Annotated in this window: 62 protein-coding genes and 6 pseudogenes (1 of these 68 running past the window's edge); 43 read left to right on the top strand and 25 right to left on the bottom strand. The window is 38.9% G+C overall.

The genetic code is table 11. The annotated features are described in order from the left end of the window. Window positions 1-113 precede the first annotated feature (113 nt). Window positions 114-446: an RNA-guided endonuclease TnpB family protein gene (locus tag H6G69_RS23670; protein ID WP_313951905.1), complete on the top strand. Its 333-nt coding sequence runs from the start codon at window positions 114-116 to the stop codon at window positions 444-446. A 201-nt stretch (window positions 447-647) separates the two neighbouring features. Here the strand turns inward: H6G69_RS23670 and H6G69_RS23675 are convergent, their stop codons facing one another. Together H6G69_RS23675 and H6G69_RS34470 are read right to left on the bottom strand one after the other, a co-directional pair. Continuing rightward, window positions 648-1211, bottom strand: coding sequence for a hypothetical protein (locus tag H6G69_RS23675; protein ID WP_190691576.1), 564 nt, complete (start codon window positions 1209-1211; stop codon window positions 648-650). After that, window positions 1193-1318 (bottom strand): hypothetical protein, encoded by a 126-nt coding sequence (locus H6G69_RS34470; protein ID WP_277883443.1) that lies wholly within the window; start codon window positions 1316-1318, stop codon window positions 1193-1195. The genes H6G69_RS23675 and H6G69_RS34470 overlap by 19 nt, the downstream gene beginning before the upstream one ends. Before the next feature lie 34 nt (window positions 1319-1352). Here H6G69_RS34470 and H6G69_RS23680 point away from each other — a divergent pair, with 34 nt between their 5' ends. After that, window positions 1353-1583, top strand: a complete 231-nt coding sequence (locus H6G69_RS23680; protein WP_190691577.1) for a hypothetical protein — start codon at window positions 1353-1355, stop codon at window positions 1581-1583. Window positions 1584-1698: 115 nt separating this feature from the next. Here H6G69_RS23680 and H6G69_RS23685 read toward each other — a convergent pair whose 3' ends face one another. Further along, complete coding sequence (locus tag H6G69_RS23685) at window positions 1699-1989, bottom strand: helix-turn-helix domain-containing protein (protein WP_242072157.1); 291 nt, start codon at window positions 1987-1989, stop codon at window positions 1699-1701. A gap of 68 nt (window positions 1990-2057) precedes the next feature. On the opposite strand from H6G69_RS23685, the gene H6G69_RS23690 reads away from it, so the two are divergent. The 5 genes from H6G69_RS23690 to H6G69_RS23710 all read left to right on the top strand — a co-directional run bounded on the left by H6G69_RS23690 (window position 2058) and on the right by H6G69_RS23710 (window position 9851). Beyond that, on the top strand, window positions 2058-2318 hold the full coding sequence (locus H6G69_RS23690; RefSeq protein WP_190691579.1) for a hypothetical protein: 261 nt from the start codon (window positions 2058-2060) through the stop codon (window positions 2316-2318). 136 nt (window positions 2319-2454) lie between these two features. Then, window positions 2455-3246, top strand: coding sequence for a BRO family protein (locus tag H6G69_RS23695; RefSeq protein ID WP_190691580.1), 792 nt, complete (start codon window positions 2455-2457; stop codon window positions 3244-3246). Between the two features lie 20 nt (window positions 3247-3266). Further along, complete coding sequence (locus tag H6G69_RS34060) at window positions 3267-4319, top strand: hypothetical protein (protein WP_242072158.1); 1053 nt, start codon at window positions 3267-3269, stop codon at window positions 4317-4319. A gap of 1036 nt (window positions 4320-5355) precedes the next feature. Further along, window positions 5356-6090: a hypothetical protein gene (locus H6G69_RS23705; protein ID WP_190691581.1), complete on the top strand. Its 735-nt coding sequence runs from the start codon at window positions 5356-5358 to the stop codon at window positions 6088-6090. Between the two features lie 173 nt (window positions 6091-6263). Beyond that, window positions 6264-9851 carry a CARDB domain-containing protein gene (locus tag H6G69_RS23710; protein WP_190691582.1) on the top strand — a complete coding sequence of 1196 codons (3588 nt, stop codon included), beginning with the start codon at window positions 6264-6266 and terminating at the stop codon, window positions 9849-9851. 45 nt (window positions 9852-9896) lie between these two features. On the opposite strand, the gene H6G69_RS23715 is transcribed toward H6G69_RS23710, so the two are convergent. Continuing rightward, on the bottom strand, window positions 9897-10280 hold the full coding sequence (locus H6G69_RS23715; protein ID WP_190691650.1) for a hypothetical protein: 384 nt from the start codon (window positions 10278-10280) through the stop codon (window positions 9897-9899). An 88-nt stretch (window positions 10281-10368) separates the two neighbouring features. Between H6G69_RS23715 and H6G69_RS23720 the strand changes: the two genes are divergently transcribed. After that, a complete protein-coding gene (locus H6G69_RS23720) occupies window positions 10369-12024 on the top strand; it encodes an IS1182 family transposase (RefSeq protein ID WP_190691583.1) in 1656 nt (551 codons plus the stop codon). Window positions 12025-12679: 655 nt separating this feature from the next. Here the strand turns inward: H6G69_RS23720 and H6G69_RS23725 are convergent. After that, window positions 12680-12940, bottom strand: a complete 261-nt coding sequence (locus tag H6G69_RS23725) for a hypothetical protein (RefSeq protein ID WP_190691584.1) — start codon at window positions 12938-12940, stop codon at window positions 12680-12682. A 568-nt stretch (window positions 12941-13508) separates the two neighbouring features. Continuing rightward, on the bottom strand, window positions 13509-13646 hold the full coding sequence (locus H6G69_RS23730; RefSeq protein ID WP_190691659.1) for a hypothetical protein: 138 nt from the start codon (window positions 13644-13646) through the stop codon (window positions 13509-13511). 348 nt (window positions 13647-13994) lie between these two features. Here H6G69_RS23730 and H6G69_RS23735 point away from each other — a divergent pair, with 348 nt between their 5' ends. Then, window positions 13995-15098 (top strand): hypothetical protein, encoded by a 1104-nt coding sequence (locus tag H6G69_RS23735; protein WP_190691585.1) that lies wholly within the window; start codon window positions 13995-13997, stop codon window positions 15096-15098. Between the two features lie 260 nt (window positions 15099-15358). Further along, entirely contained in the window at window positions 15359-16732 is a 1374-nt protein-coding gene (locus H6G69_RS23740; protein WP_190691586.1) for a DUF2252 domain-containing protein, read from the top strand. Window positions 16733-17202: 470 nt separating this feature from the next. Here H6G69_RS23740 and H6G69_RS23745 read toward each other — a convergent pair whose 3' ends face one another. Further along, window positions 17203-17778: a PEP-CTERM sorting domain-containing protein gene (locus H6G69_RS23745; RefSeq protein ID WP_190691587.1), complete on the bottom strand. Its 576-nt coding sequence runs from the start codon at window positions 17776-17778 to the stop codon at window positions 17203-17205. 377 nt (window positions 17779-18155) lie between these two features. Between H6G69_RS23745 and H6G69_RS34845 the strand changes: the two are divergent. Continuing rightward, a pseudogene (locus tag H6G69_RS34845) lies at window positions 18156-18452 on the top strand (hypothetical protein); the annotation flags it as partial. Window positions 18453-18503: 51 nt separating this feature from the next. Here H6G69_RS34845 and H6G69_RS23750 read toward each other — a convergent pair. After that, window positions 18504-18647 carry a hypothetical protein gene (locus tag H6G69_RS23750; protein ID WP_190691588.1) on the bottom strand — a complete coding sequence of 48 codons (144 nt, stop codon included), beginning with the start codon at window positions 18645-18647 and terminating at the stop codon, window positions 18504-18506. A gap of 92 nt (window positions 18648-18739) precedes the next feature. Between H6G69_RS23750 and H6G69_RS34850 the strand changes: the two genes are divergently transcribed. From H6G69_RS34850 to H6G69_RS23785, 7 genes are all read left to right on the top strand, one after another. Further along, the gene (locus tag H6G69_RS34850) at window positions 18740-19177 is read left to right on the top strand and encodes a hypothetical protein (RefSeq protein ID WP_206757650.1); all 438 of its coding nucleotides are present in this window, start codon (window positions 18740-18742) and stop codon (window positions 19175-19177) included. Then, window positions 19155-19493, top strand: a complete 339-nt coding sequence (locus H6G69_RS34855) for a hypothetical protein (protein WP_190691590.1) — start codon at window positions 19155-19157, stop codon at window positions 19491-19493. Before H6G69_RS34850 ends, H6G69_RS34855 begins: the two co-directional genes overlap by 23 nt. Before the next feature lie 154 nt (window positions 19494-19647). After that, a complete protein-coding gene (locus tag H6G69_RS34475) occupies window positions 19648-21465 on the top strand; it encodes a calcium-binding protein (protein WP_190691591.1) in 1818 nt (605 codons plus the stop codon). A 28-nt stretch (window positions 21466-21493) separates the two neighbouring features. Further along, on the top strand, window positions 21494-21670 hold the full coding sequence (locus H6G69_RS23770) for a hypothetical protein (RefSeq protein ID WP_190691592.1): 177 nt from the start codon (window positions 21494-21496) through the stop codon (window positions 21668-21670). A 112-nt stretch (window positions 21671-21782) separates the two neighbouring features. After that, window positions 21783-22301, top strand: a complete 519-nt coding sequence (locus H6G69_RS23775; protein ID WP_242072159.1) for a hypothetical protein — start codon at window positions 21783-21785, stop codon at window positions 22299-22301. A gap of 299 nt (window positions 22302-22600) precedes the next feature. Continuing rightward, entirely contained in the window at window positions 22601-23665 is a 1065-nt protein-coding gene (locus tag H6G69_RS23780) for an AI-2E family transporter (protein WP_190691594.1), read from the top strand. Window positions 23666-23688: 23 nt separating this feature from the next. Then, window positions 23689-23850: a hypothetical protein gene (locus H6G69_RS23785; protein WP_190691660.1), complete on the top strand. Its 162-nt coding sequence runs from the start codon at window positions 23689-23691 to the stop codon at window positions 23848-23850. A gap of 39 nt (window positions 23851-23889) precedes the next feature. Here the strand turns inward: H6G69_RS23785 and H6G69_RS23790 are convergent, their stop codons facing one another. From H6G69_RS23790 to H6G69_RS23805, 4 genes are all read right to left on the bottom strand, one after another. After that, the gene (locus H6G69_RS23790; protein WP_190691595.1) at window positions 23890-24165 is read right to left on the bottom strand and encodes a UBP-type zinc finger domain-containing protein; all 276 of its coding nucleotides are present in this window, start codon (window positions 24163-24165) and stop codon (window positions 23890-23892) included. A gap of 240 nt (window positions 24166-24405) precedes the next feature. Further along, window positions 24406-25710 carry a serine/threonine-protein kinase gene (locus H6G69_RS23795; protein ID WP_313951907.1) on the bottom strand — a complete coding sequence of 435 codons (1305 nt, stop codon included), beginning with the start codon at window positions 25708-25710 and terminating at the stop codon, window positions 24406-24408. A 133-nt stretch (window positions 25711-25843) separates the two neighbouring features. Beyond that, window positions 25844-27112, bottom strand: a complete 1269-nt coding sequence (locus tag H6G69_RS23800) for a serine/threonine-protein kinase (RefSeq protein WP_190691596.1) — start codon at window positions 27110-27112, stop codon at window positions 25844-25846. Between the two features lie 1206 nt (window positions 27113-28318). Beyond that, complete coding sequence (locus H6G69_RS23805) at window positions 28319-29215, bottom strand: prohibitin family protein (RefSeq protein WP_190691597.1); 897 nt, start codon at window positions 29213-29215, stop codon at window positions 28319-28321. 480 nt (window positions 29216-29695) lie between these two features. On the opposite strand from H6G69_RS23805, the gene H6G69_RS23810 reads away from it, so the two are divergent. Next, entirely contained in the window at window positions 29696-30097 is a 402-nt protein-coding gene (locus tag H6G69_RS23810) for a nuclease A inhibitor family protein (RefSeq protein ID WP_190691598.1), read from the top strand. Between the two features lie 58 nt (window positions 30098-30155). Here the strand turns inward: H6G69_RS23810 and H6G69_RS23815 are convergent, their stop codons facing one another. Next, window positions 30156-31001, bottom strand: a complete 846-nt coding sequence (locus H6G69_RS23815) for a DNA/RNA non-specific endonuclease (RefSeq protein ID WP_190691599.1) — start codon at window positions 30999-31001, stop codon at window positions 30156-30158. A gap of 345 nt (window positions 31002-31346) precedes the next feature. Here H6G69_RS23815 and H6G69_RS23820 point away from each other — a divergent pair, with 345 nt between their 5' ends. Next, window positions 31347-32324 (top strand): CPBP family intramembrane glutamic endopeptidase, encoded by a 978-nt coding sequence (locus tag H6G69_RS23820; protein WP_190691600.1) that lies wholly within the window; start codon window positions 31347-31349, stop codon window positions 32322-32324. Window positions 32325-32484: 160 nt separating this feature from the next. On the opposite strand, the gene H6G69_RS34860 is transcribed toward H6G69_RS23820, so the two are convergent. The 3 genes and pseudogenes from H6G69_RS34860 to H6G69_RS23835 all read right to left on the bottom strand — a co-directional run. Further along, on the bottom strand, window positions 32485-32682 hold the full coding sequence (locus H6G69_RS34860) for a DUF1349 domain-containing protein (RefSeq protein ID WP_190691651.1): 198 nt from the start codon (window positions 32680-32682) through the stop codon (window positions 32485-32487). 419 nt (window positions 32683-33101) lie between these two features. After that, window positions 33102-33410 (bottom strand): DUF5132 domain-containing protein, encoded by a 309-nt coding sequence (locus H6G69_RS23830; RefSeq protein WP_190691601.1) that lies wholly within the window; start codon window positions 33408-33410, stop codon window positions 33102-33104. Between the two features lie 169 nt (window positions 33411-33579). Next, a pseudogene (locus H6G69_RS23835) lies at window positions 33580-33704 on the bottom strand (alkaline phosphatase D family protein); the annotation flags it as partial. A 207-nt stretch (window positions 33705-33911) separates the two neighbouring features. On the opposite strand from H6G69_RS23835, the gene H6G69_RS23840 reads away from it, so the two are divergent. The 3 genes from H6G69_RS23840 (at window position 33912) to H6G69_RS34080 (ending at window position 35989) form a co-directional block, all read left to right on the top strand. Next, window positions 33912-34526 (top strand): DNA-directed RNA polymerase subunit alpha C-terminal domain-containing protein, encoded by a 615-nt coding sequence (locus tag H6G69_RS23840; protein ID WP_190691602.1) that lies wholly within the window; start codon window positions 33912-33914, stop codon window positions 34524-34526. 526 nt (window positions 34527-35052) lie between these two features. Further along, window positions 35053-35175 (top strand): hypothetical protein, encoded by a 123-nt coding sequence (locus H6G69_RS34480; protein WP_277883445.1) that lies wholly within the window; start codon window positions 35053-35055, stop codon window positions 35173-35175. Further along, window positions 35162-35989, top strand: coding sequence for a hypothetical protein (locus H6G69_RS34080; protein ID WP_190691603.1), 828 nt, complete (start codon window positions 35162-35164; stop codon window positions 35987-35989). Before H6G69_RS34480 ends, H6G69_RS34080 begins: the two co-directional genes overlap by 14 nt. 162 nt (window positions 35990-36151) lie before the next feature. Here the strand turns inward: H6G69_RS34080 and H6G69_RS23850 are convergent. Then, a pseudogene (locus H6G69_RS23850) lies at window positions 36152-37036 on the bottom strand (DUF4351 domain-containing protein). An 82-nt stretch (window positions 37037-37118) separates the two neighbouring features. On the opposite strand from H6G69_RS23850, the gene H6G69_RS23855 reads away from it, so the two are divergent. The 3 genes from H6G69_RS23855 (at window position 37119) to H6G69_RS23865 (ending at window position 39557) form a co-directional block, all read left to right on the top strand. Beyond that, window positions 37119-37259 carry a hypothetical protein gene (locus tag H6G69_RS23855; RefSeq protein WP_199336256.1) on the top strand — a complete coding sequence of 47 codons (141 nt, stop codon included), beginning with the start codon at window positions 37119-37121 and terminating at the stop codon, window positions 37257-37259. 37 nt (window positions 37260-37296) lie between these two features. Then, entirely contained in the window at window positions 37297-37767 is a 471-nt protein-coding gene (locus H6G69_RS23860) for a GyrI-like domain-containing protein (RefSeq protein ID WP_190691604.1), read from the top strand. 1091 nt (window positions 37768-38858) lie between these two features. After that, the gene (locus H6G69_RS23865; protein ID WP_190691605.1) at window positions 38859-39557 is read left to right on the top strand and encodes a DUF3102 domain-containing protein; all 699 of its coding nucleotides are present in this window, start codon (window positions 38859-38861) and stop codon (window positions 39555-39557) included. 1369 nt (window positions 39558-40926) lie between these two features. Here H6G69_RS23865 and H6G69_RS23870 read toward each other — a convergent pair. After that, window positions 40927-41202 carry an HU family DNA-binding protein gene (locus tag H6G69_RS23870; RefSeq protein ID WP_190691606.1) on the bottom strand — a complete coding sequence of 92 codons (276 nt, stop codon included), beginning with the start codon at window positions 41200-41202 and terminating at the stop codon, window positions 40927-40929. Between the two features lie 456 nt (window positions 41203-41658). Here H6G69_RS23870 and H6G69_RS23875 point away from each other — a divergent pair. The 3 genes and pseudogenes from H6G69_RS23875 to H6G69_RS23890 all read left to right on the top strand — a co-directional run. After that, window positions 41659-41919, top strand: a pseudogene (locus tag H6G69_RS23875) (transposase); the annotation flags it as partial. 1 nt (window position 41920) lies between these two features. After that, window positions 41921-42670: pseudogene (locus H6G69_RS34085) on the top strand (DUF928 domain-containing protein). A 239-nt stretch (window positions 42671-42909) separates the two neighbouring features. After that, a complete protein-coding gene (locus H6G69_RS23890; RefSeq protein WP_190691608.1) occupies window positions 42910-44154 on the top strand; it encodes a YgcG family protein in 1245 nt (414 codons plus the stop codon). Between the two features lie 28 nt (window positions 44155-44182). On the opposite strand, the pseudogene H6G69_RS23895 reads toward H6G69_RS23890, so the two are convergent. Further along, window positions 44183-44281: pseudogene (locus tag H6G69_RS23895) on the bottom strand (hypothetical protein); the annotation flags it as partial. A gap of 133 nt (window positions 44282-44414) precedes the next feature. After that, the gene (locus H6G69_RS23900) at window positions 44415-44846 is read right to left on the bottom strand and encodes a type I restriction-modification enzyme R subunit C-terminal domain-containing protein (RefSeq protein ID WP_190691609.1); all 432 of its coding nucleotides are present in this window, start codon (window positions 44844-44846) and stop codon (window positions 44415-44417) included. Window positions 44847-45076: 230 nt separating this feature from the next. Here H6G69_RS23900 and H6G69_RS23905 point away from each other — a divergent pair, with 230 nt between their 5' ends. From H6G69_RS23905 to H6G69_RS23915, 3 genes are all read left to right on the top strand, one after another. Continuing rightward, a complete protein-coding gene (locus H6G69_RS23905; protein ID WP_190691610.1) occupies window positions 45077-46333 on the top strand; it encodes a nucleotide kinase domain-containing protein in 1257 nt (418 codons plus the stop codon). Between the two features lie 19 nt (window positions 46334-46352). Beyond that, window positions 46353-46817, top strand: a complete 465-nt coding sequence (locus tag H6G69_RS23910) for a DUF1643 domain-containing protein (protein ID WP_190691611.1) — start codon at window positions 46353-46355, stop codon at window positions 46815-46817. Between the two features lie 202 nt (window positions 46818-47019). Beyond that, window positions 47020-48000: a nucleoside triphosphate pyrophosphohydrolase family protein gene (locus H6G69_RS23915; protein WP_190691612.1), complete on the top strand. Its 981-nt coding sequence runs from the start codon at window positions 47020-47022 to the stop codon at window positions 47998-48000. Between the two features lie 74 nt (window positions 48001-48074). On the opposite strand, the gene H6G69_RS23920 is transcribed toward H6G69_RS23915, so the two are convergent. From H6G69_RS23920 to H6G69_RS23935, 5 genes are all read right to left on the bottom strand, one after another. Continuing rightward, the gene (locus tag H6G69_RS23920; protein ID WP_397326982.1) at window positions 48075-49178 is read right to left on the bottom strand and encodes a chromosome segregation protein ParM; all 1104 of its coding nucleotides are present in this window, start codon (window positions 49176-49178) and stop codon (window positions 48075-48077) included. 488 nt (window positions 49179-49666) lie between these two features. After that, window positions 49667-50650: a hypothetical protein gene (locus tag H6G69_RS23925; protein WP_190691614.1), complete on the bottom strand. Its 984-nt coding sequence runs from the start codon at window positions 50648-50650 to the stop codon at window positions 49667-49669. Between the two features lie 120 nt (window positions 50651-50770). Next, entirely contained in the window at window positions 50771-51169 is a 399-nt protein-coding gene (locus H6G69_RS34090; RefSeq protein WP_242072160.1) for a hypothetical protein, read from the bottom strand. Further along, a complete protein-coding gene (locus H6G69_RS34095; protein WP_242072161.1) occupies window positions 51147-51701 on the bottom strand; it encodes a hypothetical protein in 555 nt (184 codons plus the stop codon). The genes H6G69_RS34090 and H6G69_RS34095 overlap by 23 nt, the downstream gene beginning before the upstream one ends. A gap of 112 nt (window positions 51702-51813) precedes the next feature. Then, entirely contained in the window at window positions 51814-52080 is a 267-nt protein-coding gene (locus H6G69_RS23935) for a hypothetical protein (RefSeq protein ID WP_190873858.1), read from the bottom strand. 210 nt (window positions 52081-52290) lie between these two features. On the opposite strand from H6G69_RS23935, the gene H6G69_RS23940 reads away from it, so the two are divergent. The 11 genes from H6G69_RS23940 to H6G69_RS23990 all read left to right on the top strand — a co-directional run. Further along, the gene (locus H6G69_RS23940) at window positions 52291-53031 is read left to right on the top strand and encodes a hypothetical protein (RefSeq protein WP_190691616.1); all 741 of its coding nucleotides are present in this window, start codon (window positions 52291-52293) and stop codon (window positions 53029-53031) included. 297 nt (window positions 53032-53328) lie between these two features. Further along, window positions 53329-53526, top strand: a complete 198-nt coding sequence (locus H6G69_RS34100; protein WP_242072162.1) for a hypothetical protein — start codon at window positions 53329-53331, stop codon at window positions 53524-53526. Then, window positions 53519-53716, top strand: a complete 198-nt coding sequence (locus tag H6G69_RS23950) for a hypothetical protein (RefSeq protein WP_190691618.1) — start codon at window positions 53519-53521, stop codon at window positions 53714-53716. Before H6G69_RS34100 ends, H6G69_RS23950 begins: the two co-directional genes overlap by 8 nt. Window positions 53717-53741: 25 nt before the next feature. Next, on the top strand, window positions 53742-53939 hold the full coding sequence (locus H6G69_RS23955) for a hypothetical protein (protein ID WP_190691619.1): 198 nt from the start codon (window positions 53742-53744) through the stop codon (window positions 53937-53939). Window positions 53940-54194: 255 nt separating this feature from the next. Further along, window positions 54195-54557: a hypothetical protein gene (locus tag H6G69_RS23960; RefSeq protein ID WP_190691620.1), complete on the top strand. Its 363-nt coding sequence runs from the start codon at window positions 54195-54197 to the stop codon at window positions 54555-54557. Window positions 54558-54585: 28 nt separating this feature from the next. After that, a complete protein-coding gene (locus H6G69_RS23965; RefSeq protein ID WP_190691621.1) occupies window positions 54586-55398 on the top strand; it encodes a hypothetical protein in 813 nt (270 codons plus the stop codon). Between the two features lie 111 nt (window positions 55399-55509). Continuing rightward, window positions 55510-55713 carry a hypothetical protein gene (locus H6G69_RS23970; protein ID WP_190691622.1) on the top strand — a complete coding sequence of 68 codons (204 nt, stop codon included), beginning with the start codon at window positions 55510-55512 and terminating at the stop codon, window positions 55711-55713. Between the two features lie 40 nt (window positions 55714-55753). Further along, window positions 55754-55906, top strand: a complete 153-nt coding sequence (locus H6G69_RS23975) for a hypothetical protein (RefSeq protein ID WP_190691623.1) — start codon at window positions 55754-55756, stop codon at window positions 55904-55906. A gap of 54 nt (window positions 55907-55960) precedes the next feature. After that, complete coding sequence (locus H6G69_RS23980; RefSeq protein ID WP_190691624.1) at window positions 55961-56326, top strand: four helix bundle protein; 366 nt, start codon at window positions 55961-55963, stop codon at window positions 56324-56326. A 132-nt stretch (window positions 56327-56458) separates the two neighbouring features. Next, a complete protein-coding gene (locus tag H6G69_RS23985; protein WP_190691625.1) occupies window positions 56459-56917 on the top strand; it encodes a DUF1392 domain-containing protein in 459 nt (152 codons plus the stop codon). Between the two features lie 41 nt (window positions 56918-56958). Then, on the top strand, window positions 56959-57671 hold the 5' portion of the coding sequence (locus tag H6G69_RS23990; RefSeq protein ID WP_190691626.1) for a hypothetical protein. The gene runs 61 nt beyond the window's last position; 713 of the gene's 774 nt are visible here — the first part of the coding sequence; its start codon is at window positions 56959-56961; the stop codon falls past the right edge of the window.

Consider the following 57671-nt stretch of genomic DNA (forward strand, 5'->3'; position numbering starts at 1 on the left):
ATCCAAGAAATCTTTGACCAACTCACATTTGAGCAGGTAATTTCTGTGTCTTCTTATAACTTTATCCTGGAAGCTCTATTCTATGCAGCTTCATATTAAATTGGTATAAGTTAATTCGTGAGAATCAAACGATTATCTTAGAAGATTTGAATGTCTCAGGAATGCTCAAAAACCGTAAACTCTCTAGAGCTATTAGTGATTTAGGGTGGAGACAGTTTCGGACATTTCTAGAAGGCAAAGCCGAAAAATATGGACGTGAGTTCCGCGTTATCAGTAGATGGGAACCAACAAGCCAAACCTGCTCATGCTGTGGACTCAGCGGCGGTAAGCTCGACCTTTCTATCCGCGAATGGATTTGCTTAAATTGCGAATCCACGCATGATAGGGACGTGAACGCCGCAGTTAATATTAAAGTTGCCGGAGGACATTCGGAAACTCAAAACTGACGTGGAGGAAAGCGTCAGACTGCCGTAAAGGTAGCAGCATCCTGTGAAGCGTCAACCCGCCAAGAATTCATACAGTTCAGTCTGTTTGATTAGATTGGAATCCTCACGCCTTCAGGCTGAGGAGGATGTCAAATGATAAAAAGCTTGATAACGTTACAGAGGCGATAGCGTGTGGAGACTGCAATCGCCTTTTACCTCAAACTAAGCCGCAACTACTGGCCGCACTCCCAGATAAGCAATCGCACTATCCGCAGTATCAACCACCTGATTCCTGCCATACAGTCGTGGTCGAGAGTACCAACCTTCTGCATTGCACCCGACGAAGCCCACCAAACGCCCTTCCTGAAAGACTTTCGTGCTGAATGATAGCCAATCAACCTCATCATGCCACAGCCCATACTTACGGCAGGCTTCTTCGAGTTCGTCTGATAATCGTTCGTTTCGCTGGCGTGGGGTTTCTGGTTCAGCGATGGTTGCTTTAACTTCGGCTACTCGTGTTGCGAACCAATCTCGCTCGAAAGGTAATCTTCCATTGTTAGTCAGTTGTACCCAAACGGTGATTCCGCCTTCGATCCAGATGGTTTTTATTTGGTCAGGAGTGCTGTTGATGATGGTTGCAATGATTTGGCGATCTCGGTTGGTTAGCGGGTCTTGGGTTGGGGCTACCGTTTCGGACTGGGTTGCAAGAAGCTGATTTAGTTCTTCTTGTGCTTTCTGTTGTTCGTCAACGGACAGGGCTTGCTTGGTTAGTGTTCCGTAAGCCATAATGTAACTCCTTGGATAAAGGGAAAGGCGATCGCTCCGTCTGGACAACTCAGCGATCGCCTTTGTTTTTTACGAACAAACGTTGTGGGAATCCACAACGCATTCACCTAAATTTGGCGCAGCCTTAAATAAAAATGCCTCGTGTCAGTGACCGAGGTTTGCAACAACAGCATATCTATTGATCAGGCGCAGTCTCGCTTACTGGCGTTGAAAGCGGATGCAGTGCTGAATCGCAATCTTTTATTCATCGATTCATCATCGATGCAATCAATCTTCCCTCCTGTATCCATCACTTTCTCTGGTTTCGCCAGTGCTTCAGCTACCCTTCCAGGGGTTCAATTGATTGTTTATTTCATGGTTCTGAATGTTTAGCACCGCTTTATTTATCTAAGAGGCAGGTACTTGCTTCCTCTTTTATGACCTAATACTACTACGCTCACCAGTGGTTGTCAAGTACTAAAGAACTGGTGAGCGTAGTTGATTTTATCTATGCTTCGTAGTCTACATCCCAGATCAGAGCGGTAATTTCTCCATTCAATGCCGCACAAAGTTTTTCCAATATTTCTGTGCTAACAGTCATTTGGTCAGGTTTTTTCGGTTTTTTGAGAAATACGTGAGGAGTTTCTAGTTGCTGAATGTAAGCTACAGATACTCCTACTTCCTCAGATAACTTTTGTCGGCTATATCCTGCTTTCTCCCTCAGTTCTCTCAGCTTTTGGGCATTCTCTTCATTCCACCTAAACGCAGCGATCGGTGTTACATCTACAATAATATTCATTTTTACTTTAATCTTACTTTTACTGCGCTCACCAGTTGACATATTAATACTAAATAGATAATATACTGGTGTCAACCATCAGGCAACACCAAGCCACAACAAAAGCGATCGCCCGCAGAACGCACTGCGATCGCAACTCATTTGATTTGCAGCAAATGAGCTATTTATCATGCTTACACACAAATGGCGTGATTCAGAAATCGATCAAATGCTTTAAGGCAGTTGGGGGCTTAAGCCTGTTATTACTGCCGAACTTATTACTAATCAAAACGATTGACAAATCTTTGAATAACTCAACCATGCTAGAGCTTGAAAGCGATCGCCTCTGAACACTGCAATCGCTCAACAGTAATAGCATTAAGCAGTTATTACCACTGCAACAGTCTTGAATTATAAAACTTAAAGGTTTGAAGCGGCATAGTTGCAATGCCGCAATAACTTTATGCGTCAAAAATCGGAGAAAGTATGGACGCGATTATTAACAGTGAAAGTCACCCCAGCCCCTTTGACCAAATTAAACATACTGATAGCGATGGTTCTGAATATTGGCTGGCCCGTGAACTAATGCCCATTTTGGGATATCAGCAGTGGCGACGGCTAGAAGATGCTATAGATAGAGCTATTACTGCTTGTACAAATATTGGTCAAGAAAGCAAGAATCACTTTTTGCCATTGCCGGCAAAAAGTACCGGAGGCAGACCCAGAGACGATTTCAGGCTCAGTCGATATGGTTGCTATTTAACAGCAATGAATGGTGACTCCCGTAAGCCAGAAATCGCCGCAGCACAAAATTACTTTGCGATAAAAACCCGTGAGGCAGAGTTAGCCCCACAAAATTCAGAACTACTTGCCCAACTCTGGGAGAAACTCGAACAGCAAAATAAGGTAATCGAAGAACAAGGTAAGGCGATCGCTGACCTTCAAGCCCAAATCCAAAACCTGCTGCCCCCATCAGCCGACTTCATGCCTCCCGGTTGGGATGCCGAAGTTTGGCGATCGCTTCCTTCGCAGGACAAAAGCCACTTCAGGTTCTTGTACCGCCGTCGCAACTTCCGACCATCCCAAGAGAATCAACCATTAGCCCTACCTGCGGCCACGGTTGAGCAGATGAAAGAACGGCAACGGGCTGAGGTTACGCGATTGGTTGGTGAAGTGTCACCCGAAGAGAAACAGCAGTTTCAAGCTGCGAAACTCCAAAAGCTCAGAGAGTTTTGGTCGCAAGCCTCAGACGAAGAACAAAAAGAGATGCCGTTTTAGGAGATACAGGAGATAAGCAGATGAGTAGCGTTAATCCTGCTGAGAGATTTTCAGTCTTAGTTATTTTGCGTCGAGAATATCTGGATATTACCGGAAACTTCTGTGCTGCTAAGTTAATTGAGTATTTTCGGCATTGGACAAACTGGAAGGTCAAGAATCACCGCACATCTTGGGTTTATCAGCCACTCAAGAAAATCTATCGTGACCTGATGGGTGAGCATAGCCTTCATGTCATTAGAAAGGCGATCTCTTTGCTTGACGAGATGAGTATTATCTCCAAGCAGAAGAATCCAGGTAACGGGCAAGATCGGACGTGGCAGTATAAATTAAACCTTGAGGTACTGAATAAGCTGCTTGAACTTGGCAGGTGCAAAACTGAACATTCGACGTTCGCTGTAGAACAATACCACAGATCCCATCCAGAAGCTTCTAAGCCACAACAGCACGTTGCTGCTGAGGAAGAAAAAAGTGAAGTAGAAGAAACCGAGATATCGAACTACGACCAGGAAGGGGAGCAAATCGAGATTGTTAGCTACACCCCAGAACCAGAACAAACTGAGATTGTTGACTACGGCCAAGAACCAATTCGCCAAACCACACAACCAATGCAACCCCAGATTTCTCACTTCGTTGATGAACAAGAACTGGATGACTCAACTAACGACGAAGAGCATCATGAGGACGAGCTTTCCGGGGCGGCAGTTAAAGCTGACTTTAATGTGCCTAAGCAGGAAATTGCGGAGGTTTGTAACGAGTTGAGGCGGTTGCGGATCAATCCTCAGCCGTGTTTGGGGGTGATCAAGAAGCATTGGGATAACGTGCAAGGTGCGATCGCTTGCGTAAAAGATGCTGTTGCTGAGGGATGGTGTACGAATCCAACTGGTCTATTCATCAATAGCTGCAAGAGTGGGGCTAAGGGAAAGAACACTGTTACTGCCGATGTTAGTGCTTGGTTCGAGTGGGCGCGAAGGCAACGGATTGTGCTGGCGATGTCGGGTGGGGTCGTTTATACGGTCGATGGGGAGGCTGTCGAGTTGGCCGAGATGATGCGGCGGTTTCCGGTACTTTTGTGAACTTCAATGGTGGAGTATTGCTCGATGTGGTGAAGAAATATATCAAACAGCAAAATTCGACAGCAAAATTCGGCGGTTAGCTAACTAAATCCTGCCCTGATTTTCATACCCAAATTCCCAAATTCACCTGGGGATGAAAGCAAGGAAGGTTAATTTAAAAAGTAAGCTGGTGATCACACAATTCATTATTTTGTTTAGCGTTCAGAAGTGGGACAATATTTTTCTCTCTTCGTAGTAACAAAAGAGGTATCAGACAAGACTTTTAATTAACAAAAGACATACAGAAATATTTAGTTTTTTTGAGATTACTATGTTCTGTAGATACATATCATAAGAAATATCTACTGGTTAGTAACATTTTATTAAGCTTATATAAACATCATTGTTGCTTGAGCAAGCATAGGGTTGACTAGTATTAATAATAATTACTTATATATTTTTAAAATAGAGAGATATCATATTATGCTTCTCCACACAAGGAAAAAATCAGATTTTTGACAAAAATCTGATTTAAATTAATGAAATATCAAATTTTTGATTAATGATATAAATATATCTGTACGGAAATAAAATTTTAAATAATAATCAGTTTTGCAGATATTAAATTTGCCAAAAGCTCTAATTTAAATTTCTGGTAAAGATACTTTTCTAGCTATAAAAAAGTGATAAGGAGTTATTTAGAAGGTTGCACTTTACTTAAGCTTTATCTTTATAGGAATAATTTTAAAAAATGCTCTTTATTTAAAAAACAGTAGTTAGAAATACTGAATTATGCAGAAATAAGCATAATTTTCTTAAGTAGTTATGTTATAAAAATAGATGAGTATCATAAATAACAATCCTAGTTTTTACTGAAATTATTATCTGATGAATAATTATTACCAAATAGACAGCTTCATGAAATATTGAAGTCGATTAAAGCTGCCAAAAATGCGGCTTTTTATTCGACGCAGCCTTTGTAGCAAGATAGAATGGGCTAGTTTTTTGATTAGCTCTCTCCCAATTAGAAATTAAATTTACCCATAGAAAAAAGCAAATGAACCAAAGTCTAAATATTCAAGAAATTGCCATTGCGATCGCTGCAAAACAACACAACCCGACAATTTTAACTCCAGATTTTCTCAAGTATAGTGGTATCGTCCCTAATAATTGGGAACTGGGTAAGCCTCCGATTCTAACAGATTCTAATGCTCAGGTAGTCTTTGCCAATGGGATTAGTATAACTTCATACGTCAAACGGATTATTTTCACAGAGGCGATCGCCACTAAAGAATTCACTGAGGTAGAAATTTCGTCCCTAGCTCGCAAATATGTAGAGACATTGGCGAAAGTAGACTATCAGGGGGTATCGATTAACTTTCGAGGATATGTGTTTTTTGAGGAGCAAAACAATACAGCACGCAACTTTATCTTTGGCACACTGCTGAATCCTGGCCCTTGGCATGAGTTTGGTAAAGCACCTGTGCAAGCTGCAATGCGGTTTAGTTACACCCTAGAAAGGGCACAACTGAGCTTGGATATCAATGAAGCAGGGTTACAATTACCAGATCAAACAGTGCATCCCATCGTGCTATTCACCGCTACTTTTAATCACGCAATTGTTCAAGAAGAACCAAGTCGGCGGGTAGCTATTCTATCAGAAATAATTAGTAATTGGCAGACAGATATAGAGGCTTACAAAGAACTGGTGAACACCAAGTTTCTCAATTCACCATATCAGCTAAATTTAGTAGCAAATGAATCTGTTATCCCCACAGTAACGACTTTTTGAGTGCTGTGTGAGGACGAATAGATCAATAAAACCAAAAACCACACCCCCAGAAGTTGGAATTCATAAAGCAGGGAGGTTGTTCAAAAATCTACTAGATTTTAAGCTCAACCTACGGGGAGATTGGTGTTTATGTTGGAAAAAGCAGCATCTATTAAACAATTGGGAGATTATTGATGAACAATATTGACTTGATAGTGTCTTCTGTAACGGCTCCACTATCTATCACCTTGGGTGAGACGATTCCCATATCTTGGACAGTCAAAAACCAAAGTACAGATTATGTCTTGGCAAACTACTGGTATGACTATATTTACATTTCCAATGACCAGATATTAGACCAAAGCGATACTTTTCTCTTCTCTAAATATGCAGGACAAAATACGGCTCTAGCAGCCACAGGTAGTTATACTACCACCGAGAACATTTCTATTCCCAACTCCGTAGCACAACGAGGTAGTATCAGCCGCTACCTGTTATTTGTTACTGATGGAGGAAACAACCAGGATGAAACCAATGAAACTAACAATGTATTCGCCCAAGCTATCACTATAAATGCCCCAGATTTAGTCGTGACAGCAGCTAACGTCCCAATTACGGCTGAATTAGGCGAGACGATTTTTGTATCTTGGACAGTTAAAAACCAAGGTACAGTTTCTGCCACATCTTACTGGTATGACTTTATTTACATTTCCAAAGACGAGTTTTTAGACGACAGCGATAGTTTTGTCCTCTACACAAATTCTGGAAGACCTTTAGCCTCAGATAGTAGTTATACCGATACCTCAGACATTTTTATTCCCGACAATGTAGGATCTGGCATTCACTACCTATTATTTGTCGCTGATGGAGGAGAATATTACAGCAACCAGCTTGAAACTAATGAGGACAATAATGTATTCGCCCAAGCCATCACCATCAATAATCCCCCAGATGTAGATTTAGTTATTACTGCTGTTAATGCCCCAACCATAACTGGGTTAGGTGACACAATTTCTGTGTCTTGGACAGTTAAAAACCAAGGTACAGCTTCTACCTCATCTGACTGGTATGACTATATTTACATTTCTGATGACCAGCTACTTGACGAAAGTGATTTCCGCCTCACAGACGGCTACACAAGAGAGAATAAGCTTCTAGCATCTGGCAGTAGTTATACAATTACCGAGGATATTTCTATTGACAACTTTGTAGCACCAGGCGATCACTATCTGTTATTTGTTGCTGATAAAGACCATTACCAGGGTGAAACCAATGAAACTAACAATGTATTTGCCCAAGCCATTACCATAAATGATGCCCCAGATTTGGTGATTACTGCTGCCAATGCCCCAACTACTGCTACATTAGGTGAGACTGTTTTTGTGTCTTGGACAGTTAAAAACCAAAGTACAATTTCTGCCAAGGCATACAACTGGTACGACGCAGTTTACATTTCCGATGACCAGTTCTTCGACAATAGCGATACCCAACTCGCCTCCTATGAGAGAAGAGAGAATACGCCTCTAGCATTTGACAGTAGCTATACAGTTACCCAAGATATTTCTATTGACAACTTTGTAGCACCAGGCAATCGCTATCTGTTATTTGTCGCTGATAAAGACCACTACCAGGGTGAAACCAATGAAACCAACAATGTATTCGCCCAAGCCATCACCATTGCTGCCCCAGATTTGGTGATTACTGCTGCCAATGCCCCAACTACTGCTACATTAGGTGAGACGGTTTCTGTGTCTTGGACAGTTAAAAACCAAGGTACAACTTCTGGCTTTTTCACGACTGACTATATTTACATTTCTAATAACCAGTTCTTCGATCAAAGCGATACCCTCGTCGGCGAATATTCTGGATGGCCGCTAGCATCTGGCAGTAGCAATACGGCTACGCAGAACATTTCTATTCCCAACACCGTAGCACCAGGCGAGCGCTACTTGTTATTTGTCGCTGATGGACGAAATAACCAGGTTGAAACCAATGAAACCAACAATGTATTCGCCCAAGCCATTACCATAAATGATGCCCCAGATTTGTTGATTACTGCTGCTAACGCCCCAACCACTGCTGCATTAGGTGAAACGATTTCTGTATCTTGGACTGTTAAAAACCAAGGTCTAGTTTCTACCTCATCTAACTGGTATGACTATATTTACATTTCCGATGACCAGTTCTTTGACAACAACGATACCTATCTCAGCCGCCGCGATGCAGCAAAAGATACGCCTCTAGCATCTGGGGGGAGTTATACAGTGACCCAAGACATTTCTATTTTCAACTTTTTCAAAACAATAGCCACAGGCGATCACTACCTATTATTTGTCGCTGATGGAGGAGGATATTACGGCAACCAGGTTGAAACCAATGAAACTAACAATGTATTCGCCCAAGCAATTACCATTGCTGCCCCAGATTTAGTCATTACTGCCGCCAATGCCCCAACTACTGCTGCATTAGGTGAAACGATTTCTGTATCTTGGACTGTTAAAAACCAAGGTCTAGTTTCTGCTTTCGCTAACTGGTTTGACGCAGTTTACATTTCTGATGACCAATTCTTCGACTCTAGCGATACCTATCTCACCGAACGTTATACAGAAGAGAATACGCCTCTAGCAGCCGCAGGTAGTTATACAGCCACCCAAGATATTTCTATTCCTGACTCTCACTATGTAGCAACAACAGGCGATCGCTACCTATTATTTGTCGCCGATGGATCAAATAACCAGGTTGAAACCAACGAGGACAACAATGTATTCGCCCAAGCCATCACCATTGCTGCCCCAGATTTGGTGATTACTGCTGCCAATGCTCCAACCTCTGCTGCATTAGGTGAGACGGTTTCCGTATCTTGGACTGTTAAAAACCAAGGTCTAGTTTCTGCTTTCGCTGACTGGTATGACGCAGTTTACATTTCCGATAACCAGTTCTTCGACAACAGCGATACCCAACTAGCCTACCATTATACAGGAGAGAATACGCCCCTGGCAGCCGCAGGTAGTTATACAGCCACCCAAGATATTTCTATTCCTGACTATATAGCAGGCGATGTCTACGACGGGCTGCGCCAACGCTACCTATTATTTGTCGCTGATGAAGGAGGATATTACGGCAACCAGGTGGAAACCAAAGAGGACAACAATATATTTGCCCAAGCCATCACCATTGCTGCCCCAGATTTGGTGATTACTGCCGCCAATGTCCCAACTACTGCTGCACTAGGTGAGATGATTTCTGTATCTTGGACTGTTAAAAACCAAGGTCTAGTTTCTGCTTTCGCTGACTGGTTTGACGCAGTTTACATTTCTGATGACCAATTCTTCGACTCTAGCGATACCTATCTCACCAGCCGCAATGCAGAAGAGAATACGCCTCTAGCAGCCGCAGATAGTTATACAGCTACTCAGGATATTTCTATTCCCAACGTTGTAGCAGGAGGTGATGTCTACGACGGGCTGCGCCAACGATATCTGTTATTTGTTGCTAATCAAGGAACCAAACAGGGTGAAACCAACCAGGACAACAATGTATTCGCCCAAGCCATCACCATTGCTGCTCCAGATTTAGTCATTACTGCCGCCAATGCCCCAACTACTGCTCCCGGATTTCTCACCACACCTTTCAAAGCCTGTGCAGGGGAGCAGGGGAGCAGGGGGGCAGGGGAGAATGAAGGTGACACTGTTGGCGAATTCGGGAAATGCTTGTCCAGAGAGGATGAATTGAAGAGTAAAGCGATGAGGTTGTATCACCTCAAGCCATGTATTACAAAATAAAAAAATGCCCCTGACAATTGAATTGTTAGCAAATTCAGAAAACGCTTATGCGCTCTTTGTTAATTCAGCAATGAAAAGATTGAGAGCTTTAAGTGCCATCTTGTAGCCAGTAGCTTGCTTCCCTAACTTTAGTTGAGACAAAATGCGATCGCGTAAAGCTTCAAATGTTTGTGGTTGCAGAAGTGAAGTCTGTTGGCTTACTGGCTCCTCTTGCAGTGTATTACATGGTAAAGTGGGTAATTTATCCCGTGTACTACTTGGTAGAGCATTTTCTCTGACAATTTGTTCTAAGTAATCAGCTCTAGTTAAGCCGTGACATTCGGCAGCAATACCCAAAGCTTTCCAAGTTTCATCGGTTAGTCTCAAGGAACGCACTAAACGGTAATCATCATTTTTGAGTGCAAACTTTCCCTGAATATCCCGTTTCATTTTGTTTAACACCATGTATTACATCGCTAGTGTAGAACATAAAATGGAGTTAAAGTTACTGTAGTCGCGCAATTGAGGTAAAGATTTTATGTCAATGCAGCCTCAAAATATTCCTCTAGTCCCCCCAGATACTCAAGCTGTAGCGCGTGCAGCTTTTCCAAAAGGGAACATCTACGTTTCACTACGTGACAATCTTGGCAGTATTTACGAGGATGAATTTTTTGCCACATTATTTCCGAAACGAGGACAGCCAGCAGAATCACCGTGGCGGTTAGGTTTAATTTGCGTAATGCAGTTTGTCGAAAATTTAACAGATCGCCAAACCGCAGAAGCGGTGCGTTCTCGAATTGATTGGAAATACGCTTTAAGCTTGCCTTTGACAGATCCGGGATTTGATTTTTCAGTTTTGAGCGAATTTCGCCGACGGTTAATCGAAGGTAATGCAGAACAACTGCTACTCGATAGGCTTTTGAAACGATTACGGGATTTAGGATTAATGAAACCAGAACGTCAGAGAACTGACTCAACTCACGTTTTGGCAGTTATCCGTAACCTCAATCGCTTAGAATTATTGGGAGAGACGCTACGCTTTGCCCTCAACAGTTTAGCCGCCGCCGCGCCAGATTGGCTAATAAATCAGATTAATTCTGACTGGTTTGACCGTTATAGCCGGCGCGTTGAGAATTACAGATTGCCCAAGCTGGATAGTGAGCGTGAGGCTTTGGGGAACTTAATCGGAAAAGATGGATTTGCATTATTAGATGACATCTATGCACCAACAACACCCTTTTGGTTACGCCAGATCAAGGCAGTAGAAATTTTGAGGCAAGTTTGGGTACAACAATTTTATGCCCCTAGTGAAGAAGGTGTTGTGCAATGGCGTATAACAAAAGATATGCCGCCTTCAACAATTGCTATTCACTCGCCTTATGATGTTGAGGCACATTACAGTAGTAAGCGCAGCGTTGACTGGGTCGGATATAAAACCCATGTGACAGAAACTTGTGGTGAGGATTGTCCTCACTTGATTACTCAAGTTTATACTACCTTGTCTACGGTAACAGATGATGCTGCGGTTGAACCTATCCATCAAGGCTTAGAAGAAAAATCATTACTACCAAACGAGCATTTCATGGACACTGGCTATGTAACGGCAGAACATCTTGTTAATAGCCGCACTCAGTATGATGTAGAAATCATTGGCCCAGTTCGTAGTGACCCTAGTTGGCAAGCGCGTAATCACCCGAAGTTTGCTGCTGACCAGTTTAAGTTTGATTGGGACAACCAAGTAGCTACTTGTCCTATGGGGCAGCAGAGTGTGACTTGGCTACCTGAAATCGACAAGCGCGGACAGCCAATTATTGATATCCGATTTCCCACTGCCGCTTGTCGAGCTTGTCCAGTACGCCGTCGTTGCACACGTTCAAAAAAAGATCCTCGTGGACTGACTATTCGCGCTCAAGCCTTTCACACAGCACTGCAAACTCGTCGTCAAGCCCAAGAAACACCTGAATTTCTCCATCAATACCACCAACGTGCGGGAATAGAAGCTACTTTATCTCAAGGAACTAGACGTACTTGCTTACGACGCTCTCGTTACAGTGGATTGGCAAAAACTCATCTTCAACACATTCTAATTGCTACTGCTCTTAACTTTTTACGCTTGGATGCTTGGTTTAACGAAGTACCAATTGCTAAAACTCGTATTTCTCGCTTTAAACAATTACAGCCCAAACCCGGTTGAGCAATACTTAGAGTCCCTTAACCATGTAATACACGGGGGAGCAGTTAATCATTTTCTTTCCCCGTGTATTACATGGTTAGCTTTTAGAAAACAAAATATTTCAGTTCGGTTGACATTCAAAAATTTGGCAGCAATTATCATGGGGATTTTTGGTTATGTAATACATGGCTTGAGGTCAGACAACTTCATCGCTTTACTCCTCAAGCCATCCGCTCTGGACAAGCATTTCCCGAATTCGCCAACAGTGTCTACGCTATATCTACCCCGAATTGTATGGACAATGCTATAAAATATTTTTTTAGTCATTTGCTAGATTACCCATAGCTACATTAAGCCAAAAGCTTAACAATAAATTAAATCTACATTAAGCTTGAGTATCCAGTATGTGTCTTCCGAATTATTTTTAAACCACATTCTGTACACTAAAGTCTGACAAATTTATCGAAACAGAATTCAGGAGTCAGAATTCAGAATTTAGTTTGGGATTTTGGAAGAGTGGTAAATGAATAAACGGGTTTAATATCCCACTAATCCTAGATTTGGTGGCTACAATCAGTGAGGAATTCAGATTCCCCACTGATTGATTCTGAATTCTTCTTCAAGAACCTTATAAGTATCGAAAGCTTTAAGTCTACTGAATTAGTTTATACAATTTTTAGTAGTTAATTATGTTTTGAGCTTTGATTTTTAATGTTAATCTATTATAACGACGTTCTAAAAAAAATTTCACTTCTAAACTAGTGCAAAACATTTGAGGTACATTACCAACAACTAACAACCATCTTTCTTCATTATCTATGCGTAACTTCCATCGCTCTTGAGGATTTTGAGGTAAAATAATAGATTTACCATAACTATCAAATTCACATTTAAATCCCCAAAGCTTTGCTTGTTTTAGCAGACTTTCTTTAGTCATAACAATCTGATTGCGTTAGTTTTTCAGTTCATAACTGTGAATTGATGAATACAATATAGGAATCAGAATTAATTACTGAACATACTTGTATAGATAGGAAAGGGGAAGGGACAGAGAAACTAGAAGTGTAATGATTTTTTCAAAAATCAAATATGAGTCCTATATATTGCATATTGAATAAATTAATTATTTATTTAATTTAGGCTTTACACTCAACTTACCGAAATTTAGTATACGCTAATTACTTACTGGAAGCCCATGAGTTACCACTTTTACTTTAGGATTTTTCAAGAAATAAGTTAGTTAATTTGTGAGGTGGCTTATTGCCTGCTCTTTGCATAGGGCAAGTAAAGACACTCATTTCCACAAGAAAATTTGCAATATTTTTAGGGAGGAAGTCTTTAATCACAAAACTATTATTTATAAGGATAAGCAGGTGGTGGAAGTGGCTAAGAGTGAGTCAGATATTTATCTTTATCCATACTTGGCCAAGGTTTTCGTGATTTTTATCTACATCCCACACTATCCCCAACACTCAGCTTCATCACACTGAGAGTGAAGTTCTCTATTATACTATTTGCGCGCCAGGACGACTATTTTCTACCACAAACGAAGCAAAAGTGTATACAGGAACATCTGGACGGCTAACGGTTGTCATAATTCGCAGGTCAGTCTGCCAACGCTCATGATTCAGGTTGACACGCAATACTTTTCGGATAAGGAATTTACTCGTGTTCGCGTAGCGTCTCCGTGATTGAGAAGGTATCTTGAGAGCAGGGGTGCAAGGAAGAACGAAGGTACTCTCTCCCCTGCCCCTGAAGCTCCTCCACCCCCCTGCTCCCTCAACGAAGAGATATCTTAACCAAAAGGTATTGGGTTGACACGGAAAAAACCTCTGCGATCGCCATCAAAAAACATAATGTGTGGGTTTTCCGAAATTAAGGGGGCATAGTAAGGGGCGTAAACGTTATAACTTGGTTGACATTATTTCTAAATCAATTCTTAAATATCAGCTTTTATCCTGAGTTTTGTTGTTTATTAGGTGTAATAGCAGATGATGTTAAAACAACTGTTCCTAATTGCTATTAGTGCGCTCGTAGCAATCGCATTTGCTACTTTTATAGATATCCAAGGAATTGCCCAAACTCCCACAGATTTAGATTTAGCAGCTTATCATGCGCCAATACATTATCAAGATACTGATAGCACTAAATATAGTGGTGATTACATTACCCAGTTTAACTATGACGGAGATTGGCGAGGCACAAATAATTGGGACAATCTTTTGTCTTATCAGCTGAACGCTCATGCTTATTATTCTGTGGCTGAGACTTGTACTCACAGATTCATTACCTATTCTTTTTTTCATCCTCAAGATTGGACTGATATTCCCTTTGACCAAGAACACGAAAATGATTTAGAGGGTTTGCTGGCGATCGTTCGCAAAGATAGTACAACCTTTGGTAAACTCGAAGGCATTGTTACAGTCTTCCATACAAACTTTTACTCCTATACACCTGCTGGTAGTCCTTTAATAAGTGGTGCAGAAAATATTGATGGAATGCTGACTATGAGTAGCTATAACAACTCTCTGCATCCTTTAACAACACAAGAAGCTAAAGGTCATGGCTTACGAGCTTGGCCAGCAGGCAATTTTTATGGAAGCAATAATCAAGATGGAATCATTTACTATCCTTCTAAAACTAATGCCCAAGTTCCGGCATCAGGAAACACCCGTAATGTACAATATCTATTGATTGATGTATTTGCTACTAGTGGTATGTGGCAACGTCAATTAGATGAAGCATCTAGTTCTACAGGGATAACTTTTGCAAAGTGGGGTACATTCCGAGGCGATTCAAGCTCAAGTTGTGGTGCTGGTACACCAACCTGCGCTAATGATTCCGCGAATGCACCTTGGGGCTGGGATGACTCTGACGATGGCTCAGTCTACAAAGGCGAAATGGCTTTAGATCCTGCTCACTTAGTAGATGTTTATTTCAATGGACTCGGTAACTTTGATTCTACATACATACGTAACCGATATATTCAAGATTTAAAAGACAGAGGCTACAATTCTCACAATCTTCCTCTAGGCTGGCCTAGCCAAATCAATCTTAATGCTTTAATTGGCAAACTCAAAAACCAGTGTTCTTAATCTGTGAATAACAGAAGCTGTATTACTTTGCAATGCAGCTTCTGTTCTTTTACAAGAGTTCTCTCGATCAGTTCTTCAATGCGTTGAGCGAGAATATCGTATACAACAATAATGTCGATTGTAGTTCCATTTTTATAGTTAATTTAATTCCGAGAATATCCCAAAATTTAAAATCCTAGGTTAAAGAATGGTTATGGGATAATTACTAGCTTTTAGGCTAATCTACATAATAAATTAGTTGGCTAATTAGGTCAGATTTTATGTTTAAAAAAATAGGTATAATCGCTGTCTTGACAGTTGTACTTGTATGGTTTAATGCTAAGACTATTGCTGCAACTCCTCGTTCAAGTTGGATAGAAAATGAAATTTATCAATACAATCATCAATTTGCTACTCAATTACCTCAAGAATTAGCAACAAAAATGCAAAAGATGGCGGTTAGTCCTTTTGCTTTTTATCGAGGAACTGCTCACATCTTTTATCGTGATATGCAGACATTACCAAGTTCAGCATTTGTCAATTCTGCTACCTCAGCTATCTGGTTAGAAGGTGATATGCATATGCAGAATCTTGGGGGAATGAGAGATGCAAATGGAAACAATGTCTTTGATACCACTGATTTTGATGAAGGCTATCTTGGCCCTTACATTTGGGACTTACGCCGGATGGCGGTTTCAATTCTATTAGCAGCTAAAGAAAATGGTTTTAGCTCTAGTGATGCTCAAGATGTTGTGCGAAATTTTCTCGATACTTACCTCAACAAGATGAGCGACTTCAAGGGAACTAATGATGAATTATCTTACCGATTAGAATCTAGTAATACAAACGGTATCGTTAACGATTTAATTCAACAAGCTGCTAGTAAAAATCGTTCCAGCTTGTTGAGCAAATATACGCAACTCAATAGCAGTGGCGATCGCGTTTTCCAAACTACCTCCCAACTTCAACCTATATCTAGTAGCACTTACTCAAGTATTAGTAATGCGATAAATAGCTATATAACTTCAATTCCTAGTAGTAAACGCTACAGCAATAGCTATTACAATCTTAAAGATATTCGGCTAAAGCTAGGTTCAGGAACTGGTAGTCTTGGCAGATATCGATATTACTTATTAATTGAAGGCCCTAGTTCGGCAAACGATGATGATCGCATTTTAGAAATGAAACAAGAAACTAGCAGCACTGTAGCAATTGCTGTTCCTGGTTTGTTACCAAGTTCTGTATATGGCAGCAATGAAGGTGCAAGAGTGACAATCGCTACCAAGGCGATGCTTGCTAATACAGACCCTTTAGTTGGCTACACTACAATCAACAATCTTTTCTTTATGCTGCACGAGAAATCACCTTATCAAGAAGACTTTGATTATACATTACTCACAACTAAAACCAAGTTCATGGATGCAATGGGGTATGCAGGCAAAGTCGTAGCCAAAAACCATGCTATTTCTGATAAAGATTACAATGATGCGCTTGTTCCTTATAGTGTGGATAAAGAAGTCACAGATATTGTTAGTGGTAACAAGGCTGCATTTAAAAATGAAATAGTCAACTTTGCTTTAGATTATGCAACTCAAGTTGAGTATGACTATGCAAGTTTTGTAGATGCCCTAAACCGGGGAATACCACTTTATTAAAAATTTAGCCATTAGACTTGTCCAAAATATTAACTTAGAAAAAGAAAAATGGTAAAACGTTAAATTGAGCGTCTACCATTTTTCAGAATTAGTTATAGTTTTCGATTATATCGAGAAATATCCACATAGAACAAAACAAATTTTAGGTATTAGTTATCAAAACAGAATACATGCGTCAGTCGCCAGAATTCTCTTGCTTGTATTGGAGTGCGACTGGTGGATGAATTGTAGGGGTTTAATACCCCCACTAATTCGCAGATTTAGTGGTCAACAAGAAAGTGGTGGGTTAGAATCCCCTACTAATTGATTCTGACGGATGTATTCTTCTTCAAGAACAACTGCAATCATTGTTAAACTGCGCCCAAAAACGACACTAAGACATCAAAGTTAAACAGGAGAGTCAGAAAATCGTTTTGATGCAAATATCAAAGTTTTGTCTCAAAGCTTTGAACAGTCTGGCTTTGGAGTTTTCAGACAAGTCTATTAGCTTTTTTGGAGGCAGCTATCGCCGCAATTGCCAAAAATAAACCAAATAGGGTAGAGGGTTCAGGTATCGATGTGGATGAAGAACTCACGCTAATATTGGCAGCAGGATCTTGATAAATGTATGTTCCTGCCCGTCCAACTTCCCCAGTCAGCCTAATCTCTGAGATGGCAGTTCTTTGTAAGGTATATCTAGGCGCATCAAAAGCAATGCCAAAATCAACCACTAATTCCCAATCCGAACCAGAATTAAGCTCAAAATTGATCCTTGGCTTTAAGAAACTGCTGGAAGTAGAAGCTGGATTCAAATTCAGTCCTAGATTATTGACCGTTAACTGCCAATCGTTCAAACTTCCATTGTCTGCGTAAACTACAAATCCTGAATATTCGCTCTGTTTTTGCAAAAAATTACTTAAAAAAGGGTTAGCCTCGATTAAGGTGAAGTCACCCGCGAATTCTTGTCTAGTTAGAATAGCTCCCAATACCGGAGTAGCATGAAATACACTTGCAACTACCAAACCAATCAGGGCGACACGGGCTTTAGGAAGTCGAACTTGATTCATGGAAAAGGTACTGCTGTCAAAAATTACTCAACAGATGTTATCACATCCAAAACATTTCACGATACAGTCTTTTTAGTAACGGCTTCATAATCTGTAATTTCTTCTTCCACCAGATCAAGATAACTTGTAACTTAAGAATAAAAGCAATACACTTGCAAAGCAATTTAGGAGATTTATGAATAAATATTCAAGATAATTAAACCTGCACTTCATAGTTATTTTGTCATTGCCATCTTAATAGTGATTGAGATTTGTTAAAAGGTAAAAATTTCTTGCGGGGGGACAAAATGCTCTATAATGCTTATCATATAAAGGGTGTAGCAATTTGTGGTAAAAGAAAAAGAGCCTTCATTCGCTACAAGCTCTATTTAATGAGAATGTTACCGGAATTCTACGAAACGCACTTCAAGCGAGAACTGGGACGTGCAGAGTATTTATCACTAAAAATTCTGATAAATTTGGTACAGTCTATCAAAACTGTCAGCATAGAAGCGTGATACCAATTCGCAATTTTAAAAAAACAGACACAGCAAGGGTTTCAAGAGTTACATCTGTATCATATTTTTCGTGAAATGGTATTAGCTACAGCTTTACCTATCCCCATATTATTTGAAAGTAGAAGAAAAAAGATTCAACGTTTTTTATCTTTAAATTATATAAATGTTGAAGAAATATAGGAACCTGACTTTTCCCGTTAAGTCTTGAAAGGCTTGGTTGTAAAGGATTTAAAAAACAGCACAGCATATACGGTACAGTAATTGAAATCGGGTGCTAAAGGTGACAAGCAATGCTGGACTGGTGGAAGAAGAATTTTGCAACCATATCTCTGGGCGATCGCCAATTAAATGAGCGTGCAATGTCGATAGCATTGCTTTAAGCCTTGGATTTGGGAAAGGGCTGTCAGAAATCTTCAGCAATGGAACAGTACTCAAAAGAGCCTATGAGTTTTTGCAACCCAAAAGTGCAATTTCCAAACGTGATTGAGCCGCACTGTCAAATGACGGCGGAGACTGTTGCAGAAAGCGATGTCACGCTGTGCGTCGGAGACACAACTTTTCTTGATTATGGCAGTATTGAGGCTAAAAAAGAAGGTTACGGCCCAATTGGCAAAGGCGGTAACGGCTTAATATTGCACAGTGGATTAGCGATAGAACCTGAGAGTGGTCAATCTGTTGGGTTATTGTGGCAAAAACTATGGAATCGGGAGCCGAAAGCGAAACCGCCGCTAGATGAAACTCCAACACAGAAGAAACAGCGACAACTAGCAGCCCGTAAAGAAGCCCGCAACCGACCCTTTGAGCAAAAAGAATCATATAAATGGGTAGAGGCACTCACCACTGTTGAAAACCTTGTAAGCCAGCACACGCGAGTAATTCATGTTTTTGACTCCTGTTGGTGATATCACAGAAGTTTTTGATAAGATCCGCCAACTTCATCACACGGGAGTAATAGTTCGTGCCGCTCATAACCGCAGTTTAGATTCTGATAGCGAACGTCTGTGGTCGAAATTAGAAGCACAACCCATTAGTTTTGAACAAGAAATCGAATTGCCCTCGACTCAAAAGCGTTCATCGCGCCAAGCCAAACTGGCTATCAGGTTTTGTGCTGTTAATCTTCGCACTCCTTACCGTTTTGATAATCGTGACCTACTACCTTTAATGAAGCCGGAAAAAGTAGCTTCACAAAAAGTTTATATGAAAGAGCTATTGATATAAGCTTTATATTTTTTTAAGAATTTCATATTAAATGTATTCTGCGAAACGTTCATCATGAACAATTTAATGATTTATTTATAGTTGTGCTAAGTTTTTTGTATTTTGGCTAGAGTCAAATCCAGACATATATTTAACAAAAGGAAAGTCAAAGTACATGGCTACATCTCAATTGGTGACAGATCAAGAACAGGTGATTACAGATCCTAATATCGGGGGTGTTGCTCCCTCGCCTGTATTCAACCTTGATACCTTAAGTGATGACTTAGTTTCAGGCAAGGTAGCTGCTACTGATTTTGCTCGTTTATTCACTGATTCGTCCGTTGTTGAAGCAATTGGGTTAGCTAACCCACCTGCTGAAATCACTGCAACTACTAGCGATGCGGCAACTGATTTTGTTGTTAAGTTCGCTCCTGACGTAGCAAATGACCCGATTGCCTTCAAGACATTCTTGAGTGCGAATCAGTTAACACCCTCAACTGATGTAGTTTCAAACTTTTCCACAACTGATTCCAAGATAGTTACTGCTAGTTTCATTAGCAAGCTGATCCATATCATTATTGGAACTGCTGGTAATGACATTTTGATCGGTAAAGCCACCCATGATTACATTTTTGGTCTGGATGGTAACGATTTGCTCTTCGGGCAAGGCGGGAATGACAACCTGTTCGGAGGCAATGGCAATGATATACTACTCGGTGGAATCGGTAACGATGTCCTATTTGGCGAAAATGGAAATGACATTCTGTTTAATGACGCAGGTAGTGATACCCTAATCGCTGGTGCTGGTGATGATTACTTTTACGTATTAGATCCTAGTGGCAGCAGCCTGCTCAATGGTGAAACTGGAATTGACACTGCTGACTACAGTGCTTTAAGCCAAGCAATTACCTTGAAGTCAACTGGAACTGTGACAAAAGGAATTGGATTTGGTACTGACCAACTTGTTCAAGTCGAGAGAATCTTTGCAACATCATCACTTAATGACTGGATTGACGCATCTGATGCAACCAGTCCAACCTCTGTAAACGTTAATCTACTGACTAATTCCCTGATTGTTAATAATGTCCCCAGTTTAGGAACGCTCACCTTTACAGTTAGCGGTTTTGAAAACGTCAAAGGAACGGCTCAGAATGACAGCATCACTGGGAACAATGTTAACAACATTCTCAGTGGAGGTGCTGGGGACGATGTGTTCGGTGGTAGCAAAGGCAATGATACTATCAACGGCGATGCAGGCATTGACACAGCAAACTACAGTGCGTTAGGACAAACCATCGTTCTCGGCCCCACAGGTACCGTTACTAAAGCAGGTGGATTTGGTACTGACCAGTTGAATGGGATTGAAAGCATTACGGCTTCTAGCTTACTGGGCGATACAATTGATAGTTCTACAGCAACAGGCAGCACCACAATTACAACCAATCTAGGTACAAATAGCTTGAGTGTGAATAATGTAGTAATCGGTGGCATTACTACCAGCCTCAACTTCACAGTCAAAAATTTTGAGAATGTCACAGGTACTGCTCGTAATGACAGCATTACTGGGAATAGTGCTAACAACATTCTCCGTGGAGGTGCTGGGAGTGATGTCTTAGCGGGTGACGCTGGTAACGATAATCTCATCGGTGGCAGTGGTGTTGATGTCTTAATTGGTGGAACTGGTAACGATCAGTTCACCTTCTTAAATCCTACCGAAGGTGTAGATATCATCACTGATTTTGCTCCCGCCTCTGATAAAATTGCGGTTTCTGCCTCTGGTTTTGGTGGCGGTCTAACAACAGGTATTCTTTCAGGGCTTCAGTTCGTCGTAGGAACCTCTGCAACAACCGCCGCTCAACGATTTATCTATAACTCTCTCACAGGTGGATTGTTCTTTGATATTGATGGTAATGGTGCTGCTGGACAACAGCAGATTGCTAGTCTCACTCTTGCTCCAACTCTAACATCTACTAATATTCAAGTTATTGCTTAACGACTACTCGTTGTCAAAGAGGTTGAAAATGAAAGGATGTAAGCGTGAAACCATACATCCTTTCGCTCAACAAATGTGTTGTTGTACTCGGATTTTTGCCCAAGTACTGCACCCCAAGGAGCCAAATACGATCGCTGCTGCTGTTGCACTAACGCTTATAAAAGTTCTGCAACAACGAGTGCAATTGTTTGAAGTCGCTGATTAATTATTGAATCAGAGGAAAACATCTCGGCATACACTCAAAAGTGTAAAAGATGCGTATTTAACAGCAACTAAATCACCCAGTTATGAAGACTACTTTTTCTCGGCTCATTGCTATGACTACATCCACTCTGGTCATAGCCACAATCGGAACAGTAATATCTACTTCAGCACTGGCAGTTGATTTGAAACCTGCCCAAAAATTAGCTAGTACAACTCAGCTTAGTCAAGCCAACCAATATACTTTTACTGACCCCATCAGAACTACAGAGATTATTTTTGTTCCACAAGCACCAGGGCCGATAAGAGTAAATGACCCACCAGGAGCTTCACAATTGACTTATCAAGGCCCAGAAGGTGAATTCACTTTTCGTGGGCAAGAAATTACTAAGCAAAAGACCGCGTTGGGTTTACTGATTAGTGTCGTCTTAAAGCCAAATGCAGATCAAGGTCAGTTACAGTTAACCTTGGTATTACCAACTGTTACTCTTCAAAATGGGCAAAAACAAGAATTTGATACTGTGGCAATTAAGACCAGAGGCAGGGGCTTTATAAGAAATCCAGCCGGAGCCGACCGAACTTACCTAACATTACAACTCAAGGGCATAGCAGAAAACGTTATTCTTCCTCTTTAAGTTTAATTCTTAATATTAGGAATGAGTTTGTTTGTAATAAGATATTCTTCAACCTCAACAATTAATGCTGGGGTTTTTCGCTTTTTCTCTTTCCAGACTCTTAATAAAAGTAATATTGAATGAGTAAGATACTTTCACAACATCACGTTGCTCCCATTCATCACTCTTCAGGAGTAATCGTTCTCATTCTAGCTGGTGTGCAACAATCCTTATAATATCTATTTATTTCATTTGGGAGATAGTAATAAAGTCAAAAAGATTGATTATTGGATAAATAATTTATAAATATAGTCAATAACATGACAAATCATAAAGATACAGAGAATGGGTGGTCGCAGTTAACTCGTGGCGCACCATTAGCCGTTATTTTAGCTACAGTATTATATATTCTCTATCAAATATTACCCGTATTAGAACTAATAATTATTGCCGCATTAATTGCTTTAATTTTACGGACTCTGCTGCGTTTATTACACAAATTAGTAAAATCACAAGATTTAGCTATTTTATTCTTAATAGGATTAATTATCGGATTTATTGTAGTTTTGGCTACGATTGTCGTCCCTAGCGTGACATTTGAGTCTCAAAAACTATTAGCCACATTACCGACTTATCTCAATAGATTGACAGGAGATGTTGAGCAACTGCGTCAGAAATTTACTTTCATCCCCGATATTTCTCAAGCAATTATACAATTACGAAATTTGACCAACCAGTTACTAGGTGGAGTTCCTATTTTTCTAGGTCAAGCTTTTAGCTTAACTATAGAATTGGTAGCGACATTGATTTTAGCATTGTATATGGCTTATGACCCTAATTCTTTAGTTAACGGAATCCTCAGATTATTTCCTCGACAACAACATCAACGTTTTAAACGAATTCTTCGTGCGACAAAAATAAGATTGCGTGGATGGATTTTTGGCACAGGAATCGCTATGTTATTTCTAGGTATTAGTGCTACATTAGGACTTTTAATATTAGGTATTCCTTCCGCACTACCATTTGGTATTATTGCAGGTTTGTTTGAAATTATTCCCTACTTTGGTTCAATTATTGGAACTTTTTTACCTGCATTAGTAGCACTCAGCATTTCACCTCTCAAGTTAGTACTTGTATTAATACTATTCTTGGTACTAAACCAAATAGATGCCCATATTGTTCAACCTTTAGTCATGGGTCAGCAAGTGAATATTCACCCGGTAATGGTAATTGTGACATTTCTTATTATGGGGAAATTATTCGGATTTGTTGGTCTGCTATTGGCCGTACCAGCCGCAGCAGTAATAGTTACACTCATTAATGAATTTACACTTATTGAACCTATTTTAACTGTTGAAAATGAAATAGATAAATCAAATAGTTAGTTAAATCTTATGCTGCGTTGGTCATGGAACGTGTAGAATCCGGTGTAGAAGCGGCCAAAGAATTCCTTTCCACCCTCAGCAGTGATGAGCGTTGGGGGGTGATGGTGGCATTTGAGGAGCAAGAGCCTGTGATGTTTGGGCAGTTGGTGGCGGCGGCTCCCGATTGGGTGAACTGGATGGGGTGAGTTGTGGGGTTTTGACCTGTCTGCTTACGGGAAGACTAATCAATAATTCTTCTGTTGCTCATCCACAAAGCACCACAGCCATTCTTCTCCTAGTTCGGCTGAACTAATAACAGGATGTCCAGTTTCTTCATAATGACGACGTGCGTGTTGATTTTTGGAAGAGTCACAACACAACATCTTGCCGCAGGTCTGGCAAATACGCAGATGTACCCAGCGATCATTAAGTAAAATACACTCCTGACATTGAAATACAGGATAGTTAGCTTTGTGAATCAAGTTTTCCAAAGTCAATTTATTGAGATGTTGGCAGGACATAGGGTTTTCCTATTAATTACAGATGCGCCCAATTGGCGGAAGTGGTTGGCGTAATTTTGGGTTTAGACTGTCTGTTGGGGGCGAGGGTTGGGCAGTTGGCTTTGATAAAACAAAGTCTTTTGGTAAGTTTAGGTTTATTTAATGTATATCTATATGCAAGAATTGTTTATATTGTTTATTGTCCAAAAATTTTAGAAAATTTTCAATATAAAACATTATTAAATTAATATCCCACAACTTTTATTCAGGTTCGGCAGCATTAATATTTTGATTATTAGACTGCTTTTCTAAGCCCAACCAGTCTTTTATTTCCTGAATTAACCATTCACGCTCCACCGTAGATAATGATGTAGAGTGGTATTTAAGTGAACCATTTTCTAGCGTTTGATCACTAGTTTCGATGACTATTCCTCTGGGATCTGAATTATTACTAACTTCTCTTTCAGAAACATTGATAATCATCGCAGTTTTACCTTGTCCCCATGAGTAACATATCCCAAATAATTGCAATTTAATTTTGAATTTACCACGAGCAAAATATAAGTAAGTTTCGCCAAAAGCTGGAATGGCTATAAAAAACACAGATGAAAATATTAATGATAAAACCAAAAATATTACTATTGGATTATTAAAATCGAATGTTATTATTGATTGATGAATTATAAACAAATTAGGAAGAACGTAATAAGGAAAGATATATGCAAAAAATGAACTTGTAAGACCTAACAAATACATATTTTGTAAAGCATTTCTTCCACGTCTAGGTATTTTAATCTCTAATGTATTTGCTGTTTTTTTTACGATAATTTTACTGCCTGTTGGTTTATAGCTAGTAGTCGGGGAACTAAGTGTATTTTTCTGTTCCAATGCTGCAAGTGCTTGCCTAGCCGTGCTGAAGCGTTGATTTACGTTTGGTTCTGTCATTTTACAAATCCAATTCACCAACCCCAAATCTACATTCACTCGCTCAAAAAACTGAAGACGATAATCTAAATGAGGTAAATCAGCCGGCTCTATTCCTGTCAGTAAATGAATCAAAGTTGCGCCTAGAGCATAGATATCTGAGGCGGCAACTGCTCTAAGAGCAAATTGCTCTATTGGTACATAGCCGTAAGTGCCTACGACCGTGAAGGTTGCTCCTTCCAACGCTGCTTGCTCCTGCACTGCACCAAAGTCTACTAGATAAACACGCTCATCTTTACCCCAAATTAAATTGCTAGGTTTAATATCTCGATGCAGTATTGGTGGATTAAGCTCATGCAGATAAATCAAAATACTTAAAACTTCCACAGCAATTTTTTCTACTTGTTCAATAGTAAAGCGTTTCCCCTGATTTAATAATTGTTGTAGAGATACTCCAGGGATATAACTTTGCACTAATCCAAACCACGGAAATCTCGAATCTGGCAGATGCTCCAACCGAAAATAATCTCGATATTTAGGAATTCGGGGATGGCTAATACTTTTTAACACTTGCGCCTCTCGCTCAAACAATTTGCATTCATCCCATTGCATTTGAGGAGTAAGCGTTAACAACTTGACAATAACTTTTTCTTAGGGCTGTTTCTCTTGATCTAGTGCTAACCAGGTTTGACGACTATTACTTTGTCCTATTTTTTCCTGAAGCTGATAGCGTTGTACTAATACATATCCTGTTTCTAACATATTGCATCCTGATTTACTTTAACCCTAACCACTGCTTAATTTCTGCTATTAGCCAGAGGTATTCTGTATCTCTCAGCCAACCTGTTGAATATTCTCTAACACCAACACTTAAAACCAACTCATTTTTACTTACAAAAATCTTATCAATATCTAATACTTTGCCTCGTTGCTTGCTAAAAGTTATTCCCAATATTTTTAACTCAATTTCAAAATATCTTTTATCAAAATTTATCTGGGTTTCTAATAATATATTAATTGTGCTTTTTAACGATGCAAAGCACATTATCATAAATAGGTACCATGCAAAAGAATTGTAAAACCCTAAAACTATTAATGTAATACCTAATGAACAAGGCCAAATTCTAAACATTACTGGTTTCCCCGTCGTCTCCAACGCTGAAATTTTAATTTGTAACTGACTAAGCGTTTTTTTGAGTTTTATTCTGTCACTAGGTAATTGTGAATTAACAATTATCGAGATAGCTTGTTCATTTTCCTCTAAAACCGCAAGTGCTTCCTCTGCACTACTAAATCTTTTTTCCAGATTCGGCTGTGTCATTTGCTCTAACCAGCGAACAAAACCTGGATTCAGATTTACCAAATGGGCAAATCTTAAGCGAGAGTCTAAATTCGGTAAATCCGCAGGCGCAATTCCCGTGAGTAGATGAATTAACGTTGCTCCCAAAGCATAGATATCTGATGCTGCACTCGCTCTTCCACCAAATTGTTCTAATGGCGCATAACCATAAGTTCCTACTACTGTAAATGTTGCACCTGCTTTTGCCGCATTGTCTTGTACTGCTCCAAAATCAATCAGATATATCTGACCATCTTCACTCAGCAGTAAATTACTCGGTTTTATATCTCGATGTATCACTGGCGGACTTAACCCGTGTAGATAAACCAGGATATTCAACACTTCCTTAGCAACTTTCCTGGCCTCTACTTCTGTAAAGATTTTTCCTTGTACTAATAATTCCTTTAGTGACCAAGCTGGTATATATTCTTGAACTAACCCAAACCACAGTAATTGTTCTTCAACACAAAAATAATTTTGATATTTAGGGATTTGAGGATGCTGAAGCTCCTTCAGGACTTTTCCTTCTCGCTCAAACAGTCTCACATTCTCCCAATGCACTTGATCGTTAAAGCACAACAGTTTGATTACTACTTTCTCTTGCCTGCTTAAATCTTTTGCCAACCAAGTTTGACGACCCGCTGTTTCGCTTAATTTCTGTTCCAGCTGATAGCAATCACATAGTATCTGTTGTGTTTCCAACATAAGTTTACTATTTTCACTGCTAATTAGTTTTCACCATCGCTATCTACATCAGCAAAATCTTGATTTCGTTAAATATCTAACCTCTAGATTTTACTGCTTTATTTTAGGCTCATTCTAACCTGATATTTATGTAACCAACCGGAGCAATTGCAATACCGTTCGGTTAACAAATTTAGTCGTGAGAGCAAACAAGGGTGTAAGGAAGATAAAGAGGTTAAACAAACTTATTTCCATCCCCTCCGCTCCGATGCTCCTCTGCTGCCTTAACGAAAAGAACCCTACCGAACAGTATTGAGTGGAGGAGGCTGTTGAGTTGCGGGAGACGATGCGGTAGTTTTCGGTACTTTTGTGAACTTCAGTGGTTGAGTATTGCTCGATATGGTGAAGAAATATATCAAACAGCAAAATTCTCCGGTTAGTTAACTAGAGCTTGTCTTGATTTTCATCCCCAACTTCACCTGCGGATGAAAGCAAGGAAGGTTAATTTAAAAAGCAAGCTGGTGATCACACAATTCATTATTTTGTTTAGCGTTCAGAAGTGGGACAATTTTTTTCTCTCTTCGTAGTAACAAAAGAGGGATCAGACAAAACTTTTAATTAACAAATTACATACAAAAATATTTAGTTTTTTTGAGATTCCTATGTTCTGTAGATACATACCATAAGAAATATCTACTGGTTAGTAACATTTTATTAAGCTTATATAAACATCATTGTTGCTTGAGCAAGCATAGGGTTGACTAGTATTAATAATAATTACTTATATCTATTTAAAATAGAGAGATATCATATTATGCTTCTCTACACAAGGGAAAAATCAGATTTTTGCCAAAAATCTGATTTAAATTCATGAAATATCGAATTTTTGATTAGTGACATAAATATATCTGTACGGAAATAAAATTTTAAATAATACTTGGTTTTGCATATATTAGATTTGCCAAAAGCTCTAATTTAAATTCCTGGTAAAGATACTTTTCTAGCTATAAAAAAGTGATAACCCTCATTTGTCACTTTTACCAGAGAATAATCTAGGATATCTACAGCATCAGGTTTTTACCAAAAAAGCTATACTTGGGACATTCTATTAGAAAATAAACGCTCAAATGCTTGTTATATATAAAGTTGAAAATTTGGCTCCGTTTTTCTTTTTTCAGAGTGATAGAACAGGGTTAAGATAATACTGTTACTTACATAAGATAAATTTTAAGGTTTTGAGTTTCCTGGATCTGGTTGAATAAAAATAGGAACTCCGCCTTTTTCAGAACCAACAATTACAATTTTAGAATTATTAGATTGAGCTAATTTTTCTGTGGCTTCAATCGCTCGTAATTGCAGCATTTGGTTGGTTAGTCCACCAGAGATAATTTTTTGAGAATCTGCTATACCTTGAGCTTCAATACGCTTTCGTTGTGCTTCTTGACGCTCTTTTTCTAGAACAAATTTCATCTGTTGGTTCTGTTGCTCTGCTTTTAGTTTCTCTTGAATTGCAGCTTGCAGAGTATCAGGCATTTTGACATTTCGTAAAAGAGCTTCTTCGACAATAAAACCCAAAGTAGGTATCTCCTGGGTAAGTTGTTGGTCAATTTTTTGAGCAATTTCTTGACGTTTGGTAGAGTAAATAGCACTGGCTGGGTAGTTTGCTGTGATGGCGCGGACAGTAGAGCGGAATCTGGAAATTACTAGTTGTGTCTCATCAGTTCCAATTGTTTTATATACTGTTGCTGCTTTGTGGGGATCGAGCTTGTACTGAAGACTAACATCAAGATTTAGGCTTAATCCTTCTTGGGATGTTACATCTATGTTTTCCTTCACATCCTTAAGGCGAGTGGAAAAATTCAGCACTTTGGTAAAAGGATTCAACAAGTGGACACCTGAATCAAGACTGTTTTCAGAAACCTGACCAAAGAAGTTAACGATGCCGACATTGCCTGGTGGGACAATAACCAAAACCCTAGAAATGGAATTTAGTATTGCAACACTGCCAATTAATATAGTTATCCCGCGCACAACTAAACGAGACTTTTGACTGGATATCTTGCCTGTGTTCAGATAAATGAGAATTGTGATCAGGCTAGTTAGAAGAGTAACTATAAAGCTCATGAGATTTTCTTATATGTTTACGTTACATACTTAAGTAGTATCATACTTCAGAAGCAGGTATTTGTAGCTTGAAACAGAACAAGAGGCTAGATTTTTTGTAAGTATTCAGGAGTCAGAATCCAGGAGCCAGAATGGTAGAAAATTTAATTACATTCTTCAGGGTAAAATAGCCTAATTATCCTCAATTACTCTTCAATTCTGAATTCTGACTTCTGTGTGCTGAATTCTTACACTAATCCTAAATTTGGTAGCTACAATCAGTGGGGAATTCAGATTCCCCACTGATTGATTCTGAATTCTTCTTCAAAAACCTTATAAGTATGTTTAGCGCGGTGTAGGTCAAGCAGGGGGAGCAAGAAAGGTAAATGTTTTGTTGTTATTCTCATTAGAAGAATACTAGATAATAAAGGTGGAGCGTAATACTCTCTCAATTAGGAGCCAAAGCTCAAAAGCTAACGCGTATAAGTATAAATAAATTTTATGAATAATGAAATAATGCAAACGCTGAAACAAACGTCCAATGACTTATTAATGATAAGTGAGTCAGAATATCCTTTTGAAGTATTTTTATGGACTAATCAAGCGCAAGAACCTTTAACAAATCAAAAAATTCTACAATTAACAGGACATCCATTAGAAACATCAATCGAAACAGTAGAGTTAGATTATTTATTTCGTAACTGTACCAAAGAAAAAGAATGGCATGATGAAATACAAAAACAAAATGTTCAAAAATATCAATTACTTGTCAAAACATTAAAAGATACTTTAGCTAACATAAATGTTTATCGTATAGGCACAATAAATATTGATGTCTATATTGTTGGCAAAACTTCATCTGGTGACTTGGTAGGACTAGCAACAAAAATTGTAGAAACATGATAAAAAATTCCCCAGCCTGTTTATAAATATAGACAGGCTTTAATTAGGTTAGTAAAAACTATAAAGTATCAACTCTAGCCTCAATTGTGCTTTGAACAGAAGTAGATACATTTGAAAGTAAATTATAACCAGTATTTGCTTCAATAGAGTCAACACTCACTCTGTAATCTTTCCAATTCGCATATCTAATACCTTGTGTATTAGGTATGTTTACCGCGATTACTCTTGTACTAGTAGTGACGCTACTAGCTCCAGAATTAGGTCTATTCAAAACTACAATAACTTTCCATGTTCTTGCTGGCACTGTAACATTACCATTAGCTATGGTAGTTTTTGTACCATTTGAACCAGCTCCACCAGTGCCATAAGAACCAGAAATGATGTAAAGTTCTTTGCCTTGATTCACTACTAAATCTCGAGAATAATTTTCTAAATTTGCCCAGATTCCCTGATTATTGTCGGGTGCTTGAGGAATCATATTTGTCATTAAAAAAGTTGCAGAGTTATTGGCTATAGTATTCGTTCTATCTGCGGACGGAGCCATGTGTCCTCGATCAAAACCACTGCCTGTATAGTCCGAAGAAGTAACTCGGTAGCAGCCTGAAGGTAGTGCGGTATCTGCCCTAAAGTCATCTTGGCGAGGTGTAGATCCTAACCAGGAAGAGTTTAGCTGCCAACTTACCCAATTTGGAGTTCCTCTATAACAGTTATAAGATACTGCGTATTGAGGTTTATTTAATAAAAGATTACTGTAACTACTACCAGCACTACTAGGATTTCCCATTGTTAAATGGACGCTTGTGCTTTGAGCAATCAGTGGTTTCTGTATGCAATTAAACAGAGCGAAAAATACTGTTGGTACAGCAACAGGTATAAGAACCCTTGAAAGCTGAAACTTACTCATTCGTTGTTATTTGTGTAATAAAGTATAATTGCTGCTGAAAGAAATCATGGATAACGTAAAATTGACACTAAAAATTTACCTCTCTTTTAGGAGAAAGAAGTAAAGAAAATATAAAGGTAGCGTTAAAAAATAGTTATTGATTGAACATAATAGTAACTTATAACTCTTAATTAAAATTTTGAGCAGTTTTGACTTATATATATTACTTTTCAAAATAGAAATTGTTACCAATTAAAACAATAAAAATTAGATTTTATTCCTCTGTTAATAGACAAAAAATAAATTTCTCTAATTTTTGATGTTGACGAGAGTTTTAAGTCTACTGAAATTAAAATATTGATAACTATGTTTAGACAACTTACAGCCCATGTAAAAAAGTACCCATTAGCATGGTACTACGGTATTTCAGTCTTAATTGTAATTCTAATTATTCCAGTTTTTTTATTAACAGGTGCCGATGTTGCCGTAGACCAAGCCCTCCAAAAAACTAGTATTCAATTTAATACTGATTTAGTAACTGCCTTCCGAGTAGTATCAGCGGAACCAGGAGCATTTTTTGGAGTTCTTTTGGCAATATTACAAGTAGCAGCACCAGATATTGCAGTATTGATAGTTGCTAGTATTACAAATGGAAAAAAAGGTTTATTAGAGCTAAAAAATAGGTTCCGTTTTTGGCAGTCAGGTATGAACTGGCATGATGGGTTAAGAATTTGGGGAATTTGCATATTAATTTTTAGTTTAATGAACCTAGCTTCTGCTGGCTTAAATAAGTGGCTACTTCCTGAAAAGGATTTTGTTTGGGATATCAACTTTTTATCAATTAATTTTTGGAGCGGCTTGATTATTGCTATGTTTCTAGATGCGGGAGGTCTATTTGAAGAAAATGGCTGGCGAGGGTTTGCTCTACCTTTATTACAAAAACGCTTTCGACCTCTACAAGCTTCGATAATACTAGGATTTTTCTGGTCTGTGTGGCATATTCCTGTGAAAATAAATTTATTGTTCGATTATGGAATAATAAATTTTTTATCTATGTTTTTTATCCTGATATGTAAATTTATCTTGATTTCAATCGTGATAACTTATTTCTTTAATCAAGTTGGACAAACTACCATAATAGCTATTGTTATGCACGGTTTATCAAATGATTCAGTCAGACTGGGAGGTAAAGTTTTATCCGAAAGTTTTATTGTTCAACAAATCACGGAAATCAATTTAGTGCTGCCCATACTTGTAGTGAGTATCTTTTTGATTCAGAAAACTAAAGGAAAACTTGGTCTGACTCCCGTAGATTCTAGCTTATCAACAGTTGTTATTAGGTAAAATTTGTTTTGAAAATAAGCGCGGGGAGGCGGCAGGGCAGACGTATCTACATTATATTTATTTACTACTGAGGTCAAGAATCAACAGAAAAATTCAGTATTCATCGTTTGATTTGTTTTCCAAAGATTAAAGCGATCTCTCTAATTTTGTTATTCAATCTTTACCCATATTGATCGCTTTCAGCTTCAATCTGAAAATTTTCAACAATCTTGACTTGGGTAGTAAAATCTTTAATAACTTCTAAGTAATGAAAATTGCCATTATCACGCACATAACCATAATCAGGTCTACGCCAAAAATATGTTTGAGATCCTGCCTTTACAGAAATGATACTTTCGCGTTTTTCCCATTGTGGCAGTTAATCATACCATTACATCAACATAATTATAATTATCTTTTAGCTTTATTAATATAAATAGACTACACAGCTTTCATTGTTCCATCAGATGGATGATATTTTGAATAATTCATAATGCTTTAAACGACAGTAACAAACGCTCCTCTGGTGGCTATCAAGAATGTTTAAGGAAACACAACCCTACCTACCAGCGATTAATTCGACTTTATTACCCCAAACAAACAAAGGCAGGTAATAAACTAAAGCACAGCTAGATTTTATAGATATTCTCTGCGTCAGATAATTACCTACCTGATGATTTCAATTAAAGTACAACTTAGATACATCAAATACCATACTAATACTAGTATAAAACCTGGTTGTTCTGAATTCCTTAGACTTAACCTGGAAAGATTTTTGGATGAGCTTTGATGGTCAAGTCAAGATGCTGAAGTAGCTGCCTCATCTTTGATTTCTGGAGGATGTTCACTTATCATGGGTTGATCTGATTCACTGAGTTCTGCTTTTACCTCCGCTATCATATCTTCCCAAGTTTCACCAAGCTCGGCTATTGCACCTCGGCTTTTTTGAGAAACAACAATCCCGCCTTTGACCAAAGACTTAACTATTGTTTTTCCAACTCTACCAACCACTGGCAACAGCACAGGTGCAAGAATTACTGCTCCTATTGAAGCGATTACACCGGGAGTCCCAGCATCTTCAATGAAATCAACAATTTTAGGTGCCATAATACATACCTCCCTCAATAAAATGTTTTACTTAATATTGAAAGTACAATTGATAACCTTATCTTAACCTATGCGGTTGATGCTACTAACGAAGATAGATTAAATTTGCTTTAGATTTAATCACTTGTTTTTTAACAAGAGGAAACATATCTGCAATTTCAACATAAAAAAATTCGTAAATATAGTCACCTAAGTGAAATACTAAATCTAAATCTTCTTGGGCTAGGTGACGGTAAGCAGATAATAACCATTATTCCATTTTTGGCAAGTGACAAAGGCAAAGTTGAGTTGATTGAGTTGAGTACCAATCGTCGGTAGTTAAGACATTGCAAAGTGATAAAGCTTAGATAGTACAAGAATTTTCACTCTGCCAAGGTTCGACTGACGCTCATGGGGCAGCCTGTCATCTGTCCTGATCTTTACTCTCTACCTTTATTATTTGTCAACTGTGTACACGTATTGCTATATTTGACGTATACACTGTTGACATTCTGGAGAAATATGGGAAAAAAAACTAAGGAATCGCCGATTGTAAGCTTCCGTGTGCCGCATTCTGTGGTTGAAAAGTTAATTACAGATGGCAGATTGAAGCCTAACCATATAAAGTCAGAATTATCCAACTTAATCAAAAATGACTGGTTAGCTTCTGTTGATGCTGGTGTAGAACCGATAGTGAGTGTCAATACTGTTTATGAGCAACTAGCAAAAATAGATAGAATTCTCGAAATACTTGAGGATAATCAGTCGGTAAGTCTTGTTGAGTCTAATGTAGATAGTGTTGACAAAATCAGCTTAAGTCAAAGTGTAGATTCAATCTCGCCGGATAATCAGCTTGTAGAGGTTGTCAAAAGTAATGTACACCCCGTAGAGGAAATAAATGGGGATAATAACCCGATAAACGTTGTTGATGAAAACAGTATTGAGTCATTGAATTTGAAAAAAAATACTTATACAGCGCTTAAAGAGGCACAAGTTAACACAATAGAAGATTTAAATAAATATGGGGTCACAGGCTTGCAAACGCTGAAAAATCTGGGAAATAAATCTGTATCTCAGATAGTTGAAGCACTTCAAAGCCGAGGAATTGAGTTACCAGAGTTGCCAATCCCAAACTAAGAAGATACACCCAATACCTTTTGGTTAAGATATATCTTCGTGGAGGCAGCAGGGGGGAGAAGCTTCAGGGGTAGGGGAGAGGCTACTGTCAAATGTCCCTTGCTCCCCCAGGGCGAACGCATCTAAAGTATACTTAGTGACTACTGAAATTGAGAATCAACGGAAAAATCAGCATTTATCATTTGAACCACTGTCCAAACCTCAAAGCGATGCCTGCGGCGGGCTACGCCAACGCTAAAATCTTTGTCAATAAACATTGCTTAATGCGATTATTTTTGAGACTATTGAGAATTATCTAGTCTTATTGACATGATGCGGCCGCCCTGCTTGCTCCCCTGCTCCCAAGATACGTTCTCCTAAACAAGACGCTACGCGAACACGAATGAATTCCTTATCCGAAAAGTATTGGCTTCGGTGTTGATTACGTCAGCGAGATTCACACCTCTGACACAGGTGGTTTACTCGGCTTCGGCGTATGCGTGGATTCGTTGCACAAAGATAGTCAAGCTCATTTCAACCCGAATCTTTGCAGACTTGGGGTAAGCGAGGTGCGGTCATTAACGTGGAAATGCGCCGTTACCAGGAATTTGTGCTGAAGGGTTTGGCGGCTGATGGGTATGAGGTTATTGATGGTTATGAAGGACGATGACGGCTGGTATCCTCAACTGCGGCTGCATTATTACTTGAGCGTGGGGCGGGAGTTTTTGACCACCCGGGACAGCAAAAGGGCTAAGGCACAAGCTGAAGCTGGAGAGAATGCGATTTGGAAGCCTGACTTTAACAAAGGGCAGATGTCGTCTTCTGTATTGTTGTTAGAAGAACTGAACCTGTTGCAGTTGCTTACACCTGGGGAGCAGTTGCGGGGTTCTGATCAAGGGATGCAGGAGTTTAAGGCGATCGCGCTACAGCATCGGTATTTGATCAAGAATTATTTGAACGTGAGTATTTCGGAGAAGCTGACACCTGTTGCGATCGCACAGAAGTTACTCGATAAGGTTGACTTGCGGTTGTCTTATATTGGTCGGTTGGGGCCACGAGGAAAACGGGAGTGCGTTTACAAGTTTGTGGCTCCTGATGATGGGCGAGATGTGATTTTCAAGCAGTGGTTAAATCGGGATGAACTCGCTCCTAAAACAATTGTGAATTGCGAATTGCGAATTGCGAATTGTTCTGTGTCAGTCACTCCTAATATAGATTTAACAACACCAATCACTGACACAACACCACTCCCCAACAATAAGGATATGGGCGGACAGGAAGCTTCTTGGTGGCAGCAGGTTAAATCTTACGCTGCTGGGTTTATGGAACAAGTAGAGTCTGGTGTGGAAGCAGTTAAAGAGTTCCTCTCTACTCTCACTTCAGACGAGCGTTGGGGGGTGATGTTGGAATTTGAGGAGGCACAACCGCAGATTTTTGGGCAGTTGGTGGCAGAAGTTCCTGGGTGGATTGAATGGATGACTTGATTTTTAGGTTATGAGCAATCACTGCGGGTTGTTCATTTTCCAAATTAGGTGAACCGTTTTGGAATGGGTTACTTGGGACAGTGGCAACTGTGATTGAACTTTAGGGACGGTTGTAGGACTGTGAGGTGCGATTAGTTGGTGGAGTAGCGTAATGTCGCGTTGTTATCCGACTTGCTGGTTTAACCAAGCTTCTAAATCTGCTACAACGGAAAAATCTAATAACGCCTCTGCTAAAAGAGACAATTGCTCAATAGATAATCCTCGAATTCGTTCAATCAACGCTGAATCAATTTCACCAAAACGACGATTTAGTTGACGTAGAATTAGATCCTGTTGTCCTTCTTGTTTAGCTCTTTCGCGGTCTTGCTGATAAAGTGGTTCTAATCGCATAATTAACTCTCTGTCATCTGATTCTAAATTTTGATTGATTTTTAAATTTTCGCGCAAATTATAAACTAATTCTAGCGTCGCTTTTCTGTATGGATGATTTGATGGTAAAGCTTGCAACTCAATAATTGCCTGTGACTGTACATTTCCCCTGCCCAGAATTCTCAGCCACAAAGTTTCCGGTGTTGATGGTAGTTGATGTATAGCTACAATTGCTGTCCTTAAAGCATCACCTAAAAAGTATATTCCTGGCAACCACCCCGATTTCTGATTAACATTAAAGCTCGATAATATTGCTGGGGATGCAGTTGGAGTCAAAATCCATAGTTTCGGAATATTTGAATCCTGGAGTTTGGTTTTATTAGCTTTAGCCTCTCGCCGCAATAGAGCTTTTACTTCTAATAATTTTTGAAGACAATCACAAATTTCATCACTAGAAGCTGCATTCCGAAATGGTTCTAAAATTGCTGGAAATTCGGCAAATCTTCCCAGTAGCCCTAACAATTCTAAATTAGAGTTTGACTATGCTGATGGTGTAAATAACACATCAATTTCTTTAATTTCTCCTGATACTTTTTGTGAAGATTTTACTTCCCCATAAGGTTTTAGCAGTTCTTCTAGATAGTCTTTGGCAAATTCATCATGTACAAACCGAGTCATTCAATTTAGTTTATTTAGAATTGATTTGAAGTGATTAATAATATTTTATGCTTCGTTGGTGACTAAACAGGTGGAATCTGGAGTGAAATCAGTCAAAAAGTCATTCAGTACCTTCATTTCGGATGAGCGTTGGGGTGTGATGGTGGCTTTTGAGGAAGTGCAGCCTGTGATGTTCTCTCAGTTGGTGGCGGAGGCTCCCGATTGGGTGCAGTGGATGGCGTAGGTTTTGGTGATAATTTCAAGAAGGTAAAGCACGAAAGATGCAAGCAGTGAACGTTCAAATCGTCCATTTTCCTGAGACTAAGGTGGCAGCTATAGAACATTGTGGGCCGCCGCATCTCGAATACAAGACTGTTCAAAAGCTCATTGAATGGCGGCTAGCAAATCGACTGCCTCCCGCTCACCACCGGAGTTACGGAATTCATTACAACGACCCACACAGTACACCTCCTGAAGAATATCGAGTTGACTTCTGCATCTGTGTGGAAAATGACATTCCTGCGAATCCGCAAGGCGTGGTGAACAAAATCATTCCGGGCGGTCGCTGTGCTATGATGCGGCATTCGGGTTCGCGCGAGAACGTATCAGCAGCATCCTACCTTTACGAAGTCTGGTTTCCCAATAGCGGGGAAGCGTTGAGAGACTTCCCGATCTTTTTTCACTACGTCAACGTCGGACTCCATGTACAGGAACAAGAGATGATTGCAGACGTGTATTTGCCATTGCGCTAACAGTTCTCTCCACCATCTTGTTTTGCAAAAGGTAAATGTCGTTGAAAATCCGGCTTTGCATAGATTCTAAGTTAAAACCTGCTTTGCAACTTAGACTTAATTTAAATCTGCATCAGTCACACGGATGTTCCGCTTGAGAGGAGCGAGCGCATGAATTTCTACTTGATTTCCATCTTTCCTTTCTATCACCATCGCCAACAACTACAGCGTTTTATACTTAAAAAGCCCTGATAAAAATTCAGGGCTTAGTTCTGTATGTGGTTTATTTGAATGCCAGTCTAAAAATTTTGAAGAGCGGTTTTCTATACAATTAATCATCCCTGAATTAATTACTTTAAGATAGTCTCGAATCTACCCATTTTTCCCTAGATAGCTATTTTATAAAGTCTTAATATTTGCAGATATCCTGACTCTTTAACTTTGCCCAAGCCAGCCAATTATTCGCCATCCTTAACTTCGAGTTGATAACCCTCATTTGTTACTTTTGCCAGAGAATAATCCATGATATATACAGAATAAGGCTTTTACCAAAAAAGCTAGATTTGGGACGTTCTATTAGAAAATAAACGCTCAAACACTTATTATATATAAAGTTAAAAAATCGGCTCAGTTTTTTCTTTTTTTAGAGTGACAGAACAAGGTTAAGGAAAAATTGGCATTTGAGTATTATTAGCTTGGATTTGCGTCCATATCCTTCTTCCATTTTTGTTATTATGTCCATTTTCTTTATCCAAAGTTGCGTAGCTTGTCGCCCTTGGCATCGCTTGATTAATGCCTTAACGAAGTTATAAGTATTTCAGGGAGCAACTTGTCCAACTTCTTCTTCCAAACCTGTCCAAAATCTTCTTAAAGTCACACATTATTATGACGGTCTTCATCAAATTACGAGACCGTTTTTTTACCATTAAACTGTACACTACAGGTAGCTGCTTAATAGCTGTATAGTTCATTCTCAATAAGCACTTACATTTTTCAAGGAGTCTGTGCTGCTCAAACCATTATCTAGCCTGCTTTAAGGGCGATGGTCGCCCCTTGAACGCTGTTAGACAGGCATATTTCTCGTAAAGTACGTATGCTTACAGGAATGTAATATGGAAACCAATGATAATAGCTCAACAGCTTTTCCTATAGAATCCAAAGTCATATCTACGAAGTTTGAAGAAATCATTGATTGGACTTTAGCATCGAAAAGCAATTTAGAATTAAAGACCAAAGAAGAGAAGCAACAACGCTTGGCTATGTTAGCGGAAGATACACGATGCAGGTTAAAGCGAAGTGCTATGGACATTTATTGTATAGGTCTCAACTTATTAGAAGCTCAAAATATTATAGAGCATGGTGAGTTTCTACCTTGGTTAAAACAAGAGTTCGGAATGAGTAAGACTTCAGCTTATGAGTTTATAAATGTTGCTAAAGCTTTTGAATCTAAACTTGCGCTTATCGGAAATTTGATTAATAGTATGACTCCTACTGCCCTATATAAGTTAGCGGCCCCTAGTACTCCTGTAGCGGCTAGAGATGAAGCAATCGCTCTTGTAAAGGCAGGAGAAGTAATAGATCGAGATGTTGCTAAGAACTTGATTAGTAAATATAAACCTTCTAAGGTAATAGAACAGCAACGGGAAGCTTCTTCAACCAGCAAAAATAGTAATCCAAATCAATCTGAAATACAGAAATTAATGGTGGAGCGTGATACCTATAAACAACAATTAACAATATTGAAGATGGCAAATGAGCAACTTAAGCTAGAGGTTGCTAAACTTCGTTCAGAATTAGCTTTATTTCAATAAGATTGGATATAGGAGGTGACAGGCTTCCGCCGTGAGCGTCAGCCGTTCGCTGAAAGCGTTCTCGCAGGGGTACGGTAACAGGCAATACCTTTCGGTTAAGATATCTCTTCGTTGAAGCAGCACTTGTGCGGAGGAGCAGAGGGGCAGGGGAGAGGTTACTGTCATTCTCCCCTGCACCCCTGCACTCTTGCTTGCCTACACGAGTAAATTCCTTATCCGAAAAGTATTGGGATTCGAGCTTTTATACAACTAGAATTAATACTCTCTGAAGTGTTAATTGAAAGTTGGTATGAAATCCAAAGTAATTTATCTCTTCAAGTGGCTCGTGACTTTATCTTAGAACACTTAACGCAAAAGTGTAACTTGACTGCATAATATCAATTTTCTGTCAATACGTAAATCCTATAATTTATTAACAGTAATGCTCGAAAATCCATAGTTAATACTTATGCTTATAATTGATGAATTATTGCCATAAAGCTGATATCAGACATATATTTGCTGTATACTAAGTTTATGTTTCCTATTTGACTTGTAAAGGCTAAAAAAACAAAAAAAGGATGCAATTGAGTAAAGCATTTTTAAGCGACGGGTTAAAGGGATGAAATTTTCTTTTTCCCTTTAACCTTTCCCCGACATTTTGCAAAAGTTACTTTTGCAAGACGTTTAGGTCATAACCTGTAAATATTTACTACAGCACTATTAAAAACAATGAGTAAAATACAAGATAGTATTTTGTCCCAGTAAAAATAGAAGTTGCTAGAGTTTTTAATTCTAGTAGTCAAAACATCTGGGCATTCACCCCTAGTGTGGTAAAACTTGCTAGAGATACTTTGGAAACCTATAAGAATCGTTTTTGATTTTCTTTCGCGCAAACACAATTAAGCCTTTCGTTTCACCTCTCAAGTTAGTTTTGCCGTTCTAGATTCACCCTAAATTGATGGCTAGACAGCGTAAATTACCAATTTTTTATACGCTTGTTCCAGGATGTAAGAAATGAAGTAGCTTACCTAAATATTGTTTAGTATGCAATACTATTCAGTTAAGCATTTTGAAATATGAATTTGGTTTGGGAAAAGGTTAAAGAGTAAGGGTTAAAGGTCTTTTTCTTTTTCCCTTCCCTTTTCCCTTTAACCGACAAGTATTGTGAAAAATCCGGCGTTGTATAGAGTGTCCACAGTTAGCACTTAAGTTTACTGTTGATGCCATCCTCCGCAACAACTCAACGCGATCTCTTTTCCACTACCCACCACTAGCCTTCACGCGACCGCGACAGTTTCATTGAAATTGAGAGGAGTGATCGCACTTGTACACAGCAAGACTAATCGCCTTATCATCAAATCTGCAATTCGACACCAAATCTGTAGTGCTAAGGTGCTACTTTTTCTCGAAACCGTTTGCCAGCAGAAAACGCAGGCACTCTAGTGGCTGGAATCGTAATTTTCTCCTTGGTTTTTGGATTCAGCCCTTCACGTTCGGAGCGTTTCCTTCGCTCGAATGAGCCAAAACCAATCAATGTTACCTTCTCCCCGTTTGCTACAGCTTCGGTCACGACTTCTAAAAAAGCTGATATCACCTCATCGGCTTGTTTTTTTGTGATGTTGGTCTTTGCTGCTACGGTATCCACTAATTCACCCTTGTTCATAAATTCCCCTGAAGTATTGCAAGTATTGGCAATGTATCATCAGTAACTCTTGTTAGCAAAGGGGGAACAGGAATAAAACTTAAAAATGTAATACTATTACAAAGCCTTTTAAATTTTATCAGTTGCCGCAAGAGTGGGGCTAAGGGCAAAAACACCGTTACCGCAGATGTTAGTACTTGGTTTGAGTGGGCGCGGCGGCAGCGGATTGTGTTGGCGATGTCGGGTGGGGTCGTTTATACGGTCGATGGGGAGGCTGTTGCATTGGCAGAGATGATGCGGCGGTTTCCGGGTGGGGAGTAAGTATTAGGGCAGACGCATCATGTCATCGAATTTTCGTAAAAAATTGATTACCCTGTTTTCAAGTTCTTTTCTCAGATTCTGCTAATAGGGGGACTGTGTTCAAGTACACCCCCTATTTTTTCTTTGATTGCCTGTGCCATTTAGTCTAAACTCCAGAAATTTTGGGGAGATAGTATAATAAAACTATTGGACTGGATGTATGATGCACTTTCATATTTTCCGAAAAGTATAGGTACAATAGTTAGATGGTTTGGGGAAATAGTCGGTTATTTTGACGGAAAAACCACTAGTGGTGCTGTAGAAGGAATTAATAATAAACTCAAGTTAATAAAAAGGCTTGGATATGGCTTTCGTAATTTTAGCAATTTCAGATTACGCAGTTTATTAAACTGGCACTTTACTATTAATTCTCCATAAAATTAACCGAAGAACCAAAAAACCTTTAGTAAACCAAAAAAAGCCTCGCCCAAATCAAAATCAAAACACCAGAGCAAAAGTCACTTTCGTTCAACCACCTCTAGGACAAAGAACGCCGAAAGGAACTGTACCTGGCGGAAGTCGTGGCTGCCCACAAGCTGCCCCTAATCCCTTTACTGCTATAGTTCCAGTTACTAAGTATTCCCATAAAACTCAATTGCGTTGGGGTCTAACAACTGAGGCTCACCCTACTTTCTGGTATTACCTGCCTTATGAATCTGAGTCGATAACTTCAGCCAAATTATTTCTGCGTGATCGCACGAATCGTAAACTCTACGATACTTCTGTGAAATTAACGGGAACACCAGGATTTGCGAGTATTTCACTTCCAGATACTGCACCATCATTAGAAAATAACCAATAGTATCAGGTAGATTTGCTAATTGATATTTCTTGCTTTAGTGATTCAGATACCCAAAGGCTAATTGCACAAGCATGGGTGAAAAGGGAGGCATCAACTCCAGCACTTAACAAAGAGTTACAGAGTGCCACAACATTGGAAAAAGCAATCCTTTATGCCAAAAATGGCTTTTGGTTTGAGGCGCTAACAACTGTAGCTGAACTTCGCCGTAGTAATCCACAAGATCCACAGTGGAGTCACCTGTTACAGTCCGCAGATTTTGGAGATTTTGCCAATGAACCAATAGTAAATTGTTGCATTTCTCAAAAATCGGTTCCAAATCCAGAGTAATTGAAAGCGCTGTTATTTGTATTGTCAATTTTGCGTGTAAATTCTTATAAAAACTTTTATAAAGATGAGCAAGGTATTGCAGAAAATGAGTAGTAGTAGCTTGAAATAGAGATAAGAACATCGCAATATACAAATGATGAAAACTCCATTTCAGTTTGATATAAGTGTTGATCAAGGCTTACATTGCCCATAAAAGTATACCACAACTATCTAGTAAGTAGTTTTACCATACTAAAGTCATGAACTTAAATTTACTGAAACCAAAACGCATTTTCTCGTTGAGTTTATTTTCTGCTGTTATATTTCTTTCTGGACTTCCTAGCCTAGCTTTGACTGTCCAAGAAGTACCTAATCCTCGACAAAAGAATGGTAGTTGGGTAACAGATATGGCAGGAATACTCAATGATGAGACAGAAACCCAAATCAATCAAATGATCTCTCAATTAGAGGCAAAAAACGGTGCAGAAATGGCAGTAGTAACTGTACCAAAAACCGCCCCAGCAGCATCTCCAAGAGAATTTGCTACGGAATTATTTAATAAGTGGGGAATTGGTAAGAAAGAACAAAATAATGGTGTATTGTTTTTAATATCAATCAGCGATCGCCGAGTTGAAATAGAGACAGGTTATGGGATAGAAGCGATTTTACCCGATGCCAAAGTAGGGAATATTATTGATACTCAAATTATTCCTCGATTCAAAAAAGCAGATTTTGCAGGGGGTACACTGGCTGGAACAAAAGCATTGATAGTAGTTTTAGAGTCTGAGTCACCGTCCACAAATGGAGAACAAACTCCTCTTGAGGTAGCAACTCCAAACCAAACAATTCCAGAAGTACAAGAAACTTCAAATGACGGCACTTTTTGGGAATCTTTAGTTAGTGGAAGTGGGATATTTGCATTAGTAATAGGAAGTATTATTTATCTAAAACGCCCTCGAAAAATTGCTATCGAGCCATCAGGATATACACGTAAAAAGCAGGGCAACTACATCTTTGTATGTGCTGATTGTCAACAGCCGATGGTAAAAGTGGACGAAACCATAGTCGAACCACATCTAAGTAAACCAAAAAAAACAGCACAAAACATTGGTAGTGTCAGATTTGAAGGTTGGGGATGTCCCCATTGCAGCCAGAATCTCACTGGTAAGGGATTTCATCTCATTGCCCTTGAGTCCTCTTCATCTCGCTTTAGAAACTGTCCACATTGTCAAGAGTTGACTGTCATTCGGACTGAGAAGACCGTTAAACAAGCTACACAATATAGTTCAGGTAAACGATTAATTATTGACGATTGTCAAAGTTGTTCTTATAACCACCAAACAGAGGAAACAATTCCTCCCCTCCCGCCACCTCCGCCACCACCTCCGCCATCATCACCCAGCAGTTCTTCGGTTAGTAGTAGTGGGAGTAGTGGAAGCAGTAGCGGTGGAAGCAGTTTCGGTGGTGGTAGTAGCGGCGGAGGTGGTGCTGGTGGCGGTTGGTAAGGGAATGCCGAGAACTAATTTATGGTTGTCAGTCCCTACTCAACGGTGTCCAATTACCAGAAGGCACAAAAGCTGCCCAATATTGCGGATGCTCGTACTCCTGACTGTTGAGCATCTCTAACTGTGCAGCACGTAGAGATAATCAGTTTATTCAATACCATTGCCAAAATAAGAGCATGAAAAGGTAGATCGTTTCGTAGTATTGTTACATTGTATACGGCGTTGACAAATACGCTCGCCCTACTGCCCACTACCAACCATCATGCCACCCCAACAGTTTCATTAAATGACCGCACAATATAAACAATCCCATCAGCATCATCATCCCCAAAAGCTCCCTCCAATCCTTCGTAGTGCAGATCAGTGAATGGTGGTTCATAGAGCAGTCCCGCATCCATTACACCGTTTTGAGTCAGGTAATCAATGATGGTTTCTACAAACCGAATCTGAGTAGCATTGAAACTACTGCCCTCCAAATATCTACCAAATGCCTGCTTCGCAGCATTTCTGTCTAACCCAACCAACTGGCGAATGAACAGCTTGAGGTTGAGGTTTTTCCCGCAGACCTCCTCAAATCGCTCCTGGCTTTCAATGGCTTCAGCATTGAACAGCAGTTCTTCTAGGGATGCTAAATTGGTATCTGTTAACGGGATATTGCGTTTGATCTTGGCGATCACGGCGATGGTTTTCATGCTCCCGAATATACGCAGGTTTTTGAGATAGCACAAATTCGATATTTCAGGTTTTTACCTATGCAGAGATAGCCAACTGGCTAAATACGAATATTTAAAAGTATCAAACAGAACAGACAAACTGGACACTATACTTAAAATATGGCATAGTAGTAAACAAAGTGATTTAAAAATAATTAATAAATAATTTGTAGTTTAAAATAGCTGAACTTAAAACTTAGAAATATTTTATGCAAGTCAGACAAGAGATTTTTGATACCTACTGGCGATTTGCTGCTCTGAGACAAGAAGTATTTTTTAACAAAATTAAGAATTTATCACAGCCTTGGACAGATGATCCCATTATTCAAACTTACAAATTCTGTAATGCCTATAGAGCAAGTGATCGGGTTTCTCAATATCTTATAAAAAATATAATCTACGATAATAGTAGAAATAAAAATGAAGAAGAAGTCCTGTTTAGAATTTTTTTATTTAAAATATTTAATAAGATAGAAACTTGGGAATATATAGAAAGTAAGTTAGATAATCATATTACCCTAAAATCTTTTAATTTTAATTTGTATTCTCAAATATTACAAGAAGCAAAGGATAGTGGATATTCAATTTATACTAGTGCATATATGTCTTGTGCTAGCAAAAAATTTGGTTATGAGAACAAACATCAAAACCACTTGTCTTTAATTGACAAGATAATTTTTCAGGATCGGATAATTGCTGACATAGTTAAAAGTAAAAGTCTTCAAGAAGTTTTTAACATTATTCAAGAGTATCCTTTGTTAGGCAAGTTTATGGCTTACCAATTAGCAACTGATATTAACTATAGTGAAATTATTAATTTTGATGAAAATAGTTTTACCATAGCTGGCCCAGGAGCCGAACGTGGAATCAACAAATGCTTTATTGATAAGAGGGATAAAACTAATGCCGAAATTATCCATTGGATGGTAGAAAATCAAGAGCAAGAATTTGAACGTCTAGGTTTAAATTTTCAAACACTTTGGGGTCGTTCGCTAAAGGCTATAGATTGCCAAAATCTATTTTGTGAAACTGATAAGTATTGTAGACAAGCATTCCCAGAAATAATAAGTAATCGTAAAAAAATAAAATCTAAATTTACAGCAAATTCTCAGCCTATCAATTATTTTTATCCGCCAAAATGGGGTATAAATAATAGAATTAAGCAAACTATAGCTCAAAATTCATTACAATTAAAAACACAGCAACAAATGTTTTTAAACTTGGACGACTCTTTAAATAATCAATGTATATTGCTTAAAAAAGAATTAAATATTAGTGGTAAACAGTTATTTATAGAAGATAAACTAATCTCTAGTTTATTTATGGTTGAAAATAACGAGTTAGAAGAAGTAATCCAAGTAAAAAAAAGTTTTAAGCGAGCAAAAAAGCTAAAAAAAATTAATAGCAAAAAAGTTGAAAAAGAAAAATTATTAAAAGATACTTTTAAACAATTACATTTATTCTAATTTTAAAAAATATAATTATATGGAAAAAACTGCTATTTCTGACGGCAATTATCGTTATTTACTAAGACGCGAATGGGATGTTAATCATCCACAAATTACTTTTATTATGCTTAATCCGAGTGTTGCTGATGATAAAAAGGATGATCCAACTATTCGTAAATGTATTAAATTCGCTAACTTATGGGGTTATGGTTCTTTAGAAGTGGTCAATCTGTTTGCTTACCGCGCTACAAAACCCCGTGATATGCGTCAAGTAAGCGAGCCTATAGGTTTAGATAATAATTTTTACCTCTTAAAAGCTACAGAGCGTGCTAAGTTAGTTATTTTGGCATGGGGCATACATGGCAGTTTTCTTAATCGAGATCAAGCAGTGCTTAGTTTACTTTCTAATAGACAAACTCTTTACTGCTTAGGTCGAACAAAAGCTGGCCAACCACGCCATCCTCTATGGCTGAGTAGTTTTACACAACCAGTTATTTTCTAATCCCATACATAAGATTATAGTAGAAATACAGTAGGACAAATAAAGGTATAATTACACATATTCTTATATATTCATATTCTTAAATTCGATAACTTTACAGAGGTAATTATTTTTAATTGTTTGTACAAATAATTATATCTGATTTAGCAATATTGCTATTTTTATACTTGAATTAAACAATTAAATTCTGAAAAATTTTATTATGAATTTTTCTGACTATCAAATACAAGCAATGAGTACAGACCAGATTCCTGCAACGAAAGGTACTGATTTAATAGTACCTTTACTAGGTTTAGTAGGAGAAGCTGGCTCGTTAATAACAGAATATAAAAAATATTTACGTGACGGTGATGCACATAAACTTTTTAAAGAGTGTGTAATAGAAGAATTAGGTGACATACTATGGTATCTCAGTAATTTTGCAAGTAAGTTTAATTTGGATCTAGACGAAATTGCAGAGAATAATTTAAAGAAGTGCCATAATCGTTGGGATTGGAGAGACTTAGAAAAAACAAGTGGTAAAGCCCCAAATTATATATTCGATAAAAATTTTCCTGAACATGAAAGATTGCCTAGAAACTTAGAGATAGAAATTACTGAATTACAAAAAGCTAACTCAGTAATTATGAGAGCATTTATTGACAAACAAAAAATTGGAGATGATCTTACTGATAATGCTATGTTAAGCGATGGTTATCGCTTCCATGACATTTTTCATATGTCTTATATGGCAGTATTAGGCTGGTCGCCAGTTATCCGTAGTCTTCTTAAACGAAAACGAAAAAGTAGCCCGGCTATTGATGAAGTTGAAGATGGTGGACGTGCAATAGCTATTGAGGAGGGTATATCAGCACTTGTGTTTACTTATGCTAAAGATCATGCCTTTTTAGAAGGTATTTCAGCAATAGATTACCAAATCTTAAAGACTGTTAAAAATATGACAGCACATTTAGAAGTGTCAAAGTGTTCACTAGGCGATTGGGAAAAAGCTATTCTAATGGGATACAAAGTCTGGCGATGTGTAGAAAAAAATAGAGGAGGGACAGTTATTATTGACATTGATGCCAGTTCGATTAGCTATAAGCCGAATAACGGTTTTAGTTGCTTAGATTTGGCATATAATCCCTCTCAATCATGGATAGTACCTCCTAATCAAGAAGAACACTTAGAAACTAATCTTTAACCTTCTCTATCTAATCTTTCGCGTTAAGGTATTTCTTTCATTTACTTGAGATGCTTCAGATCAACGCGAATTTTTTATCCAGCTATGGTTTCAGCACTAGAAGACAGACGAGAGCGCAATTGTGCTTCACCGTAAATGTATTGTCCTAGAGCATTGGCTTGACGGGAAGGTGCAGCTAAGTAGGCTTTAACTTGAGCCTCTTTCAACAGACGTTGTACATCTTCCCAGAAGAATTCGCCGCCACCGCCAGTGACAATCACATCTGTAACACGCTCTGGCAACCAAGCAAGGACACGACTGCAAATGTCACGAGAAAACATATCTACTAGATTAGGAAGAAAATCATCAAGGTTAGCAGCCTTACTAGCACTTCTGGGACGATAAAAACGTTCGCCCCTGGGTTTATTAACAGCAGAAATTAATGCCAAAGATTGGCTGTCTGCGCCCTCAATTTCCTTTGCTATCATCTCGTAGAATTTGCTCATTCCAAAATCTTCACTCTTGGAAAGATATTTAACAAAGCGGAAATTATCTATTATCAATAAGTCAATGGTTTGAAATCCAATATCAACAATTGCTAAGGAAATTTTTGTAAAATCGAGGCTAGTTTTTGACTTTTTAGGTTGAGCTTCAGCCCACAGAAGGCTACCATAGCCTTGTGGCATTACCCAAACTTTAGTAATGTTTAGCCATACAGTTTGACCTCGGAAATTGAAAATGTGAGTTCCAAGCATCTGGCTAATCAGTTGTGATTTTTCTATTTCAAATTGCTCTAAGGAATAAAAAGGTAAGCTGATTACGACTGAGGTATTGCCTTCAATTTTTAAGTAAGCAGCACTAATTAACACTTTGATAAGTCCATCTTCAACCTTAGATTTACCGACTCCTAAATTCGCTCCTAACTCTGCTGCTAACTGGCCAAAAGCATAAGCACTACCTTGGTATTCCATCCACAAATTACTTAAAGGATTAATAACTTTAGATTCAAATACACTATGACCATGACCATGACCTTGTTCAAAAGAAAGTTGCTCCACATTAGCAGAAATAAACACTACACTATTAGGTTCATGGCTAACACAAGTCTTTGTGTAAGTTCTTCCTAAATCAACGCTGAGAATATTTGTATTATCAATACCACTAGGGATTATAATGTTGATTCGTTTATTTAATTCTATTGTATTTAAGATACGTGTACAGTAATCATTAGGAACAATAATTAATTCTTCTTGTAACTGAGAGAGGACTTGGTTAGTTTGTTCAACTGCTGTTTGAAAACTAGTTAAAGCATCTACTGTAGGTTCTCTATCTATTTCCCACATTAAAAAGATAAGGTTTTGCTGCAAACGTACTGCCAACCGTAAGCAATCTTTTTCTACTTCATCTAAGACGTGTTGATCAGTTAACCTCTTAATCTGATTCTTGCTGTCATCAGCTAGTTCATCATATTTCTTTTTTAAAGAAGCGTATTTATCTGTTAATTCATTAGCAATTTTTCTATGATGTTTAGCTGCTTGTCTATCCTTTTCACCAGCAGCATGAGCAGTAAAAGCACCTGCAACAGCACCAACAGCCAAACCTAATGCACCAAACACAAGAGGAACCATAAAGATTATTATATTTATAAATAAAATAAGTATTGCCGATGGGAAGGAAAATAAATATCTTACGAATCAGTTAGTAATTTGCTATCTGCTGATGTTATTCCTAGAGATTGGGCAATAGCAATTGAGTCACGTAAACGTTGCATAGCCCCTTCTATTCCTGGTGCAATTGCACGATTTGTTATTTCTTGATTAATTGCTTCTGCTTGAGATAAAAACTCTAAATTTTTGTTGTGTTCATAAATCAATTCGTCTTCAATTGCTTGTAAATGTTCCAGTTCTTGCTGCGTTAAAGATTCGTAATATATTCTGACATCCTGTTGATGATCTTCAAGGATTTTAAAAAATTGATGAATCATACCCGCAGTTCCAATAACAGCTAAAGCTGGTGCTGCTGCGGTTAAAGCGATCGCAATGGGTGGACAAGCTGCCGCGACTGCTGTAGTAGCAAATGCTGTTGCGCCTCCAACTGCACCGCCCACGACTGTATCTTTTAACGTTGCTGTAGCCGCTTCCTGTGCAGAAATTTCTCCTCGAACTACGCACAGTGCATGAGTTAAAAGCGAAAAAGGTAGAGATGTCATCGCGCCTACAGCAGCCCCCACAGGTGCAGCTTGAAAACCTGCTTTGGCTGCTCCCTTTAGATTGTCAAAATGCCATTTAGCATCTAATCTCATCTTCTCTTGCCAGGTCATGGTTTTAGCACCACGAGCAATGTTGTCTTTGGCGTTTTCCCATTTAATATTGTTGGGATTATTAGATCCACCTTTACTATGGGGTTTAATATGGCTGGCGTGTTTATCTGATAAGTACTGCTCGACATTACTAGCCGCAGATTTTCCGTCAACCCCTGCACCTTGGGAAGGTGGGATATTCTCTAACATTTTTTGAGCTTCCATCCCAGTTCTTATCGGTTCGCCAGGTCTAATCCCACCTTTATATATTCTGCGTGCTGTACTTAAAGGTAAATCTGTTAATTGAGCGTGCTGAATTTTAGTTGTGGCAGCTGCATTAACAGCAGAATTGCGATGGGAATCGTTGGTCATGAATTTTAAATTCCTTGGCTTTTAGCTAAAACATGACATAGCCTAACCTTCTTAATATTCCCAATTGCCTTTAGTTAAAAACTATTTTTTATCAAGTTATTATGAATATTTTGAGTTGCATTATGTGTAATTGGAAATTCTATTATCAAGTAGTATCTCCGATTCCAACACACTTAAAACCTTCTCTTCCAAATCAGTCAAATAAGCCCGATTCAGCTTTCCTAAAGATTCCAGAAATCTCTGCACTGATTCCTCTAGCCCACTCGAATACACCCTATTGATGCGATCGCAAATCAACTGCATCTGCTGACATTCAGCAGGTAAATAATCGTAGGATTTTAGGTATTGCAGCCCAATCGTGTACTCACCATCCCAGGTTTTGACGGTACAACTAAATTCACCAACAAAAGTCACGATACCCCAACAGCCACCCTTGCCCCGCAAATCAGGATTATCCTTGAATAAAATCTGGCAAACTTCACCAATCTGGTAGCTGTTAGGTACTTGGGTGCGTTCCATAATTTTCTGCACCGCATCTTTGACAATACGATGAGATGGTACTTTCCCTTTGGCAAAATAAAGCAGCTTGTTGCCATGCTTCGGGCTGAAGGTCTGGGTCTAGCTTTGTCAGTGGTCTAACTTGCCACTCATTAGTTGGCAAAATGTGATCGTTCCGATCACATTTTTCAGCCAGATTATCAAACACAACAGCCGCATCCATTAAAAGGTAAGATTGGCGACGGCTGTGGCCAAATCTATCACGGCAATATTCCTCGAAGGTTTTGTGTGTAGAGCGATAGAGCTTGCGATCGCGCAGTTCCATTAAAGCCTTGCCCGCCTCAAAAAATGCTCTTTCAACTCTGCGTTCGAGATGCAGGCGATCGCGTTGTTCGTCCTCGGTTAGTTCTGGTACTTCAACAGCATTAACTGTAATAGTTACAGTAGCAGGATTGTCTTCATCAAAGACATCCTTGGATTTAATAGATAACGTGTTATCAAGCGATTGAGCAGATATATCATTTTTCTGCTTGGAGGATGGTTTTTTAGGCATTCCACCCCTTTTTTATTTAAAAGTATTTTCGAGACAGCCAATTACAGATAAACATTGGGTGCGGCGAATTGTGGTGTCATGCTTTGAGATTAATTCAGCATCACCACAAAAATTAGTCTTCCTCAATTTTCACGATGTCATTGATAGTGACTAAATTCCCAGATAGCTGAGAACAAATCCTGGCAAGCTTGACTATATTATCGATATCCGCTTTCTTAAGCTTGCCATCACGAGCGACCGTTAAGGTATGCCTAGTGACTTCATTCGGCGTTCCTTCAAACTGCCGATGAACGGCATAGACAGATAGAGGACTGCCATCTTCGGCCTTGGGCCACCATTGCGAGATATCAATATATGCTTCCATCCAGAGAGCTAACACTTTTCGATTTTCCAACCTCCATTAACGCCTATCTGATTACAGAATAACAGCCAATCAATATACAGGCTATCAATTAACAGAATAACTGCTAATCAGTGTATTGACAATCAGTTAGCAGAGTAGCATAATCTAAATATATCAAAAGGCAATCGCTCTCAGCCTCGGAAACTTTGCGCGATCGCCTTTTGTTCCACTTACGGAAATATTATTATGACGTACAATATCTGCATTCAGCAACCGCCCGTCCGTTGCGCCCTACCGCACCTCAAAAGAATTGCTGCCCCCGACGAACAAGCGATTGCTCAAGACGAACTGAACCAGTATGTTGCGGAGCAAGCCCAGGCGGTAGCACCAGAAGAATTGAGAGTAGTTGACATATCTTTTTACGACAAAGAATATTATGCAGGCGACAAGCTGATTGCCACTGTAAGCCACGATGACGACGATTTTGTGACTCAACGCTGGGTAATCATGATCAACAACGCAGAAGAATTTCGTGCAGCTACCCCAATGATGTGCGATCGCTACATTCGCATACATTACAAAGATGGGTCTTTACCAGTGCAGGAAGAAGCAGGGGGGCAAGGGAGCAGGGGTGCAGGGGAGAAAAATTCTTGCCTTGTTGCTTCTGCCACTACCGGAAATGAAATCATGTCCCAGATTTTCGATGCTTGTGAACAGCATGGCTTGGAACTGCTTGACGATGGGATTTACCAGGATGATGTGAAATTAGGCGAAGTCGGCTTTACTGATGCTAACTGGTGGGTTATTCGAGCAGCCCAAGCCCATCAAGGGAGAGCCATCTGTGAATCGGTGGATGAGGCAGTGCGATCGCTGTTGGTGATTACCGATTGGGATGACTTGTTAGATAAGCCATTCGACCAACTCAGTAAGCAGGAATGGTTGCTCGTCATGGAGTCTGAGCCAGTGCAGGAATTAGTTGCGGCTTAGGGAAAGAGTGGGCTTTTATACCCACTGACTTTATCCAATGATTTACCAGTTCCAAATATAACCAACTGCAATGGGGTCAACCCTCAGTAATTCTGTCCCCATTGTCCCCCAATCCTCTCAATCATCAACAAATTTATGCAACCCACAATATCAATTCCAAAAGACTGGGAATACCCCAGATTCGCATTCGGGCAGCGTACACAGCAGGGAAATTCGCTTCGCTCAAATTCAAAATTAGTAATTCAAAATTCAAAATTGAGGAAGAAAAATGTAATTTTGCATTTTGAATTTTGCATTTTGAATTGTTTAAGTTATACGGTACTTCCTGACAAACATTCAGATGAAGTTCGGCATTACTCTGACGACCAACTTCAAACGCTTTCCATTGCAGAAATACAAGCGGAATTACAAGCAGAAATCGAAGAACATCAACAGCAAATCAAAGCACTTCAACAGCAACTAGTGGCCATCACAGGAGGTTCAACTGATGGCTAAAGTTGTCGATTGTTATGTGGAACGGACTGCTGCAAGACTGTTGCGCTCGCTCAATGGTTCTGGTGGTGCTGTTCCTCTGCACCGCATTCAGTTTTCTAACACGATCATTCAATACTTGCTTGACCAAAAAGAAGCACAAATAAAGAACACGGGACACGGGTTTTTGTTGGCAGTTGTTGAGAAGTTTTAAGCCCAGAAATTAGGAGCAAATTGCCATGAACTTACCACCTTTATCGTTATTAGTTGAATCTGCGAAATATCTAGTATCACAAATTGAAAAACATCCTGATTACCAAGCACTTAATTATCAGCCAGACTTAACAATTGGTGATGCTCAAACAGCATTGTCATACTTACAAACTGAATTAGATAGCAATCAACAGCCTTCAATTGTATCCGAGAGTGTTGATTAGGAAATGTAAGAATTCAGAAGTCAGAATCCAGGAGCCAGAATGTTAGAAAATTCGGACAAAATCTTCTCTTTCAATAGATGAATCATGCGCTCATTGCTTTTAAATTCTGACTTCTGACTTCTGAGTCCTGCATCCTTACTAGGAAATAGCAATCGCTTGAATGAGTGCTGATGTTCAAGCGATTACCAGTGGCAGAAAATAGCGCATTGCTAAAGAAGCTTCATTATGACACATCAACTGTAAGGACTGAGGAGAATGAAGTTTGAAATCAATCAAATTGTTGAAATTGTCGATGATAAGCCTGTTATTCTCTCTACCGAAATTAGAGTATTAACGCAATCTACTGACTTATATTCTTTAGCCAGAGATTACATTGAAGAATACGCGGATTACGAGTTTGTCCAACGCAATCAATACTCTGGATACAGAATTAAGAACAACAAACGCCACCGATACATTATAGTTTTGATTCCGCAACAAGACAGATTAATTATTTGCTGCCAATTGGAATCAAGTAACAAAAACAAATTGTTTCCGTATCTGTGGGAAACAACAATTACTACTGTTGAACAATTACATGAGTTTTTCGGAATTTGGTCTAATAAAGATTTTCTCTAACAACAGAACAATTTTGTAGGAGCAATATATGACAAATGAAATTAAACTAGGTTTTTGCAATCCTCCAGAACCAGTTTATCTTTACGTCAAGAATGGGGAATTAAGCGGTGAATCTTTTTTGTGGTATCACTTCAACATTGAGCAAGATAAAACTATACCAGTTCAACCTCGTGGGTTAACAGGTTATTTATCCGAACTACGAGTCACAGCAAAAGAGTTCAAAGGTAAAGACAATCTCAAGTTAGATATTGTTGTTGCTGCTGATGAGGTTTATTTAATTAGAACTGGCATAGAAACCAATTTTGCTAAGACATTTTTATTATCAGCATCCCTGGTACAAGATTTTTCCAAACCCTTGATTATTGCTGTTACTAGTGGTGAAGAAAATACCGTGTTCTGCCGCTTATATGATGCCACTACCAAAGTCAGAATCCGCAAAGAATGGAATCCGAATTCGGATTGGGCATCAATTATTACTGAAATTCAATCTCGGTTAGGAACATCTTCATCTGTTCCCTTAACACCAGAACAGCCACCGCACCCGCAAGATTTACGTATAAAACAGATTCGGACTTTATTGAATTATCCGCTTGATTTGGTACGGGAGTATTTGCAATTTCAAGATGTTGACCGTCCGAGTTTACTTCCTGTCAGCAAGATTGATTCTCTCGTAAAAATAATGTGTCTCGCTTGGGCTGCTGACAAGTTTGAAAACCCGAATGATGCCGAATCTTTGTATCAAAAGCAAGTAGTTGACGCGATCGCCAGTGGTGCTGATGAAGTAGCGGCGATTCGCTCATGGATGCAGCAGTTAACAACAGTAAATGCTGGGGCAGCTTGAAGTAAGAAAAAGCTTGGGGCAGGAGGAATATCAACTCATCCTCACATTCTATATCCTGCACCCATGCTTTTTGATTTTTCCCTACATCAATGAATTACAAGGAATTATCTCATGAAAGTCATTGTCACAGTAATCGAAAAAATCACAAGTGAAGCTCACCTCAATATTCCAGATGGTTTGGCTCAAGAAGTTATTAAACAGCAAATATTAGACCTTTACAACAGTGGTCAAATGCAGACTGATTTGAACATTTTCAAAGTTGATTTTGAATCTATTAGCGCACGGATTGTTAGTGAGATTCAACAAGCGCAATAAATATCAATTTCTCTCTATATCAAATTAGCAGGGAGCATTTATGACTAAAACTTTGACAAATCCAGAAAATTATACCTGCCATGAAATCGCCAGTATTCTTTCGCTGAATTTATTAACTGTTAGACATTGGATTCAAAGAGGCTGGCGTAGAACAATTCAAAATTCAAAATTCAAAATTCAAAATGGAAGATAATTCTGTCAATTTGATGCAGGGATTAATTACTTTATACAAAGGAGATACCAAGTAATGAGTCAACAGAGAGATATTACAGATAGAACATTCAATTTTGCCGTTAGAATAGTCAACTTATGTAAAGTGTTAGATGAAAAACCAGGAGTAGGTCGAGTTTTATATAAACAGCTAATTCGGTCTGGAACTTCCATAGGGGCAAATGTTGAAGAATCTCAATCTGCTCAAAGCAAAGCTGATTTTGTACATAAGCTAGAAATTGCTCTTAAAGAAGCCAGAGAAACAAGATATTGGCTGAGAATTATGATAACTACGGAAATTATAGAGCAATCACGATTGTCATCATTGCTCAATGAGAGCGAAGAACTCATCAAGATAATTGCAGCAATAATAGTCAAAACCAAGCAAAACAATTCCAAATAATTTTGAATTTTGAATTTTGAATTTTGAATTGTTTTATCTTAAACAGTTTTTAGAAAATCCTCCACATCAAATCAAACAAAGAATCGCATCTCTTGATTCTGAAGCAATCAATTATTTATTGGGTAAAAAAATATGACAGAACAAATTACAGACTTAGAAAGATGCTGGTTTTTATCTCCACCCTGGGGTAATCGAATCCCACCTGTTGAAGTCAACTTGCTTGAAAAGGTCTACCTCAAAGACAACAGAACATTCGGTTACTGCTGCGGTGTTCAGTGGTATGGCGATTGCTGGAACTACATTATTGAGATCAAAGATGACTTTATTTACACAACAAAACACCAGATTATCGGCACTGGTCAAATCCAACCCAACACTTTGAATAAACCAGCTTTTGTCTTGGGATCTCGCGTCATGTTGTGTTTTCCCAATCACGGTACAAAGCAAAGGCTGATTCTGGGGATTGAGTTAATTGAAAAGTCCTGGTTCTATTTGGTCGAGTTGGCATCACCTAGTTTTTTTCCATCATCCGTTATGACCAACCGCTTTTCTTTGGTACGCGAACAAGACTTGGTACGGGTCAATGTCTAAGTCAACACTCAACACTCTCTACTCACCACACAACTAAAACTATGTCACACATTGAAATCGCCCAAATCATCGAGCAGATTAAACAAGAGATTGAGGTAGACGCATCAGGTAATGCCAAAGCCAGCATCAGAGCGACTGCAAGATTAGCGGGAGTAGACCATACTGCAATTATCAATCATCTCCAAAGTGGTGAACTAAAACCAACCAAATTAGCTCAGATGCTTATGGAGCAAGGATTTAATGCTGGTGAACTAAAAGAGTGGCGTACTGAAGGCATTCCCGACAAGGCGATCGCCATTATTTTGGAATACTATGCTTTCTACGCAAACCGCTATTGTAACCCCCAAGCGAGATTGGTATGCCGTTCATTCAACACCATCGGTATTCGGGCTTGGATTCAAGAAAAATTAGGTTGGACAAAACCCGCGACTGCAAATGAAACTGCCATGACCCAGATACAGTTACTCGCTGCAATTGCACAACAGATGGCCGAGCAAGAACAGCGTTTACTCCAACAGCAACAACAGCAAGCCGAAATTTTGGAAAGGCTCAAAGCCGTCGAAGTTGAGCAAGACAGAGTAAACACACCTTCCGGTCACAAGTACAGTATCGTCGGTTTCGCTAATCTTCAGGGTTTAGAAATCTCAGCCAAAGAAGCAAGTGCAAAGGGAAAAAAGGCCAGTGCCTTGTGTCGTAAGCAAGGCATAGAAATAGAACGTATTCATGACCCCAGGTTTGGCAGAGTCGGCTTGTA

The sequence above is a fragment of the Nostoc sp. FACHB-110 genome (assembly GCF_014697425.1).
Classification (GTDB): Bacteria; Cyanobacteriota; Cyanobacteriia; order Cyanobacteriales; family Nostocaceae; genus Nostoc_B.

Coding starts and splice junctions, on each gene's coding strand:
- H6G69_RS23865 (WP_190691605.1), top strand. CDS start 38,859: ATGGAAACCAATGATAATAGCTCAACAGCTTTTCCTATAGAATCCAAA.
- H6G69_RS23830 (WP_190691601.1), bottom strand. CDS start 33,410: ATGGCACCTAAAATTGTTGATTTCATTGAAGATGCTGGGACTCCCGGT.
- H6G69_RS23720 (WP_190691583.1), top strand. CDS start 10,369: ATGTCAATGCAGCCTCAAAATATTCCTCTAGTCCCCCCAGATACTCAA.
- H6G69_RS23735 (WP_190691585.1), top strand. CDS start 13,995: ATGATGTTAAAACAACTGTTCCTAATTGCTATTAGTGCGCTCGTAGCA.
- H6G69_RS23890 (WP_190691608.1), top strand. CDS start 42,910: ATGAACTTAAATTTACTGAAACCAAAACGCATTTTCTCGTTGAGTTTA.
- H6G69_RS23705 (WP_190691581.1), top strand. CDS start 5,356: ATGAACCAAAGTCTAAATATTCAAGAAATTGCCATTGCGATCGCTGCA.
- H6G69_RS23750 (WP_190691588.1), bottom strand. CDS start 18,647: ATGCTATCGACATTGCACGCTCATTTAATTGGCGATCGCCCAGAGATA.
- H6G69_RS23695 (WP_190691580.1), top strand. CDS start 2,455: ATGGACGCGATTATTAACAGTGAAAGTCACCCCAGCCCCTTTGACCAA.
- H6G69_RS23780 (WP_190691594.1), top strand. CDS start 22,601: ATGACAAATCATAAAGATACAGAGAATGGGTGGTCGCAGTTAACTCGT.
- H6G69_RS23905 (WP_190691610.1), top strand. CDS start 45,077: ATGCAAGTCAGACAAGAGATTTTTGATACCTACTGGCGATTTGCTGCT.
- H6G69_RS34090 (WP_242072160.1), bottom strand. CDS start 51,169: ATGGAACGCACCCAAGTACCTAACAGCTACCAGATTGGTGAAGTTTGC.
- H6G69_RS23910 (WP_190691611.1), top strand. CDS start 46,353: ATGGAAAAAACTGCTATTTCTGACGGCAATTATCGTTATTTACTAAGA.
- H6G69_RS23980 (WP_190691624.1), top strand. CDS start 55,961: ATGAGTCAACAGAGAGATATTACAGATAGAACATTCAATTTTGCCGTT.
- H6G69_RS23860 (WP_190691604.1), top strand. CDS start 37,297: ATGCAAGCAGTGAACGTTCAAATCGTCCATTTTCCTGAGACTAAGGTG.
- H6G69_RS23940 (WP_190691616.1), top strand. CDS start 52,291: ATGACGTACAATATCTGCATTCAGCAACCGCCCGTCCGTTGCGCCCTA.
- H6G69_RS34855 (WP_190691590.1), top strand. CDS start 19,155: ATGTTTTTGACTCCTGTTGGTGATATCACAGAAGTTTTTGATAAGATC.
- H6G69_RS23985 (WP_190691625.1), top strand. CDS start 56,459: ATGACAGAACAAATTACAGACTTAGAAAGATGCTGGTTTTTATCTCCA.
- H6G69_RS23970 (WP_190691622.1), top strand. CDS start 55,510: ATGAAAGTCATTGTCACAGTAATCGAAAAAATCACAAGTGAAGCTCAC.
- H6G69_RS23810 (WP_190691598.1), top strand. CDS start 29,696: ATGAATAATGAAATAATGCAAACGCTGAAACAAACGTCCAATGACTTA.
- H6G69_RS23715 (WP_190691650.1), bottom strand. CDS start 10,280: ATGAAACGGGATATTCAGGGAAAGTTTGCACTCAAAAATGATGATTAC.
- H6G69_RS23915 (WP_190691612.1), top strand. CDS start 47,020: ATGAATTTTTCTGACTATCAAATACAAGCAATGAGTACAGACCAGATT.
- H6G69_RS23685 (WP_242072157.1), bottom strand. CDS start 1,989: ATGAATATTATTGTAGATGTAACACCGATCGCTGCGTTTAGGTGGAAT.
- H6G69_RS23725 (WP_190691584.1), bottom strand. CDS start 12,940: ATGACTAAAGAAAGTCTGCTAAAACAAGCAAAGCTTTGGGGATTTAAA.
- H6G69_RS23805 (WP_190691597.1), bottom strand. CDS start 29,215: ATGAGCTTTATAGTTACTCTTCTAACTAGCCTGATCACAATTCTCATT.
- H6G69_RS23790 (WP_190691595.1), bottom strand. CDS start 24,165: ATGTCCTGCCAACATCTCAATAAATTGACTTTGGAAAACTTGATTCAC.
- H6G69_RS23775 (WP_242072159.1), top strand. CDS start 21,783: ATGACTACATCCACTCTGGTCATAGCCACAATCGGAACAGTAATATCT.
- H6G69_RS23820 (WP_190691600.1), top strand. CDS start 31,347: ATGTTTAGACAACTTACAGCCCATGTAAAAAAGTACCCATTAGCATGG.
- H6G69_RS23740 (WP_190691586.1), top strand. CDS start 15,359: ATGTTTAAAAAAATAGGTATAATCGCTGTCTTGACAGTTGTACTTGTA.
- H6G69_RS23840 (WP_190691602.1), top strand. CDS start 33,912: ATGGGAAAAAAAACTAAGGAATCGCCGATTGTAAGCTTCCGTGTGCCG.
- H6G69_RS23745 (WP_190691587.1), bottom strand. CDS start 17,778: ATGAATCAAGTTCGACTTCCTAAAGCCCGTGTCGCCCTGATTGGTTTG.
- H6G69_RS34060 (WP_242072158.1), top strand. CDS start 3,267: ATGAGTAGCGTTAATCCTGCTGAGAGATTTTCAGTCTTAGTTATTTTG.
- H6G69_RS23710 (WP_190691582.1), top strand. CDS start 6,264: ATGAACAATATTGACTTGATAGTGTCTTCTGTAACGGCTCCACTATCT.
- H6G69_RS23965 (WP_190691621.1), top strand. CDS start 54,586: ATGACAAATGAAATTAAACTAGGTTTTTGCAATCCTCCAGAACCAGTT.
- H6G69_RS34080 (WP_190691603.1), top strand. CDS start 35,162: ATGAAGGACGATGACGGCTGGTATCCTCAACTGCGGCTGCATTATTAC.
- H6G69_RS23950 (WP_190691618.1), top strand. CDS start 53,519: ATGGCTAAAGTTGTCGATTGTTATGTGGAACGGACTGCTGCAAGACTG.
- H6G69_RS23900 (WP_190691609.1), bottom strand. CDS start 44,846: ATGAAAACCATCGCCGTGATCGCCAAGATCAAACGCAATATCCCGTTA.
- H6G69_RS23975 (WP_190691623.1), top strand. CDS start 55,754: ATGACTAAAACTTTGACAAATCCAGAAAATTATACCTGCCATGAAATC.
- H6G69_RS23800 (WP_190691596.1), bottom strand. CDS start 27,112: ATGTTGGAAACACAACAGATACTATGTGATTGCTATCAGCTGGAACAG.
- H6G69_RS34095 (WP_242072161.1), bottom strand. CDS start 51,701: ATGCCTAAAAAACCATCCTCCAAGCAGAAAAATGATATATCTGCTCAA.
- H6G69_RS34475 (WP_190691591.1), top strand. CDS start 19,648: ATGGCTACATCTCAATTGGTGACAGATCAAGAACAGGTGATTACAGAT.
- H6G69_RS23785 (WP_190691660.1), top strand. CDS start 23,689: ATGGAACGTGTAGAATCCGGTGTAGAAGCGGCCAAAGAATTCCTTTCC.
- H6G69_RS23770 (WP_190691592.1), top strand. CDS start 21,494: ATGAAAGGATGTAAGCGTGAAACCATACATCCTTTCGCTCAACAAATG.
- H6G69_RS23955 (WP_190691619.1), top strand. CDS start 53,742: ATGAACTTACCACCTTTATCGTTATTAGTTGAATCTGCGAAATATCTA.
- H6G69_RS23870 (WP_190691606.1), bottom strand. CDS start 41,202: ATGAACAAGGGTGAATTAGTGGATACCGTAGCAGCAAAGACCAACATC.
- H6G69_RS23925 (WP_190691614.1), bottom strand. CDS start 50,650: ATGACCAACGATTCCCATCGCAATTCTGCTGTTAATGCAGCTGCCACA.
- H6G69_RS23960 (WP_190691620.1), top strand. CDS start 54,195: ATGAAGTTTGAAATCAATCAAATTGTTGAAATTGTCGATGATAAGCCT.
- H6G69_RS23815 (WP_190691599.1), bottom strand. CDS start 31,001: ATGAGTAAGTTTCAGCTTTCAAGGGTTCTTATACCTGTTGCTGTACCA.
- H6G69_RS23675 (WP_190691576.1), bottom strand. CDS start 1,211: ATGGCTTACGGAACACTAACCAAGCAAGCCCTGTCCGTTGACGAACAA.